Below are 54,984 nucleotides of genomic sequence, written 5' to 3' on the forward strand. Positions count from 1 at the left end.
AATTATCTCATTTGGCGTTCATCTGCATTCAGCTTCCCGCCTGCATTCAGAATCCAGATCACGGAAGCTCGTCGAAGAAGAGATAGAGGGCGGCAATCCTGCCATCCCGGACGATCATGAAATCGGTTCCGGCGTAAGCTGGCGGCTTGCCAGGGCTCCCCGACACCCAATGGACCCGGCCGCCATCGCCCGTCTCCTCAGGCGGAGAGAGCGGCTGATATTGGAAGTCAGGATGGGTAGCCTTGATCACGCCCGCAATGCGGTCGATCTCGTCGCGGCCGCGGAAAACGCCATTATTGGGGTCGTAGAACACAGCGTCTTCGTGAAAGATCTCGTCGATCGCTGCCCGTCGACGCACGGGGTCGATCTCACCGAACACGTCGTGCAGATTGCGAAGCAACAAGTCCGATATCGTGTGAGACATGGCCTTTCTCCGTCTGGTGTCGAGTACGGTTTGCGCGGTCTCGACACGCCCTGAAGTTTACCACGTTCGTTCTGGCAGGGCAGGAGGCGGTTGGCCTGAAGATTCGGCAAAATGGTGCGGACGGCGGGACTTGAACCCGCAAGACCAGAGGTCGGCAGATTTTAAGTCTGCTGCGTATACCATTTCGCCACGTCCGCCTCGGCGACACTGGTAACCATGCAGGGCAAGATTGCAAGCCCCCGGCGCGTGGCGTTGCCGTTATGGTGTTGGTTCGTCGACGGTTTGCGCCGCTCCCGCCTTGAGGAAGTCCAGCACGGACCTGTTGAAACCGTCGGGGTCCTGCAACAGGGCGAAGTGATCGACGCGCGAAAGAAGCACGTATTTCGCTCCGGGAATCGTCGCTGCCATGAATTGCGTGTGCTCAAGCTTGATCGAGCGGTCGTGCTCGGCGGCGACGACTTCCGTCGGCACCCGAATGCTTGCCACTTGCTCCGGCGTCCAATGCGGCTCGCGTCCCCACATGCCGTTGAGTTCCGCGACCAGCAGCGGGAACCGCCAGGGCGTGTCCGACAGCCGGATGTAGTCGCGCCATGCGCGAGCAAAAAACGTTGCGAAATTCCAGCTGACGAAGGCGCTGGACGACACGGCGCCGGCATCCGTATGCGCGCCCTGAACGTAGAGTCTGGTCAGACGCTCCGGGTGGTTGATGGCGATGTCCAGCCCGATTACGCCGCCATCGCTCCAGCCCACCAGCGCGCATCTCTCGATCTTCAGGCGGTCGAGCAAGGCAAGATAGTCCGCCGCCATGAGATCGTAGCTCATTGGCTGGTCGCCTCTCGTCGAGCGGCCGTGACCGCGGCTGTCGGCAACGATCACCTTGTATGTCTTCGACAAGGCCGCCACCTGGCTCGACCAGACGTCGGCGTTGCTCAACCCGCCATGGATCAGGAGAACCGGGTCTCCGGTTCCGTAAACCGCGTAATACATGTTGATGCCGTTGACGGAGGCAAACCCGCTCTCGTCAGCGGTCTGCATGGGCACCGGCTCGGGAAGTGTCTTCCAGGGCTCGCTTGCCATCAATGGCGCCGCGGCCATCAGGGCAAGCAGTAGAAATAGAAACGCGGTCCATAATACGCGCATATCCGCCTCTGTTAACCTCGCTGGTCAAGTGGCATTCGCATGTGGAATGTCAACGATGCCCACTCGATTGCAAGGCAGTGCTGGCAAAAGCGATGCAGTCTTGGCACAGTCGGCAAAAGGGAGGATTTTGACGATATGACTGAGAAGCAGGCTTTCAGTGCACCCAAACCCTGGGCCGAGATGGCGCCGGCACTTGTCGACGTTGCCATGGGGCGCAAGCCTGCGGATCTGGTGGTGCGAAATGGCCGCTGGGTCAACGTGCATTCGGGCGAGGTGATCCCCGGCACCGATCTTGCGATCGTCGGCGGCCGTTTCGCCTATTGCGGCCCGGATGCCGGCCACGCCATCGGGCCGAGCACCAAGGTGGTCGATGCCGGCGGCCGCTATCTCGTGCCGGGCCTGTGCGACGCGCATATGCATGTCGAGAGCGGGATGGTGACGGTGACCGAGTTTTCGCGCGCGGTCATTCCGCATGGCACGACCTCGATGTTCATCGACCCGCACGAGATCGCCAATGTGCTTGGCCTCGAAGGCGTGCGGCTGATGCATGACGAGGCGATGGCCATGCCCATCAATGTCGGCGTGCAGATGCCGTCCTGCGTGCCGTCCGCGCCCGGGCTGGAAAATGCCGGCGCCACGCTTCGGCCGGAAGACGTGGCCGAGGCAATGACCTGGCCGAACATCATCGGGCTCGGCGAGGTGATGAATTTTCCGGGCGTTGCGGCCAACGATCCAACCATGGTGGGCGGTGTCGCGGCGACGATGAAGGCAGGCAAGACCGTTGGCGGGCACTATGCGTCGCCCGATCTCGGCTTGCCGTTCCACGGCTATGTCGCCGGCGGGCCGGAGGACGACCACGAGGGCACCCGCGCCGAAGACGCCATTGCCCGCGTGCGCCAGGGCATGAAGGCGATGCTGCGCCTCGGCTCGGCCTGGTATGACGTGGCCTCGCAGATAAAAGCGGTTACCGAACAAGGGCTTGACCCGCGAAACTTCATCCTTTGCACGGACGATAGCCATTCCGGTACCCTGGTGCATGAGGGGCACATGGACCGCGTCGTGCGTCATGCCATTTCGCAGGGGCTGAAGCCGGTGACGGCGGTCCAGATGGCGACGATCAACACCGCCCAGCATTTTCGCATGGAGCGCGAAATCGGCTCGATCGCGCCGGGCAGGCGAGCGGATTTCCTGATCGTCTCCGATCTCGCCGAGATGAAGATAGATGAGGTCTATGGCCGCGGCGTGCGGCTGGCAAAGGGCGGCAAGCTGGAGATCGACATCCCGGCCTACGACTATCCGGCAAGCGCCAAGAACACGGTGAAGCTCGGCAAGACGCTCGCCGCGGCGGATTTCGACATCAAGGCGCCGGGAGGCGCCAACGAGGTCCGCGTGCGGGTGATCGGCGTGATCGAAAACCAGGCCCCGACGCGCGCCCTGGAAGCCGATCTGCCGGTCGAGGACGGGCTGGTGGCGATGGACCGCCGCAACGACGTCTGCCAGATCGCGCTGGTGGAGCGGCATCGCGGCACCGGCGGCGTCACCAACGGTTTTGTTTCCGGCTTCGGTTACCTGGAAGACTGCGCACTGGCTTCGACGGTCGCGCATGACAGCCACCACATGATCGTGGTGGGAACCAACAAGGACGACATGGCCAAGGCTGCCAATCGGCTTGGCGAGGTCGGCGGTGGCGTGGTGCTGTTCTCGAAGGGCAAGGAACTGGCGCTGGTCGAAATGCCGATCGCAGGCTTGATGTCGGACGAGCGCGCCGAGATCGTGGCCGAAAAGGCGGAGAAGCTCGTCGAGGCGATGCGGGCCATGGGCTGCACCCTCAACAACGCCTATATGCAGCACTCGCTGTTGGCGCTGGTGGTGATCCCGGAGCTGCGCATCTCGGATGTCGGCATCATCGACGTGACGAAGTTCGAGAAAGTGGATTTGTTCGTTTAGCGGATTGCTGCTCCTAATTTCGCGCCCTCCGCCACCGCCGCGCCGTTCAAAACCCCTCTCCGTCGCGCTTCGCGCGCCACCTCTCCCCGCAAGCGGGGCGAGGAACCGGAGCCCGCCAAAGTCGTGAGGTCACAGGACTTGGGTTCCTCGCCCCCATGAAATGGGGGAGAGGTGGCGCGCGAAGCGCGACGGAGAGGGGGCGCCGGCCGATATCAGGACGAGTTGCCTTTCGCGGGGATAAAATTCGTCAAATTCCGAAGCCGACCAAAGCTAACTCCCTGAAATCATTCGCCCTAACACAAAAATCACCACCTGCTTTCTCCCCCATCTTTCCGCCTCCGGCATAATCCTCGCATCGGCCTCACCGGGAACACGGGTCATGAACCGGATGAGCGTGGAGGGCGACGATGTCCGGGCTGGTGGTGCTACGGTCGCACTGCTGGGTGATGAACCCCCAAGTCCGGGCCCAGGGTGTGGCTGGCCGCGCGAATGCGGAGGCGAACAAACCCAGGCAAGCGCATCGAACGGGCGGTCGAAGGGCCGCAAGATTTACCTTAACGAGCGTGTCCGACGACCGCCCGTCTTCCCGGGTTCTTTGACAATAGCCAGACGGTGAAAACCGGGCGTGGCGATGAAGAAACACGCCCGATCCTGAGCAGGTGCGACCGCTATTTCGCCCCGCCGACCACCACGTTCAGCACCTCGAATGGGGTGGTGATGACGATTTCCGCAGCGGAGCTGATCGTCTGGGTGATGCCTCCCGCAAGGCTGCCAATGCGACTGTTTCGGCCGCTGAGCTCGGCGGTCCCGAAGGTGCGGTCTTCGAGCAGCTTTTCGCCAAGCAGCTTCACCAGAACCGGGTTGTCCGCAAATTTGGTGTGGTTCAGCCGGTCGCCGGCCGAGGCGTTGCTGAGATCGACGACGACCACGCCGAGCCCCGCAAGGTCGGCCGCATTTTCGTAGCCACCCACGCGCGGCTTGTTGCCGGCGATGAGGCGCGACAGATCCAGCGCCCGGTCGTCCTTGGACAGGAACAGGAAGAACGGCTTGTCGGGCTTGCCGTAGCGGACCATCTGGCTCTTGAAGACGTCCACATCGATGTCGGGCGAGGCGAGCACCACGTCGCCCAGTCGGCCACCCAGGGTGCGGTCGCCGGTCACTGCGAGCTGGCGCAACGCCTCCATAGTGACCCAATTGCCCATCGAGTGCGCTATGATGTCGATGCGCTTGGCGCCCGACTTGGCGACCAGCCGCAATGTCTCTTCCAGCGCGTCGCGGGCGGCGGTGGCGCTGTTGTTGTCGTAGACATAGTCGACGACGCGGCCGCCCGACGCCCAGGAAAACAACACCGGCGTGCCGCTATAGCCCGCATCCTGCGCGATCTGGGTGAGGCGATAGACGGCGCTGTCGAAGGCCGTGTTGTAGCCGTGCACGAACACCAGTGCGCGGCCGCCGCGCTCGTTGATGTCCTGGCTGAGGGATTTGGAAAAGCCGCCGATGCTGTCGAAGGTCGTGACGCTCTTGGCCGTGAAATATTTCGCCGGGTCCGAGAGCTGGCCATTCAGGCGGCGCTCGATCTCGCCCGTCTTATGAATGGCGGGAACCGTCATGTCGACGCGCGCGAAGCTGGCGACAGGGGAGCGATCGCCCGAGAATACCTGCTTTGTATCGGCGGCCTTGGCGCGCGTGGTGGCGACAAAAATCTCGTGCTCGCCGGCAATCGCGCTGGCCGGCGCCTGCGCGATACGACTGCTGAGCAGCTCGCCGGCATTCTGCCCGGCGCAACCTACTGCCAGCAACGCCAGCGACAAAATACCAAGCCATTTGGCTGGCGCACTTTTGAACATAATCCGCTCCGGCCCGTCCCGCCGCCCCCTGATAACGGGCGACTGCCGCATGGTCCAGAAGGTCTGTTCATTTTGACCGGTGCAATGCCGCAACCGGTAATCGAACCCTCAGCGTCCCCAGAAGGTAGGCGTGAAGATGACGAACACGGCCAAAATCTCCAGGCGGCCGAGCAGCATCGCCGCGGAAAGGATCCATTTGGCAGTGTCCGGCAGTGAGGAGAAGTTGCCGACCGGGCCGATGATCTCGCCCATTCCGGGGCCGACATTGGTCATCGCGGTCAGCGAGCCGGTCATCGACGTGATGAGGTCGAGGCCGGTCGCCGATAGAAGGATGGTGGTAATGGCCCAGAGCACGAAGAAGGCGGCGATGAACAGCACCACGCTGCGCTGCATATCCTCGTTGATGGTGCGGTCTCCATAGCGCACCGGCTGCACGGTGTTCGGATAGATGAGGCGGCGCAGGCCGTTGCCCATCAGCTCGAAGAGCACGAGGAAGCGATAGGCCTTGATGCCGCCCGTCGTCGAGCCGGAGCAGCCGCCAAGGAACGTCGCCACGAACAGACAAGCGACCGCGAAAGGTCCCCACAGCGTGTAGTCGTCGCTGGCAAAGCCGGTGGTGGTGATGATCGAGACGAAATTGAAGGTCGAATGGGTGAGGGCGTCAAAGAACGGCATCCCGAGATTGACGCGCAGATAGATCGCCACCATCACGGAGAACGCGATGCAATAGCCCGCGAAGACACGGATCTGCGGATCGCGCAGCGCGTCAGTTCGGCCGCGCACGATGAACAGGATCATGATCGAGAACGGCAGGCCGCCGATGAACATGAAGATCGAGGCGATCCAGAGGATGGCGGGGGTTTCCGCATAGCGCGCAAACGAGGTGTCATGGGTGGACATGCCGCCGGTCGCAAGCGTCGACATTGCGTGGTTGACGGCGTCGAAGCCGCCCATTCCGGCGGCGGCGTAGCAGACCGCGCAAAGGAACACCAACAGAGTGTAGATGCCGATCATGCTGACCGCGAAGGTCTGGAAACGCTCGAAGGGCCGGTCCTCGATGTCGGACGATTCGATCTTGAAATAGGAAACGCCGCCGATGTTGAGGAACGGCAGGAAGAACAGGCCGAGCGCGATGACGCCAAGGCCGCCCATGAAGTTGAGCAGCGAGCGCCAAAGCAGCAGTCCGGGCGGGGCGCGGTCGAGCCCGTTGATGACGGTGGAACCGGTGGTGGTGATGCCGGAGACCGATTCGAAGAAGGAATCGGCGACGCTCATGCTGAGCGACGACGCCATGAACGGCACGGCGCCAGCGATCGCCAATGTCAGCCAGAGCAGGTTGACCAGCAGGAAACCGAAGCGCGTGGTGGCCTGGGGCGGACGCCCCCGCGTCGCCAGAGCTACGGCCATTGCCAGCCCGCCCATGAACAGCGACGAAAAGGCAAATACGTGCCAGTCCTTGCTACGGTAGTAGAGGTCGACAGCTGCGGGAATCAGCATTGCGGCGGACAGATAGATGGCAAAGACCGCGGCAACATGGATCGCGGCACGAATGGCAGTTCTGTTCACGGAAAGTCTGACCCCACTTGTCGTAACACCAGCGCATGGCTGCGCCGGTACGGCGGCAAGGCCGGGACAGTGGCTTCATACGGCCGAATATGCAATAGCCGGAATTGGCCGGCGACCATTACGTTGCTGTCGCGGCCGTCGCAATTTTCCTGCAGTGGTCGGGCATGCAGATCCGCATGACCGGAACCGCAAACGATCGGAGACAAGCGGCCCAAGGGCCGGCCTGTCCGAACCGGAGCGATTGACGATGACGAGTTTTGTCGAACGGGTCGATGCTGCAACCGTGGCGGTGCGCGAGCTGTTTCCCGAGACCCCGCTTCAGGAAAACGCCTATCTGTCGCGCAAGACCGGGGCCCACATTTTCCTGAAACGCGAAGACCTTTCGCCGGTGCGTTCCTACAAGATCCGCGGCGCTTTCAATTTCTTCCGCAAGGCGCTGGCAGCCGGCAACACCGCCGAGCTGTTCGTCTGCGCCTCGGCCGGCAATCACGCGCAAGGCTTTGCCTATGTGTGCCGCCATTTCGGCAAGAAGGGCGTCGTCTTCATGCCGGTGACCACGCCGCAGCAGAAGATCGACAAGACGCGGCTGTTCGGCGGCGAGTTCGTCGAGATCCGTCTCGTCGGCGACTTCTTCGACGATTGCTACCGCGCGGCCATCGAGTTTACCGAAGAGGCTGGCGCGCATCTGGTGCCGCCCTTCGACCACAAGGACATCATTGACGGGCAGGCGACTGTGGCAGCGGAAATCGTCGCCCAGATGCCGGATGGCCGCACCCCGGACATGGTGTTTTTGCCGATCGGCGGTGGCGGGCTGGCAGCCGGCGTCACGCATTATCTGCGCGAGAAGGGAGCCGCAGCGCGCTTCGTTTTCTGCGAGCCGCTCGGTGCGCCGAGCCTGAAAGAGACCCTCAAAGCCGGCAGGCGGCTGAAGCTCGACAAGGTGGACAACTTCGTCGACGGCGCGGCGGTCGCCGAGATCGGGCGCGAGCCGTTCCGCTATCTGAAGGAGTACGACGAAACGGCCGTGAAGCTGGTGCCGGAGAACCGGCTTTGCGCGACGATGATCGAGATGCTCAACATCGAGGGCGTGGTGCTGGAGCCGGCGGGAGCCCTTTCCATCGATGCGCTCAAGGATTTCCCCAAGAAAGAGCTCAAGGGCAAGAACATCGTTCTGGTCATATCGGGCGGCAATTTCGATTTCGAGCGCCTGCCGGACGTGAAGGAGCGGGCGCTGCGCTTCGAGGGGTTGAAGAAATACCTCGTTTTCCGCTTTCCGCAGCGACCAGGCGCGCTACGCGATTTCCTGCAGCTGCTCGGACCGGACGACGACATCACCCGCTTCGAATATCTGAAGAAGTCGGCGCGCAATTTCGGCTCGGTGCTGATCGGCATCGAGACCAAGGACGCACGCAATTTCGGAGTGTTGGCAAAACGCTTCCAGGAAGCCGGCTGGGCCTATGAGGACATCACCGACAATGAAACGCTGGCCGGGCTGATCATATGAGGGAGGCTTATGTGGTCCTGTTCCGCGGCGTGGGCGGCGCGACGCAGCTTCCCACGAAGCCGCTGAAGGAAACCCTGACGAAGGCCGGCTACGCCAATGTGGCCACCTATATCAACAGCGGCAATGCGGTGCTGGTGTCGGACCGGCCAGAAACGGAAATCGCCGTGGACATCGCCGAGATCGTCAGGCGCGAGTTCGGATTTGAAAAGGACATCATGCTGGTGACCAGCCAAGCCTGGTCGAGGCTGGTGACCGAAAACCCGTTTCCGGAAGCGGTCGACGCGCCGACGACGCTGCATGCTTTCATGCTTTCGGACATTCCTGCACCGGAAGCCGTCGAGGCGCTTGTCGCTAGAACGACAGGACGCGAGCGTGTCGTCGTTGCCGGAAAAGTGCTTTATTTCCACGCACCGGACGGGTTTGGACGATCGAAGCTGCCGCCCGTGGTCGACCGGACGCTCAAGGTCGTTTCGACGGCGCGCAACTGGAACACGGTTGTGGCGCTCCAGTCTCTGGCTGTTGCGGCATCGGAAAATTAGGCCAGAACCGTGATCTTGCTCGGCCGATCGCTGGAAGTTTAATCGCCCGCCGGCACACAATCTTCATCTATTGGGCGTAGTTGGCCCCCGTGGGATCTGCAGGGGTAAATCAGGTGGGCGTGAACTCGCTTATGCGAAGATTGGAAGCGATCTCGCTTATGCGCAGGTTCGAGGCGATGTCGGTGCTCCGGCAATCGACGCTGATCGTGTTCCTGGCCCTGGCCGGCGCCGACCTCCTGACGACGATCTTCTACGGCATCTTCTTTTCCGACCGCTATCTGCTCGACATCGTTTTGACGAGCATCATCGTGATCATTGTCGGCTATCCGCTTGCCTATTTCTTCCTCTCACAAAACGTGAGATTGCGCGCAATGGCGGTGGAACTCGATCGCGCGGCGCGCATCGATGACCTCACCGGCCTCTATAACCGCCGGACCTTCTTCAGCGAGTGCGAGGTTGCCATCAAGGGGCTCGGAGAAGGCGCGTTCCTCTATGTCGACGTCGACCACTTCAAGAAGCTGAACGACCGTTTCGGTCATGCCGCCGGCGATTCCGTGCTTCGGGAGTTCGGCGATGTCATCTCCGTCTGCGTTCGCGGCGGCGACGTGGCCGCGCGGCTTGGCGGCGAGGAATTCGGGATCTATCTGGCGCATGCGGATATCGCAAATGCCCTCAAGGTGGCCGAGCGGATCCGCAAGCGGTCCCTCCAGATAGGGCCGGCTGTCGGTCTCGATGACGTGCGGGTTACGGTCAGCATCGGCATTGCCTTGCGCGACCAAGGCCAGACGTTGGATGAATTGATGCAACTGGCGGACGAGAACCTCTACGCCGCCAAGGAGCAGGGGCGCGACCGGGTCGTTTTCGGCGCTTCGGGCAAGCGCGCGGCCTGAAATTCGTCGGCTGCCTGCGTCCAATTTTGCACTGCAGCATGAATTTGGTTGCTTTTCGGGGCCGGATGGCCCATATGCGGGGCCATAGGCGCTTGGGCCGGCTTTCCGGCTTTCCCCCTCGATGGGACAGGTTGCGTCTGATTTCTCCCTCTTGATCGATTGGTCAATGGAGAAAAGTCCTGCGGACATGGGGTCTGTAGGCACGACAGCGCAACCGTGCGAGCTTTGTTTCAGCTCGCCGCCTTGTCGTTTCCAAAAGATCATTTCGCCGGCAGGTAGCGCCTTGCCGCGATCATTGCTTGCGGCCAAGGCCGCGTGAAAGAAGAACAAATTGACGATTGAAAACATTGCGGAGCCGACCGGCTTCGCCAAACTTGGAATTACGGGCCCGCTGCTCAAGACCACTGCCGCAGCGGGCTTTGATTTGCCGAAGCCTATCCAGGCCGAGGCTATCCCCTCGCTTCTCGATGGCCTTGACGTGCTGGCCATAGCCCAGACAGGCTCGGGCAAGACGGCTGCGTTCAGCCTGCCGATCCTGTCCAAGATCATCGGCCTCGGCTCGAAGCGCCTGCCGAAGACGACGCGTGCGCTGATCCTTGCGCCGACACGCGAGCTCGCGGTGCAGATCGAAGACACTATCAAGGTGCTGACCAAGGGACTGCATGTCTCTACCGCCCTGGTGCTTGGTGGCGTGTCGCGCTTCAGCCAGGTCAAGAAGATGGCGCCCGGCGTCGACGTCCTCATCGCTACCCCCGGCCGTCTCACCGATCTCGTCCGCGAGGGCGACATAAACCTTTCCGAAACGCGCTGGCTGGTGCTGGACGAGGCCGACCGCATGCTCGACATGGGCTTCATCCATGACGTGAAGCGGCTGGCGAAGGCCACCCATAGGGACCGCCAGACCGCGCTTTTCTCGGCGACCATGCCTGAGGAAATCGCTGCACTGGCCGAAGGCGTGATGAAGAAGCCTGTGCGCATCGAAGTTGCGCCGCAGGGCACGACGGCTGCCGAGATCAAGCAGAGCGTGGTGCTGGCTCGCACCAAGCAGAAGCGCAAGATTCTCTCGACCATGCTGGCCGACGAGACGATGCGCCAGGTGATGGTTTTTGCCCGCACCAAGCACGGCGCCGATCGCGTGACCCGCGATCTGGAGCGCGATGGTTTCGAAGCCGCAGTCATCCACGGTAACAAGTCTCAGAATGCCCGTCAGAAGGCGCTGAACGGGTTCCGTGACGGCTCGGTTCGCATCCTGGTTGCCACCGATATCGCTGCGCGCGGCATCGACGTGCCGGGCATCAGCCATGTCATCAATTTCGACCTGCCGGACGAGGCTGAAAGCTATGTGCACCGCATCGGCCGCACTGGCCGCAATGGCGCCGACGGCACTGCTATCACGCTGTGCGATCCGGCCGAGAACTCCAAGCTGCGCCAAGTCGAAAAGATCATCCGCATGAAGCTTCCCGTCGCGGCCGACCATCTCGGCGAGCCCGATCCGCAGCCCGCACCGCGCGCGCCGGGCGCTCGTGCGCCGATGGAAGCGGCCAATGACCGCGCTGCTCCGCGCGGTGAAAAGCAGCGTCCGCAAGGCCAGAAGCCGCCGCGCAATGATTTTGGCAAGAAGCAGGCCGCGGGCGAAAATGGCGGCGACAAGCCGATGAGCCGCAAGCCGTTTCGGGGCAAGCGCAAAGGGTTCGGCGGCCGTAAGCCGACGACGCGCGCTGCGTAACGGCTCGCCCGAAAACCTCTGAAACAAGAACGGCCGGGGCGATGCTCCGGCCATTTTTCAATCCACCATGGCCTTGATCCAGACTTCGATCCGCTGGGCAAGGAACTGCGTGGTGGAGGGCGACATCGCATCGCCCGCAATGACGTGATTGTCGGGATCGCCGGTCGCCTCGACCGGAACCAACTCGTGATAGGCGCCCCAGCGCGCGGCGATTTCGCGTGTCAGGTCCTGCCGGGTGACGCGGTCCAAATCCGAGAAGATGAACAGCGTCGGTATCTTGATGTTTTCGACCTGCGCCTTGCGGGCGAGTTCCGTCAGTGCTGCCATCGGTAGTAGCGCGCTGGTTGGATAGCTCGTCGTCCAGAGCTTTTCGTGCAGCGCATTGCGAGGCGTGAAGCTGCGTTCCTTGCCTATGATCAGTTCGGCAATCTGCTTGCCCCAGGGCAGTGTCAGGATTTCCGAGCCGGAGGCCTGGACACCGAAATTCGGCGAAATCAATGCCATCGCGGCGACGCCTTCGGACGCGCCGGACCTTGCGGCCGCCTCGACGGCTAATGCCGCGCCGGTCGAGGTCGCGATGACCACGACTTTGTCGCCGATCTCCCGGCCTATGGCGATGGCTTCGGCATAATCATTGATCCAGTCGTTGACGCTGGCGGTGGCCATCGCCGCGCCGTCCTGTCCGTGGCCTTTCAGGCGCGTGTAGAAAAGGTTGGCGTCGAGCACGTTGGCGACTTCGTCGGGCAGGGGGCGGACTTCGCCCTTGGAGGCGGAGAAGCCATGGATGTAGACGATCGAGATCGGGGTCTTGGCATGGATCATAGGATCCGCCCAGATGATCTCCTTCTCCAGCCCGTCGCGGATACCGGGCACCTTGCCTTCGGTTCTTTCGAGATAGGCTTGAGGATCGTCGCCGATCACTCTCGGGTCGAAAGTCACGCTTGTATCGGCGGGCACGCGCGGGCCCAGAATGAACAACAGGGCGAGCGCGGCAAGCAGAACGAGGATTGCGATCACGATGCGACGCCCCAAGGCGTAAACCTCCAGAATGAAGTGCCGGCGCCTGCCTTGTGGAGCGATATGAGGCAGCGGACGCGGCCGAATCAACCCCCTTCAACTACAGATTTCCCGATTCCGCGCCAAGCGTATTTCTCGCGGAACGTTGAGGCAGCTCAGTCTGCTGCTTGCAGCGGCAGCACGATTTTTATCCTGGGAGGTCCCTGATGTGCCGTTCATTTGCGCGTCATCGCCGCAACGAGGAACGCGGAGGGCTCATTGTTCATTGAACGCGCAAATTCATGCCTTGAAAGCATGCCCGGCGGTTTTTACTGTCTCGGGATAAAGACAAGGAATTTCCCATGTTTCGTTCGGTGATCGACGCAATCGGCAACACCCCGCTGATCCGGCTGAGGCACGCCTCGGAAGAGACCGGTTGCGAAATCCTCGGCAAGGCCGAGTTCATGAATCCCGGTCAGTCGGTGAAGGACCGCGCGGGCCTGTTCATCATCCAGGATGCCGAAAAGAAAGGTCTGCTGAAGCCCGGCGGCGTAATCGTCGAAGGCACGGCAGGCAATACCGGCATCGGGCTGACCGTCGTTGCCAAGGCGCTTGGCTATCGCACCGTCATCGTCATTCCCGACACGCAGAGCCAGGAAAAGAAGGATGCGCTGCGGCTGCTTGGCGCCGAGCTGATCGAAGTTCCGGCGGTGCCGTACAAGAACCCGAACAACTATGTGAAAGTGTCGGGGCGTCTTGCCGAGCAGCTCGCGAAGTCCGATCCCAATGGCGCGATCTGGGCCAACCAGTTCGACAACATCGCCAACCGCGACGGTCATATCCGCACGACCGCGCAGGAGATCTGGGTGCAAACAAACGGCAAGGTCGACGGCTTCGTCTCGGCGGTCGGCACAGGAGGCACGCTTGCCGGCGTGGGAATCGGCCTCAAGGAAAGGAACCGGAACGTGAAGATCGCGCTCGGCGATCCGCTGGGCGCCGCGCTCTACAGCTACTACACCACCGGTGAACTCAAGGCCGAGGGCAGCTCCATCACCGAAGGCATCGGGCAGGGGCGCATCACGGCCAATCTCGAAGGCTTTACCCCCGATTTCTCCTACCAGATACCGGATGCGGAGGCGCTGCCCATCATTTTCGATCTGGTGCAGGAAGAGGGGCTTTGCCTCGGCGGCTCGACCGGCATCAATATCGCGGGAGCCATTCGCCTCGCCCGCGAGCTTGGGCCCGGCCACACCATCGTGACGATCCTGTGCGACTATGGTACCCGCTACCAGTCCAAGCTCTTCAATCCGGATTTCCTCCGGACGAAGGACCTGCCGATCCCCGAATGGATGGATCGACAGCCCGACATTTCAGTGCCTTTCGAGGAGGTCGTCTAGTGGCCCATACGACGAATACAGTTTTCCGCGACGATGCTTATCTCGCGGAGACCGATGCGGTCGTGGTCGCGGTCAACGAGCGCGGCGGCATCATTCTCGACCGCACGAATTTCTACGCCACCTCCGGCGGCCAGCCCGGCGATACCGGTTTTCTGACCCGAGCAGATGGCGGCCGTATCGCCATCGCTGCGACGATCACGGGCGAGACCAAGAACGAGATCATCCATGTGCCGGCAGCCGGCGTGGCGCTGCCGGAACCGGGCGAAAAGCTTGCGCTGTCGATCGACTGGCCGCGCCGACATCTTCTGATGCGCATGCACACGGCCTGCCATCTGCTGACCGTGGTGTGCCCGTTCCCGATCACCGGCGCTTCGGTCGCAGAGGACGATTCGCGCGTCGATTTCGATATTCCGGACACTGGCTTCACCAAGGAAGAAATCACCGCCCGGCTGATGGAACTGGTCAAGGCGGACCATCCGGTGTTCACCCGCCTGATCAGCGATGACGATCTGGCCTCCAATCCAGGGCTGGTGAAGTCCAAGAACGTGCGACCGCCGGTCGGCACCGGACAGATCAGGCTCGTCTGCATCGGTGACAACGGCGTCATCGACAGCCAGCCCTGCGGCGGCACGCATGTGCGCAGCACCGGCGAGGTCGGTGAGATTCACATTGGCAAGATCGAAAAGAAGGGACGCGAAAACCGCCGTTTCCGCATCCGCTTCGGACCGCCGCCGGCGCAATAAACACCCGCTGTCAGCGGAGCTTATGCTCAGTTTGGCGGGCGCGCCTGGCGCGTTTCGTAAAAGGTTGCGCGCTCGTCCCAGCGGATCAGAAGTTCCTGGGCGGCGCGGGGCACCGAGACGTGGTCTTCGGCCTCGGCTTTCCGCGCAGACGGTCGCTTGGAGGCGTCGAAATTCATTACCCAGATGAATTCGACCTCGTCGTCTGCAACGCGCCGCAGAAGCTCCATGTTCTGATACCCGGGGAGCCGAAGCCCCTCGATGGCTGGAAATATCAAATTCTCGACCAGCCGCTCATATGCATCTGCGTTGTCGGGGGTGGTATAACTTCGCCAAATACGTCTTATCACGTCAATTGCCTTCTTCGTACCGCGTCATCCCGCACCCCGAGCAGGCTGGAAGTGGGATGTTTCGCCAGCGGGTGCAAGGTGCAGTTGTTAAAAAATATGACAGAATTGTGTAAGCTGGCGCCCGCGCGCACACGGCCACGTCACCAATTGTCTTGTGCTCGAACAAGACCCCGCCGGCACTCCTGGCATAGTGTGATCCTGTTGCGGATTCGCCGGCGGCTACCTATTCAATTGGCAGGCCGAGAACCAGGGGAGTGAGAGATGCCCGAGACCAGCCCGTTCGTAGTCGACGCCGATTGGCTTCAATCGAGACTCGGGGCGCCAGGGCTCTCGATCGTCGATGCATCCTGGTATCTCCCGGCGCAGAAGCGCTATGCGCGCGCCGAATATGATGCGGCGCATATTCCCGGCGCCATCTTCTTCGACCTCGATGACGTGGTCGATCCGGACTCCGATCTTCCGCATATGCTGCCGCGCCCCGGCATTTTCGCTCGTCATGTGGGCGCCATGGGCATATCCGCCGACGACACGATCGTGGTCTATGACGGACCGGGCTTCTTCTCCGCGCCGCGCGTCTGGTGGATGTTCCGGACCATGGGCGTCTATCAGGTCTATGTGCTGGACGGCGGCTTCGATCGCTGGAGAACCGAAAGTCGCCCGGTGACGGCGGAGCCGACGAAGACCGCACCCAATGTCTTCTATCCCAATTTCGATGCCTCTCGCGTTGCTTCGCTCGAAGACATGCGCCGCATTGTCGAAACGGGGGCCAGCCAGATCGCCGATGCACGTTCGCCTGGGCGTTTTGCCGGTGTCGACCCAGAGCCGCGTCCGGGTATTCGCGCCGGCCATATGCCGAGTGCCAGAAACGTGCCTTACTCGGCTCTTTCGCAGAATGGCGAATTGCTGCCACTAGAGCGCCTTAAGGAAGTGCTGGAGGGCGCCGGCATCGATCTGGACAAGCCGGTAGTGACGTCCTGCGGTTCGGGTGTCACGGCAGCGGTAATCACGCTGGCGCTTGAAAGCCTGGGCCATACCGACAACCGACTCTATGACGGCTCCTGGACCGAATGGGGCGCACAGGCCGACACGCCGGTTGTCAAAGACTAAGGCCGGTTGTGAAGGGCTAGGAATGAAAATGATCGACGACGACGAGGCCAAGACCATCCCGGTCACGGTGACTTTTCTCGAAATGCACGTGCCGCCGGCCTACTATCCGCCGCTGCCGCTCAACAAGCAGATCGCACTTCTGAGGGCGCGGACCATACCGTTGCATTTCTACCGCTACCTGATCGATCGCGTCGGTCGGAAATGGCATTGGGTCAATGCGCTGCGGCTCAACGATGAGGAGCTTGCAGCGGGTTTGCATCGCGAGGACCGCGATGTGCGCGTCCTCTATCTCGACGGCGCGCCGGCCGGCTTCTTCGACATCAAGCCGCATTTGCCCGACGAGGTGGAACTCGCCTATTTCGGCATGATGGAACATGCGATCGGGCAGGGCATTGGCCGCTGGTTCCTGGGCGCGGCCATCGAGGCCGCCTGGTCGTACAAGCCAAAACATGTGTCGGTGCAGACCTGCACGATGGATCATCCAGCCGCGCTGCCGCTCTATCAGAAACTTGGCTTTTCGCCGGTCGGGCAGAAGCAGGAACTGGTCCGGACCATGACCTTTGACGAGCGCTCGGCCAGCGTCATGCGGCCGTAAACTTTCCAGCCGAGGAAAAGGCCCTTCGCATCCCAAAAGTGCCGTGGGTCCATTGGTTTAGAAACCCGATGTGGACGAAAGCGGCGAAATTTCACGTCGTCGCCGGCTTCGTCCACAATTGTCGTCTCCCTGTCATCTGACCGAGACGTGAGCGTCATCCAGCCTCTCTAGAGGAAGCCTCAGCGGGCGTCGTGCTCGCGAGAGATTCTTTTGGAGATCACGATGAAAAGATTGGCTCTTCTCGCGATGGCCGCCACGGCTTTCGCAACCGGCGCTTCGGCCGCCGAACGCACGAAGTTCGAGTTCTGGTACGGCCTGACGGGCGACCTCGGCGAGGTCGTGGCCAACCATTGCAAGCTCTTCAACGAGTCGCAGGACAAGTACGAGGCGATCTGCACCGGGCAGGGCGGCTACGACAAGGCCGAGCAGAACACCATCGCCGCCTTCCGCGCCAAGCAGCATCCGACCGTCGTCCAGATCTATGACGCCGGCACCGTGAACTTCATGCTGTCGGGCGCGATCTACCCGGCCAACAAGTTCGCCAAGGACTACAACCTCGACATCGACTGGAGCAAGTATTTCCCGGGCATCGCCAACTACTACGCCACCTCGAAGGGCGAGATGTGGTCGTTCCCCTACAACTCCTCGACCGCCGTCCTCTATTGGAACAAGGACGCCTGGGCCAAGATCGGCAAGGACAAGGCTCCGGCCACCTGGGCTGAGTTCGGTGAAGACCTCAAGGCGCTCAAGGCTGCCGGCGTGGACTGCGGCTTTGCCTTCGACTTCGACAGCTGGATGAACCTTGAGCAGTTCTCCGCCATCAACGGCATCCCGCTTGCCACGCTCGAAAACGGCTACGGCGGCCTCGGCGCCGAAATCGCCTTCAACAAGACCGCCTTCGTCGACCACATGAAGGACTTCAAGGCTTGGATGGACGCCGGTTATGCGCGCATCCAGACCAACCAGACCGGCAAGAACCTGATCCAGTCCTTCGCCGACGGCACCTGCGCCTCCACCACCTCGTCAATCGCCAACCACGGCACCGTTCACAACACGCAGGTCGCCGGCCTGAACTGGGACGTGGCCAAGCTTCCGGTCATCGACGCTTCCAAGCGCACCAACTCCATCGTCGGTGGCGCCTCGCTGTGGGTCATGGAAGGCAAGTCGAAGGAAGAATACGAGGCCGCTGCCGCCTTCCTGAAGTATGTGACCGCTCCGGACACCGGCGAAAAGTACATCGCCGAGAACACCGGCTACATCCCGGTCACCACCGCCGGCTTCGAACTGCTCAAGTCCGAAGGCTTCTACAACGACCCGAAGCGTAGCGGCCGCGAAACCGCGATCGAGTCGCTCACCGCGTCCGACGTCACTCCGCTCAGCCGCGGCATCCGCCTCGGCAACTTCACCTCGATCCGCGCCGAAGTCCGCTCCGAGCTGGAAGCGGCTTTCGCCGGTCAGAAGACCGTCGAGCAGGCCATCGACGCCGCTGCTGACCGCAGCAACCAGATCCTGCGTCGCTACGAGCAGACCTTCAAGGGCAAGACCCTGCCTTGAGCCGGAATTGACATCCGGTTCCTCGAGAAGATTGGCGCCGCCTGAAGGGGCGGCGCCGCATTTGAGGCTGCAGATATCGGAGGCTTTCGCCCGTGGAAAAACGCGCCACCTTTTCAAATCTCTGGCTGGCGGCCGCATTCATCGCGCCGCAGATGCTGCTGATTTTCACTTTCTTCTATTGGCCGACAGGCGAGGCGCTCTATTGGGCGGTTTCGCTGGAGGCGCCCTTCGGCGGATCCAATGAATGGGTCGGCTGGCTCAATTTCCAGACGGTCTTTTCCGACCCGAAATACTGGGATTCCGTACGCGTTTCGCTGCTTTTCGCCCTGTCGTCCACCGCGCTGTCGCTGGGGATAGCGGTGCTACTGGCGCTGTTCGTGGACCGCAGGCTGGCGGGGCATCAGGTCTACAAATTCACCTTCTTCCTGCCCTATGCGCTGGCAGCGCCCGCGGTCGGCCTTGCCTTCCGCTTCATCTTCTCGCCTGACGCAGGCTTCGTGTCGGCCGTCAATCGCATCTGGCCCGGCCTCTGGAACCCGGCATTCAACGGCAATGACGCCTTCATCATGATCGTGCTGGCCCAGGCCTGGATGATGGTCGGCTACAACTTCATCTTTTTCCTGGCCGCGCTGCAGTCGATCCCGCGCACCGTCTCCGAAGCGGGAGCCATGGATGGCGCCGGCGTGCTGCGCCGCATGTGGGACATTCAGCTGCCGCTGATCACGCCGACGCTGTTTTTCCTCATCGTCATCAACATCACCGACAGCTTCGTGAATTCCTTCGGCATCGTCGACATCACCACCGGCGGCGGTCCCGCCCGGGCTACGGAAGTGATGGTCTACAAGATCTATTTCGATGGCTTCCGGGGTAAGGACTATTCGCTCGCGGCCGCCCAATCCATCGTGCTGATGCTGCTGATCATCGCGCTGACCTTCATCCAGTTCCGCTTCATCGAGCGGCGCGTGCACTATTCGTGAGGAGGCGCTGACATGGTCGAACGCAATCCCATTCTCGACACCTTCACGCATGCCCTGCTGATCATCAGCCTCATCGCGCTCCTGATACCGTTCTGGATCGTCTTTGTGGCTGCCTCGCATGACTTCCACACCGTCAACCAGGTGCCGATGCCGCTTTGGCCCGGCTCCCACTTCTTCGAAAACATCTCGACTGCCTGGGTGCAGGGCAATTTCAGCCGCGTAATGCTGAACTCCATGATCGTGGCTGTCGGCGTCACCGGCGGCAAGATCCTGATCGCATCGCTGTCCGCCTTCTCGATCGTCTATTTCAACTATCGGCTGCGGACACTGATGTTCTGGCTGATCTTCATCACGCTGATGCTGCCGCTGGAAGTCCGCATCGTGCCGACCTACGCCGTCGCCGCCGACGTGCTGCGGCCCTACCGCGAGATATTGAATCTCTTCGGCCTGTCTATCGGATTGCCTGAATGGAACATGCTGAATTCCTATTCGGGCCTGATACTGCCGCTCATCGCCACCGCGACCGGCACTTTCCTCTACCGGCAGTTCTTCCTGACCGTTCCGGACGAACTGACGGAAGCGGCCAAGATGGACGGTTCAGGCCCGATACGCTTCTTCCTGGAAGTGCTTTTGCCGCTTTCCAAGACCAACATGGCAGCACTCGCGACCATCATGTTCGTCTGGTCGTGGAACCAGTATCTGTGGCCGCTGCTCATCATCACCGACCAGGCCCACTACGCCACGGCGACCATGCAGCTTCAGAAGGTCGTGCCCGGCCCGGTCTTCGGTGACCCGCCGATCTGGAACATCGCGATGGCGTCGAACCTCATCGTGCTGACGCCGCCGGTGCTCGTCACTATCCTGCTGCAGCGCTGGTTCGTGCGCGGCCTCATCTCAACTGACAAATAGGAGCGACAACGATGGCTGAAATCGTGTTGCGAGATGTTCGCAAATCCTACGGCAAGAACGAAGTCGTCCACGGCGTGAACCTCGACATCGCTACCGGCGAGTTCATCGTCATCCTCGGCCCTTCGGGCTGCGGCAAGTCGACCCTGCTGCGCATGGTTGCGGGGCTGGAAACGATCACGGCCGGCGAAATCGAGATCGGCGGGAAGGTGGTGAACCAGATGGAGCCGCGCGAGCGCGGCTGCGCCATGGTGTTCCAGAACTATGCCCTCTATCCGCATATGACGGTGGCCGAGAACATCGGCTACTCGCTGAAGATCGCGGGCGTTTCCAAGGCAAAGCGCCGCGCCCGCGTCGAAGAGGTGGCCGGCCCGCTCGGTCTTTCGGAATTCCTGGATCGCAAGCCCGGCCAGCTTTCGGGCGGCCAGCGCCAGCGCGTTGCCATGGGCCGCGCGATGATCCGCGAGCCGCGCGTGTTCCTCTACGACGAGCCGCTCTCCAATCTCGATGCGCGGCTGCGCGTTGCGATGCGCGTCGAGATCCGCAAGCTGCACCAGCGGCTGGGCACGACCACGCTTTTCGTTACTCACGATCAGGTCGAGGCCATGACGCTGGCCGATCGCATCGTGGTGATGAACAAGGGCGTGGTCGAGCAAGTCGGCGCTCCAAGTGAGATCTACAACCGCCCGCAGTCGACCTATGTGGCAGGCTTCATCGGCTCGCCGGGCCTCAACATGGTGTCGGGCACAGTCGATCCGGCTGCTGGCGTCGTACGGCTCACAGACGGCCAGGAACTTGCCTATGACCGCGAGCGCTGGCCGGTGGTGACGCCGGGACCCATCACGGCCGGTTTCCGGGCCGAGAATGTCGAGCTTTCGAATGTCGGCCTGAAAGGGTCGTTCGACTTTGCTGAGGAGCTCGGCTCGGCGCGGCTCGTACATGGCACTGTCGGCGACCAGATGGTCGTGGCCCATGTGGATGGCCAGCTGCATTTCGAACCCGGCGATCCCATCCAGTTCAAGATCGATCCCTCGGAAGTCCATCTGTTCGACGCAGCTTCCGGCCGCCGGCTTGCCGGCGAGCGCAGCCCGATGCCTGCTCGCAACGAGGCCGCCCGCGGTTTGGTCAAGGCCTGAGCCACCTATGGGGCAGGGGCGCTGCGGCACCCTTGCCCGCTCCCTCGCTTGCTCCACTTGTCAGCAAAGCTTCATCCGCATGTCGGCTGGCTGACATGAGAATCAAACATTGTCCGGCCGATCAGCCGCCGTCATGCGGCCACTAGTTTAAGGATATCTTCCATGCTCCCCAACGGCGTCTTCGGCACCGGCATTTCGGCCCATAAGAGACAGGCAGACCTTTCCGACTTTGCCGATGAGCTCGACATGATCGAGGGGCTCGGCGTCGAGTCCATCGAGTTGCCGACCTTCAGCATGGATGTGGTCGTCGGGGGACGCATTCGCCGTCCGCAACTCGAGGCCTTGAAGCGCGCCTGCGCCGGCCGCGATGTCGGCTATTCGGTTCACGGGCCGCTGGGCATCAACTTCATGGACGAGGCATACCGTCTGCCGCGCCACATGGACGTGCTGGAAGCCTCCCTGGAAGTGGCCGCCGAGGTTGGTGCGGAGCACTATGTGATCCATTCGGGAATGGTGCCGTTGCAGCAGTCTGCCGGTATCGAGGCTGCCTATGGCCGGCAGCGCGAATGTCTTGCCAAGGCAGGCGATGTCGCCAGGCAGCTCAATCTCGTCCTTTGCGTCGAGACGCTGTTTGGCGGCTACGATGGAAAGATCCATGCGTCGTGGCCGTCGCGGCTTGCGGCGGAACTCGAGGCGATCAGCCACCCGAATGTGATGGCGACTCTGGATTTCAGCCACGCCTATCTGCAGCTCGATTTCGACGGCGGACGCGATCGCTTCGTCGAAGAGATCAAGGTTCTGGCCCCCTATGCCCGTCACCTGCATATCCATGACAGTTTTGGCCGCCAGGACGACATCTGGATGTATGACGAAGGCGAGCGTCTCGCCTACGGTCATGGCGACCTGCATCTGCCGGTCGGCTGGGGCGATATCCCTTGGGATACGCTGATGGCCGAATGCCGGTTCCACGAGAGCGTACTGTTCAACATCGAGTTGAAGGATCGCTACTGGTACGCGGCCCAGGAAACGGTCGACGCCACCAGGGCGCTTGCCGCCAAGGCGCAGACTATCCGGACACGCGCCGCAGCCTGAGCGCTGGTCTCCTCGATTTCGGCAACCGAAGCTGAAGGCTCTGTTCATCAAGTCTTCAGCTTGCGGAGGGCATGTACGCGGTCATCAAGACGGCCGCCGTGCCACTGCTGAAGGAGACCACTTAATGCTCAACCGCCGCCACTTCGCTGCTGCCATGGTCGCGCTGATCGCCTTTCCGGCCGTCGCATCGGCGCAGAATGCCATGCCGTCAGCCTCGCAGATCGAGCGCAGGCTGGAAGCTGCACCGCAGCGCCAGCTGCGTCGCGACCAGCGCGTGACGGTGGGCGAGTTCAAGCGGCGGCCGGAGCTGCGCCGCATGGCGCCGTCGATCGACATCCAGGCGATCAACTTCGAGTTCGGTTCGGCCGAGGTTCCCTATTCGCAATATGGCAAGCTCGAGCAGATCGCCAACGCCATCGAACGGCTGCAGCGCCGGCGGCCGAATACACGTATCCTGATCGAGGGGCATACCGACGCCGTCGGCTCGGCCCAGTCCAACCAGATACTCTCCGAGCGTCGTGCGGAGTCGATGAAGCGCGTCATGGTGCGCGAGTTCCGCATCCCGCCCCATGCGCTGGAAACGGTCGGCTACGGCAAGGAATTTCTGCTTGTGCCGACGCAAGAAGAGAACTGGCAGAACCGCCGCGTAACCTTGAGGCGCATTGACGATTTCTTGCGCTGACAACCGCCTGATTTCCTGCTTTGAGAAGGGCCCGCCGATGATATCCATCGGCGGGCCCTTTCCGTCTCGGGCTCGAAAGGGCGATATTTATCAGTCGTTTAGATTTTACACGCGCCCGTGATGACGCCTTGAGACAGCGTCGCACTCTTGTGATTGGTATGTGTTTGGGAAGCCGACTATCTAAGTAGTGTCGGATGAAATGCTCCTTACGAAAGCAAGTTTTTTGACAGTAGCGATCAAGTGCAAAAGTCAAAATATGGCGGATGTGAATAATAGTTGAGTTCTGCCAAGCGTTTCTACGAAATATTCGTCTTGGGTGACGAGAAATATTGTTATTAAGGAGACGGAAAATGAGAAAGATGCTTTTTGCTTTTGCGGCAGTTCTCCTTGGATCTGGCGCAGCCTTGGCCGACTCTGCACCGACTTCGGTCATTGTGAATCCGCACAGCATTGTTCGTGAGACCTTTGCGCAGGCGCGGATCACTGGCGACACGGCGCCGGAGGTCAAGATCGTCAAGCCGCAGTCGCGAGTGGACTTCAAGAGCGCCGCGGCCATCCAGGCTCCGCACTATGGCACTCAGTTCAATTCTCGTGACGGCGACGCGGCGCCGCCGATGAATTGAGCCGGCGAGATACTCCAACGAGCCTGTGTGGGTACGGGCTCGGGGCCCAAGGGCGACGGATCTGATCCGTCGCCCTTTTCATTTTTGTCGAGGCCTTCCTTGCAAAAAAAAATCGCCGGTCGAAGCCGGCGATTTTGCTTTGCGATCGGCGGTTCAAACGCTCAGGCGGCAAGAACCGCCTTCGGTTCCGCCATCTCGTAGCCGAGCGCCTCGGCCACCGCGCGGTTGGTGATCCGGCCCTTGTGCACATTGAGGCCGTTGCGCAGATGCGGCTCGTCCACCAGCGCCTTCAGGCCCCGGTCGGCCAGCAGCAGGCCATAGTGCAGCGTCGCGTTGTTCAACGCATGCGCCGAGGTGACCGGCACCGCGCCCGGCATATTGGCCACGCAGTAGTGGATGATGCCGTCGACCTCATAGGTCGGGTTTGCGTGGGTGGTCGGATGCGAGGTTTCGAAGCAGCCGCCCTGGTCGATCGCGACGTCGACCAGCACCGAGCCCTTCTTCATGCCCGAGAGCATTTCGCGCGAGACGAGCTTGGGCGCGGCCGCACCGGGAATGAGCACGGCGCCAATTACCGCATCGGCCGAGAAGCATTCTTCCTCAAGTGCCTCGACGGTCGAGTAGCGGGTACGGACGCGGCCGTTGAATATGTCGTCGAGCTGACGCAGGCGCGGAATGGAGCGGTCGAGGATGGTGACCTCCGCGCCGATGCCGACCGCCATCTTGGCTGCATTGAGGCCGACGACGCCGCCGCCGATGATGGCGACCTTGCCGGCCGGCACGCCGGGTACGCCACCAAGCAGCACGCCACGTCCGCCATTGGCCTTCTGCAGCGCAGTTGCGCCCGCCTGGATGGCCAGGCGGCCTGCGACTTCCGACATCGGCGCCAGCAGCGGCAGGCCGCCGCGATCGTCGGTGACCGTCTCATAGGCGACGGCGGTGACGCCGGAGGCCAGCAGGCCCTTGGTCTGTTCCGGATCCGGCGCCAGGTGCAGATAGGTGTAGAGGATCTGGCCTTCGCGCAGTTGCACCCATTCGTTGGGTTGCGGCTCCTTCACCTTGACGATCATGTCGGACCGGGCGAAGACCTCCTCGGCCGTCTTGGCGATGGTTGCGCCGGCAACACGGTAGGCGTTGTCGTCGGCGCCGATGCCGGCGCCGGCACCCGTCTCGACCAGAACTTCGTGGCCGTGGGCGGCATATTCGCGTACTGCGCCTGGGGTCAGGCCGACGCGGTATTCATTGTTCTTGATTTCCTTGGGGCATCCGACGCGCATTTGGGTCCTCCGCTGTTTTTTCCCTTGACGCTAGGGTAAGGTCAATGAAATCACAGAATCGGTCGTGCATCCTTGCGAAATGGGTTGCTGGTTGCCCTTAAAATAGGTATTTTTTGCACGAAAAGTACATTTCTTCGCAGGAAAGACGAAAAATGTCTCTGGACAGGATTGATATCGCCATTCTCGACGCTTTGCAGAAGGATGGGCGCATTCCCAATGCGGCGCTGGCCGAAAAGGTCGGCCTGTCCCAATCGGCCTGCTCGCGTCGCCTGGACAATCTCGAAAAGAGCGGCGTCATCCGCGGCTACCATGCGCGGCTGTCGAATACCGCGCTGGGCCACCAGATGACGGCGATCGTGCATATTTCGCTGTCGGGGCAGTTCGAGAAGACGCTGTCCGACTTCGAGGCGGCGATCAAGCGCTGCCCTAACGTGTTGTCCTGCCACCTGATGTCGGGGGAATACGACTATATTTTGCGCATCGCCGCCAAGGACCTCGCCGATTACGAGCGCATCCACAAGGAATGGCTATCGGCGATGCCGCATGTGACCAAGATCAATTCCTCCTTTGCGCTCCGCGAGATCATCGACCGGACAGCCTTGGGCATGAAGCCCGAACTGGCCTGACCGCAAAGCACCGGCCCAAATAACTTTCCCAACGTAATCGCATTGGGTGGGCGCCGCGTCATTCCCCTGTCATCCGCACCTGCTGGACTTGCGAAAAATTCGGCGCGAAACTCTCCCGGTTTCGACGTCGATTTTTTTGAACCTTATTCCGCAGGAGAGAAAACTCATGTCGCAGGTGCTTCATTCGATCACCCGCCGGTCCTTTCTGGCAGGCTCTGCCGCCGTCGGCGCCCTGGTGATGCTGCATCCCTTTTCGGCGCGCGCGCAGGCCAACCAGGCTCATCTTCGCATCATGGAGACCACCGACATCCATGTGAACGTGCTGCCGTACGACTACTACGCCGACAAGCCCAACGACACGATGGGCCTTTCCCGTACCGCCTCGATCATCGACGCCGTGCGCAGGGAAGCCACCAACAGCATGCTGATCGACAACGGCGACCTGCTGCAGGGCAGCCCCATGGGCGACTACATCGCCTATGAGAAGGGCCTGAAAGAAGGTGACGTTCACCCGATCATGAAGGGCATGAACCTGCTCGGCTACGAGTGCTCGACGCTCGGCAACCATGAGTTCAATTACGGCCTATCCTTCCTCGACAAGGTGCTGGCCTCCGCGAACTTCCCCTTCGTCTGCGCCAACCTCGTTCGCGGTACGCAGCTCGCGTCGAACCCGCGCGACGACAAGCTCTATCTCAAGCCCTATGTGATCCTCGACAGGAAGCTCAAGGACGGCGCAGGTGAGGAGCATCCGATCCGCATCGGCGTCATCGGCTTCGTGCCGCCGCAGGTCATGATCTGGGATGCCAAGAACCTGACCGGCAATGTGATGACGCGCGACATCGTCGAGGCGGCCAAGGCCTGGGTGCCGCAGATGAAGGAAGAGGGCGCCGACATCGTGATCGCGCTTTCGCATTCCGGCATCGACACCAAGCAAAGCGACCTCATGGAGAACGCGTCGTTCTTCCTGGCCGGCGTCGAGGGCATCGATGCGGTCTTCACCGGCCACCAGCATCTGGTCTTCCCGGGCAAGAAGGATTTCCAGGGGCTCGAGGGCGTGGACACCGAAAAGGGCACGCTGCAGGGCAAGCCCGCCGTGATGGGCGGCTTCTGGGGCTCGCATATGGGCCTGATCGACCTGCTCTTGGAGCGCGACGGCAACAAGTGGCGCGTGGCGTCGGCCACTTCCGAGGCGCGGCCGATCTATGAGCGCGTCGACAACAAGAACAAGGCGCTCGTCGAGGACGACAGCCGCCTCGTCGATGCGCTCAAGGAAGATCATGAAGCGACGCTCGCCTATGTGCGCCGCCCGGTCGGCAAGACCTCGGCGCCGCTCTATTCCTACTTCGCGCTGGTCGCCGACGATCCGTCGGTGCAGATCGTGAGCCAGGCGCAGACCTGGTACATCAAGGATCTGCTCAAGGACTCGAAGTGGAAGGACCTGCCGGTGCTGTCGGCAGCTGCGCCCTTCAAGGCCGGCGGCCGCGGCGGCGCCGACTACTACACCGACGTGCCGGCCGGCGACATCGCCATCAAGAACGTCGCCGACCTCTATCTCTACCCGAACACAGTGCGGGCGGTTGAGGTCACCGGCGCGCAGGTCAAGGAATGGTTGGAAATGTCGGCCGGCATCTTCAACAAGATCGAGCCGGGCAAGGCCGACCAGGTGCTCATCAACAAGGACTTCCCGTCCTACAATTATGACGTCATCGACGGCGTGACCTACAAAATCGACCTGTCGGAAGCGCCGAAATACGATGCCAAGGGCGGGGTTGCCAACGCCTCGTCGAACCGTATCAAGGATCTCATGTTCGAGGGGAAACCCATTGATCCGGAAGCGAAATTCGTGGTCGCCACCAACAATTACCGCGCCGGCGGCGGCGGCAATTTCCCTGACATCAACGAATCCAAGATCATCTTCGAAGCCCCGGATACGAACCGCGACGTGATCGTCCGCTATATCGTCGAGCAGAAGACCATCAACCCGTCGGCCGACGGCAACTGGTCGTTCGCGCCGCTACCGGGCACGACGGTGATCTTCGAAACCGGCCCGAAGGCGAAGCAGTTCCTCGATCAGGTCCAGGGCGTGAAGATCGAAGCGGCCGGCGACGGTGCGGACGGGTTCGCGAAATACCGTATCATTCTTTGAGCGGCAGCAAGCCTTCCACAGCACTGGGGGGTCGAAAAGAGCAAAAGAGAAGGGCGGCAGAATGGTCTGCCGCCCTTGCTGTTTGGGAGGTGACAATCAGGCCGTCAGCGGCTGATCTCCACGCTCTGAGGGTTCACGATGACCGAGGACGGTGCCGCGTCGCCACCGCGCATATTGCGCGTGGTGGTAGCGAAGCCGCCGAAGCCGACAGCGCCGCCGCCGCCCATGCCATAGCCGGCGCCGATGCCATAGTACCTGGGCGCCCCATAGGCGCCAAAGCCGTAGTACCGAGATCCATAGGCGCCGATGCCGTAGTAGCGAGGCCCGTAGGCGCCAAAGCCATAGTGCCGAGGCCCATAGACGCGATGGTGTACGACCCTGCCAATGCCATAGGACCGATGATACGGCACATAGGCGCCATGGTGAACGCCGCGCACGCCATAGTGCCGATGCGGCCCATAGGCGCCGAGGCCGCGGGTTCCGGAGATTCCGTAGTTTGCAGGCGGGCGTACCACATTTACGGGCGGTGCAGCATCGCCCATACGCGAGTTATAGTCCTGAGCCATAGCCAGAGAGGCGCTCGACGCCACAAGCAATGCGGCGAAGGGGATGATGAGCTTTTTCATGGATATTCTCCGTTTTCTTAGTCGCTCGAAAGGGTGGCCTTTAACCAGGCGTCGAGCCGACACAGAATTACGAAGATAAGTCTGGGAGATTTTTCCTATCTTCGTTACTTAACAAAGATAGGCTTTGTGCCGTCCACCTACAAATCAATCCGTCGCGACGCTTGGATCACAGGGCGTCACGTGTTCGTGTGGCTAAAGGATTGCATTGGGTGGATGGGCCAGGGAAGGGAGGAGACGGCTTGGGAGGAATAGCCGTCTCCGCAAGCGCCGGGCATCTTAGCGATGCGCGCAGGGGCGCTCTAGTGTCATGAATTCACGGGATTTTCCGTATCAATGACGGGTTCTTCAGCCAGCGGAATGCCGGCTGGACAAGCCGCTGCGATTAGCGGTTGTTGGCGCGCTGCTCGATGATCTTTGCGCGTTCCTGCTGGTTGGTCGCGCCGACCGGCGAGGTCACGGGATTGCTGGAAGAATAGTCGCTGTTGAGCGACGGCTTGACGACGACGGAGGCCGGAGCGAAGTCGCGCATCGTATTCGGCTGCGCCGGAAGGTTGCTCTGGGCGAAAGCTGCGCCAGCAGTCATGACAACAGCAGTCAGAGCGATAATGGTCTTTTTCATTGTTAGTCTCCAATGTTATGCCTGGTTGCGGGCGTGCCGAGAGGTTAGGTGGAGTGCAGTCTTGTAACTGCACAGCACCTTCGAAGTATGGGCGTGTTCGTATTGAAGCGTGCCCGAAGGAATACTTGGGAGGGCCCTCTCGGCTCTCACAACCATTGGTGCTCATATGGGCGAAGCCGTCGCGAAAATTAAGCCGGCTGAGGTTCAATCCGGTGCGAGGCGCCCCGGGAGGTCGATCACGGGAATGTGTATGTGGGTTACAGAAGCCTTGTGGCGTATGGGCTTGGCCCGCTCGCGGCGCGCAAGAGTGGTGCCGCCACATGGCCAAGAGCGGGCAAAAAATTCTTTCGAGGCTGCCCTTGAAGGCGCTGATTTTCTACCTGGCCCTGCCACAGACCGGTTTTCAGGGCCTTGGTGGTCGTGCACGTCGAGTCGCGTTGGGCGGGACAATTCGGTCTGATGCCTCATGACGCAGCAGACTTGGCCGCACAGCTGGTCGATTTGCATTGACGCGTCCGTTGCGGCGACCCAAAAGACGCCTCGCAGATAAAGGAGGCGGCATTGATCCGGCACATCGTATTCTTCAGCGCTAAGGAAGGGCAGGACGTGCAGGCTGTTCGCTCGGGTCTGCTCGCGCTGGCCGCCATTCCGCATTCGAGCCACTTCGAGGTGACGGTCAACACCAAGGTCGATCCGCTTTGCGACGCGATCGACCTGGTCGTCTATGCCGAATTTGCCGACGCTGCTGCGCTTGCGGCCTACAAGGCCCACCCGATCTATGCCGAGACCACGCGCAAGGTCCGGCCGATGCGCGAACTGCGCTTTTCGGCCGATGTGGTGGCCGAGGCGGGCTGACGCCTCTCTTGAGTTGGCATGCCAACCAATTGGCATGGCGCACTTTTCGCACCTGGCACCTGTGCCAGTCTGTGGCATCTGTCCCAAAACGATCCAGGCAAGTTGGCGCGCCAGTGACCCGATACGGTGCGGGTGGCCAAGATTCCTACGGAAACCCGCGCATTTTCGGCGATTGGGGCGTCAACCTCGACTTGGCACGGCGATTGCATTGTTATGAGTGCAAGGCAGGGGTTCTTGAATCCAAGACAGGGGGCTTTGCATGAGGCAGTTATGCTGCCTTCGGAGGGGAAGGGGTTCGGCCTGAGTGTGACTTCTAGTCTGCCGGTCTAGCACCTTCCCCGACGAAGTTTTGGGCCCAGCCGCTGGGCAATGGACAACCTCCCGCAATGCGCTAATCATGCAATCGGGGCACGGTGCCCCTTGCAGGCCAGGCGATGCTCATTCCGCGGAAAATTCCGATCAACGAAATCTACGTGCCTGCCGCGCGCCGCAAGACGCTGCATCCGGAGACGGTGCGGCTGATCGCCGAGAGCATCGTCGAAAATGGACAGCAGACGCCAATTCAGGTGCGTCACGACGGCAAGCGCTACGTGCTGATCGAAGGCCTGCACCGGCTCGAGGCCCTGAAATGGCTAGGCGAGACCACCATCGACGGATATCTGGTCCACGCCCGGAGGCATTGATCCCTTTCAGCCGTGGCCGCCCTTGGCCGCCTCCTGCGTCAGCGTCGCGATGAAGCGCTTGGTGCGTTGATGCTCGGGATGGGTGAAGACCTGCCGCGCCGGGCCCTTTTCCACCACCATGCCGCCATCGAGAAACACCACTTCCTTGGCGATGGTCGAAGCGAGCCGCAGATCGTGCGTCGCCATCACCATGGTCGTGCCTTCCTTGGCCAACTCCGCCAGAACGTCGACGACCTCCTGTGCCAGTTCCGGATCGAGCGCCGAGGTCGGCTCGTCGCACAACAGAACTTTGGGCGAGGGCGCGAGCGCGCGCGCGATTGCCACGCGCTGCTGCTGCCCGCCGGAAAGCGTTGCCGGCCATGCATCGGCCTTGTGAGCCATGCCGACCTTTTCCAGAAGCGCCATCGCGCGTGCGCGCGCTTTGTCGGCCGGCCATTTGAGCACGGTGACGAGCCCTTCCATGACGTTTTCGATCGCGGTTCGGTGCGGGAAGAGCTGGAAGTTCTGGAACACCATGCCGGTCTGGCGACGGATGCGCTGGATGGCATCGCGCGGGACGCGCTGGCCGGGATGAAAGACCAGCTGTTGATCGCCCAGCCGCAAGGTTCCCGAGGTGGGAATTTCGAGCAGGTTGATGCAGCGCAGCAGGGTGCTCTTGCCGCCGCCTGACGGGCCCACGAGGGCCGTGACGCTGCCTTCCTCAATCGAGACCGTGACGCCCCTCAGCACGACCGCGTCGCCGAAGCGCTTTTCGATGTTTTCCAGGCCGATCATGCGCGCGCCTCGATAAAGCCGCCATAGCGCCCGAGACGGCGCTCAAGCCTGACCTGCAGGGCCGACAGGATGGAACTCAGCGCCAGATAGATCAACGCCGCCTGGATATAGAGGATAAGCGGTTCGTAAGTGGTGGCGACGATACGCTGCGCTGCCTGAAAAAGCTCAGGCACAGTGATGGCGGCGGCAAGCGAAGTGTCCTTCACCAGCGAGATAAAGGTGTTCGACAAGGGCGGCACCGCCACGCGGGCAGCCTGGGGCAGGATCGTGCGGCGCATGGCCTGCGACCAGCTCATGCCGATGGAATAAGCCGCCTCCCACTGGCCCTTGGGCACAGAGCCTATCGCCGCGCGGACGATCTCCGAACTGTAGGCGCCGACATTCAGCGTGAAGCCGATGAGAGCGGCAGGAAAGGCGTCGAGCACGATGCCGACATTCGGCAGACCGTAGAAGATCAGGAACAGCTGCACCAGAAGCGGGGTGCCGCGAATGATCCAGACATAGAAGCGCGCGATGGCTGCAAGCGGCGCGGGGCCGAACAGTCTGACCAGTGCGGTGATCAGGCCGACGGTCAGGCCGAATGCAAACGAAAGCAGCGTGAGGGGCGCCGTAAACGCCACGGCCGCCCACAGGAGCGGGCCGAATGAATCCAGCATCAACTGAAGCCAGTGCGGCAAGGAAGTGTCCTCCGGTTATCCGGAAAGTTTGCAGGTTTTGTCGTAAAGATCATGTGCAAAATTAAAGGGCTGACCGATCAGGGCGATCGATCAGCCCTTTTTGTGCGGCAGGCGACTTATTTCGAGACGTCCTGCCCGAAATATTTGTCGGCAATCTTCTGATAGGTGCCGTCAGCCTTGATTTCGTTCAGCGCGCTGTTGATAGCTGCGAGCAGTTCGGGTTCGCCCTTGCGGATGATGATGCCCGAATAGTCGGCCTTGTCCTCGGTGGCGGCGATCTTCACATTGGCATCGGGCTTGTGCTTCTTGAAGTCGAGGAAGGACAGGCTGTCATTGATGGTGGCGTCCGCCCGGCCATTGAGCACAAGCTGGATCGACTGGTCAAAACCGTCCGTGCCGACCAGCTGCGCGCCGGAGGCTTCCGCCAGCTTGGCGAAATTGCTGGTGAGCGACTGCGCCGACTTCTTGTCCTTGAGGTCGGCGAAGCCCTTGATGTTCTCATTGTCGCCGCGCACGATCAGCGCCGCCTTCGAGGCGATGTAGGGCTCGGAGAAATCGTATTTCTTCTTGCGCTCCTCGGTGATGCCAACCTCGTTGATGACGGCGTCATAGCGGTTGGCATCCAGGCCCGCGATCAGGCCGTCCCAGCGCCCTTCCAGGAACTGCGCCTTGACGCCGAGGCGCTTGGCGACCGCTTCGCCGATCTCGACATCGAAGCCGACCAGCTTGCCCGAGGCATCATGATAGGTGAACGGCGCATAGGTTCCTTCGGTGCCGATGCGGAAGGCGCCCGAAGATTTGATTTCATCAAGATTCGAGCCGGCATGGCCGGGAGCAAGCGCCAGAAGCTGCAGGGCGCCGGCGACGAGCAACGTGTTCAACCATTTCATGTTGGTGCCATCCTGGGATTGGTCGGCTCATCCGGCCGAGCGGTTGCGATACGGCCTCAAACTGTCAGAATGATCGCACAAAAGGAACGCGAATGGTTTTTGTCTATTTTATCCTGGGAGAAGACCATTCCTAATTTCGAGTACTTGTGCCGATTTTATTCTAACAAGACGTGAGAACTCACGGAGTGGCGCAAAGTCACGCCGGTCTCGTCGATCAAGGCGCCGATACTTTCGCCTGAGCAAAGCGTTCCAGGCCATAGGGGCTGAGCAGCGGGTCGCGGCGACCGCCCGACATCTCGTCAGCGAGGAAACGCGCAATGGCGGGCGCAAGCGTCATGCCGGAATGCATGACTGCGACGTAGAGGCCATCGATACCAGGGGCGGCGCCGACTGCCGGAAACCCGTCGCCGGGAACCGGCCGGTGGCCGAGCAGGTGACGGTCAAAGGACAGTTCTTCGCCGGCACGCAGCATCCGCTGCATGGCCGAAAACAGCGTGGCCGCCGCTTCGGCAATGTTCTCGCGGGGAACATTGCCCTCGAAATCGCCGCCGGCGACGAGCCGCCCATCGGTGGTCTGGCGCATGTGCAATTCCGGCGCCATGACGAGGCCGCCAAGCAGGCGGCGGTGTGGGCGAGACGTGACCAGCATGCCGGGCGGCGTGGACAGCGGAAGCTCCAAGCCAGCGGTCGCGAGCAACGAAGGCGTTTCGACGCCTGCCGCGATCGCGACCATGTCGGCCGCGATCGGGCCTGCGTCGGTCTCCACGCTCGCGACGCCGTGTCCGCCCATTCTGATGGATGTCACACGACGACCCTCCAGAAGCTTCGCGCCGCCTGCCACTGCCGCCGCCATCAGGGCGCGGGAGGCTGTCAGCGGCTCGGCAGCGCCTTCCTCCGCCACATGCAGCGCGAATTCCGGAGCATTGGCGAGTTGAGGCTCGAGCCGCGCTGCTTCCTTGCGATCCACGCTGCGGATGCCGTAGCCCCAGGAGACGTGCTCCCGCGCAAAGTCTGCAAGCTTGTCCGGCGGCAGGTCCCAGATCAGTCCGCCGCTCCAGGAGACGGGCAGGCCTGGCACCTCGCGTTCCAGCCTGCGCCACTCTGCCATCGATCGAATGCGCAGGCGAAAATAGGGTTCGGGATTGCCCCAGCTGGCATTCAGCCACCCGAAGGAAATTGAGGTGGCGACGCCACCGGCGGCACCGGCTTCGATAATCGTGACGCGCGCGCCGGCGCGGACCAGATGCCAGGCCAGCGAGGCACCAATGATGCCTGCGCCAACGATCACTACATGGGAATTTTTTGGCATCTGATTTCCCCTCAAAAGAACTGTGCCGCTTCAAATTCAGACGGGCAGCGGGGCGGATGAGAACCACAGGTCGCCATAGATCGCCACCGCCGTTTCGTCCGGCTCTCGCTCGCTCGTCAGCCAAAGTGAGGCGACCATATGAGCCTCCCGGCGATCTGGTGTCTTGCGGCAGCTGTCCGTGCTCGATGCGCCACTGCACGGGATGAACCATGCGCCCATCAATGGCCGCGCGGAGAAGCCATTGGAGAAGCGCCGCACCAATAGCGTAAGCCCGATGGCATCGGACGGGCGCCATGGGAAGATTATCCGGCCATTGCGCCGAAGCGCTCGCAGCCATGCGACGGGCGGGGAGGTGACCCCGGCGTTCACATAGATCAGGTCACTTTCGGGGAGGGGCAGCTTGGTCGCGTCGCCCGAGGTCACGCTGACGTTTTCATATGGCTTCAGATTGTGCGCCGCCTGCCGGGCAAGCTCGGCTTCGATCTCGAAGGCGTCTATCCGGCCGCCTGGCTGCACCAGCAAAGACAGGATCGCGGTGTAATAACCCGTGCCCGCGCCGATGTGGCAGACGATCTCGCCAGGCTGCGGCGCGACTGCCCCCATCCAGGAGGCATGCAGATATGGCTCGCCATTGTTGATGCCCTTTTCGGCATCGAGTGCCACAAGAGCGTTCTGGTAGAGATAGACGGGATCGGCGTCCGGCGTCTCGACATAGGCGTTGTGGACCATGATCTTCCATGGTCCCGGCGGCAGGAAAGCTTCGCGCGAAACGGTTCTGAACGCCTGTTCCAGCCGCGGATCGTTCGACCGGCTCGCCGTCGCCATCAGCTTGGCATAGAAAGACTTGGCCTTTTCAAGATCCCGGCTCATCCAAATGCCGACCTCCGACCGTAGGTCTCATGGAAGCGACGAGTGGCGCAGTCGTCAATCGGAAAACGATAGTCTGAAAGTCGATGAAAGACGACCACGTTACTGAACGTGGCGTCAATGTAAACGCATGTTAAGCTGATTTCGCCCTCAGTGAGTCGGGTTGTTCATCAAGCGTCGTTCTGGAGAGTTGAAGTGTCTTCGAGCCGGGCAGGGCTCGTACGCACGTCTGCTGTCATTCTGCTGTGTTCTTGTCGGGGTTCTTAGCGTCCGGGCTATTGGCGAGGGGAAAGCCGATGCAGAACATAGTCGAAGACGACTGTCTAAAACCGCGTCTTACCGAGCGCGTGGATATATTCACCGCAGTGACCATCCTGCGCTCGCGGGGTTACGAGCGCGAAGACCTGATCACGGAAATCACCAGGCTCTTCTTCGTCGATCTAGACGAGTACAACGACATCCTGCGCCGGATAAGCTGAGGCAGCGTTTTGGACGAAGGCGAGAACCACTCCGCTCAGAGCGGAATGTTGTCATGCTTCTTCCAGGGGTTCTGGAGGTCCTTGTTGCGTAGCATGCGCAACGCCCGCGCCACGCGGCGGCGGGTGGAGTGAGGCATGATCACCTCGTCGATATAGCCGCGTTCGGCGGCGACGAAGGGCGACAGGAAGCGGTCCTCGTAGGTCTTCGTGTGCGCTGCGATCTTTTCCGGATCGCCGATGTCCTTGCGGTAGATGATCTCGACCGCACCCTTGGCGCCCATCACGGCGATCTGCGCCGTCGGCCAGGCATAGTTCATGTCGCCGCGCAGGTGCTTTGAGGCCATGACGTCATAGGCGCCGCCGAAAGCCTTGCGGGTGATGACGGTGACCTTCGGCACGGTCGCTTCGGCATAGGCAAAGAGCAGCTTGGCGCCATGCTTGATGAGGCCGCCATATTCCTGGCTCGTGCCCGGCAGGAAGCCGGGAACGTCGACGAAGGTGACGATCGGGATGTTGAAGCAGTCGCAGAAGCGCACGAAGCGGGCTGCCTTGCGGCTGGCGTCCGAGTCCAGCACGCCGGCCAGCACCATCGGCTGGTTGGCGACGAAGCCCACCGTACGGCCTTCCATACGCCCGAAGCCGGTAACGATGTTCTTGGCGAAGGATGGCTGGATTTCGAAGAAGTCGCCCTCGTCGACCGTCTTCAGGATCAGTTCCTTGATGTCATAGGGCTTGTTCGCATTGTCCGGGATCAGCCGGTCGAGCGACATGTCGTGCTCGGTGACCGACTGGAAGCACTCGATTTCCGGAATCTCGGCCGTGTTCGAGGCCGGCAGGAAGTCGACCAGCCGGCGCATCTGCAAAAGCGTTTCGACGTCATTGTCGTAGGCGCCGTCGGCGATCGAGGATTTCGTGGTGTGGACCGAAGCGCCGCCAAGCTGCTCGGCCGTGACGGTCTCGTTGGTGACGGTCTTCACCACATCCGGGCCGGTCACGAACATGTAGGACGTGTCGCGAACCATGAAGATGAAGTCGGTCATGGCAGGCGAGTAGACGTCGCCACCGGCGCAGGGCCCCATGATGACGGAAATCTGCGGGATCACGCCCGATGCGAGCACGTTGCGCTGAAAAATCTCTGCGTAGCCGCCAAGTGCGGCCACGCCTTCCTGGATGCGCGCGCCGCCCGCGTCATAGAGGCCGATGATCGGCGCGCGGTTGCGAAGGGCCATGTCCTGCACCTTCTGCACCTTTTCGGCATGCGCTTCCGATAAGGAGCCGCCGAACACGGTAAAGTCCTTGGCGAAGAGATAGACGGGGCGGCCATTCACCGTGCCCCAGCCGGTGACCACGCCATCGCCGGCGATCTTGGTCTTTTCCATGCCGAAGTCGGTCGAGCGGTGTTCGACATACATGTCGAACTCTTCGAAGGAGCCCTCGTCGAGAAAAATCTCGATGCGCTCGCGGGCGGTGAGCTTGCCCTTGGCATGCTGAGCCTCGACGCGGGCCTTGCCTCCGCCGGCACGCGCGATTTCGCGGCGGCGTTCGAGTTCCTTCAGCACGTCCTTCATTGTGAAACGCTCCTTCGGACAAATCCTGTGTCAGCGGTGTTAGCACGCTGGCCGAGGAGCGCAATAAGTCTGTGGCCCGCGCCCGAGCATCCGCCCGGGCGCGGGCCACGATATTTACCAGTTGCCGATGTTCTGCATCGAGGCCCAGGGCTCGACCTTTTCCTTGGCCGGTCCCTTCTGCAGCAGCTCGATCGAGATACCGTCGGGTGACTTGATGAAGGCCATGTGGCCATCGCGAGGCGGGCGGTTGATGGTGACGCCCTTGTCCATCAGCTGCTGGCAGGTGGCATAGATATCGTCGACCTCATAGGCGAGGTGGCCGAAGTTGCGGCCGCCGGTGTAGGCCTCCGGATCCCAATTGTAGGTGAGCTCGAGCAACGGCGCGTGTTCGGAAACGCCGGCCTTCTCGTCGGCGCGGGCGGCGAGGTAGATCAGCGTGAAGCGGCCGGCCTCGCTTTCATAGCGGCGCACCTCTTTCATGCCGAGCTTGTTGCAATAGAAATCCATCGAAACGTCCACGTCGGCAACGCGAACCATAGTGTGCAGATAGCGCATTTTCTCAGTCCCTGGGTTGGATGGCCGGAACATAGGGCGGCTCCTTGCGCCTCGGCAACCGACAAAGCGCCCAAAGCCTTACGGAGTAAGATGATCCACAGTATTGATCCGCCTAAACGGTGAAAAAAGCCAAGGCGGCTCTTGCCTACACGCGAGCCCGAAGTGTTAATCTGCGTTTAAGAATCAGTGGCGGCGTAATCGAGAAAAGGTGCGGTCGAATGGGGGAGAGGGCCTCTTTCGCGGAACGAGACTTAGTTGGAAACGAAGCCTTGAACCGTGATGAGACCGGCGAAGGCGTCGATCTGGCCGAGGTTTCCGGAGCCATTAAGTGGTTCGACGTGGCCAAGGGCTACGGCTTCATCTTGCCGGACGATGGCTCGGCCGACGTCCTCCTTCACGTGACTTGCCTGCGTCGCGACGGCTTCCAGACCGCCCTTGAAGGCGCCCGCGTCGTTTGCCTTGCCAAGCAAGGCGACCGCGGCCTGCAGGCCTTCCGTGTCCTGTCCATGGACAACTCCACCGCCGTTCATCCTGCCGAGTCGCAGGAACAGCGCACCCATGTCGCCGTCACGGCCGAAAGCGGGCTGGAGCGGGCGCTGGTGAAATGGTTCAACCGCACCAAGGGTTTTGGCTTCTTGACGCGCGGCGAGGGAACGGAAGACATCTTCATCCACATGGAAACCCTGCGTCGCTACGGCCTGACCGAGCTTCGCCCCGGCCAGGTGGTTCTGCTGCGCTACGGGCGTGGCGATAAGGGCCTTATGGCAGCCGAAATTCATCCCGATATCGGAACGCTCCCGATCGCGCATTGAGTCGAAGCTCGCTGTCCACACTGGGCAGGGAACATCACCGGCTCCCTGTGCGTTCGGCTGGACGATTTTCAGTTGTAGCGTTCGAATTGGTGGATCTCGGACCGCAGGCCCGAGGTCGAGATAGGGAATATCAATGACCCGCAGGATCTGGTGCGCCGCCGGCGCGATCTTCGCCGCTGTGCTCGGCGCGTTCCTCTATTTGGCGCAACCTGAATCGTCCATCGCCGACGGGCTGCCGATGCTTCTTGCAAACGACCCCGCGCCGCTGGTGGCCGTGACCGCCAAGGGAGAGCACTCCTTTTCCATCGAGATCGCCGACAATGACAAGGAGCGCGCGGCCGGCCTGATGTTCCGCGAGAAGATGGCCGACGACCATGGCATGCTCTTCGTGTTCGACAGGACCCAGCCGGTCGGCTTCTGGATGAAGAACACGCCGATGGCGCTCGACCTCGTCTTCATCGGCCCGGACGGTACGGTGAAGGCGGTCCGTCGCGGCGAACCCTTTTCCGAAGCGTTGATTGCGCCTGCCGATGCCGTGCGCTTCGTGCTTGAATTGAAGGCCGGTATGGCCGAAAAGGCCGGCATCAAGAATGGCGATATCCTGCGCCACCCGATTATCAGCGCTGCCAGCTCGGGGAACTAGGCTGGCTTTCTCCGCGGAGACTTCCAGTCGTGACGCAGTTTTTCGACCATGACGGCTTCCATCTGGCTTTCATCGATCAGAAGCCGCAGCAAGGGCAGGGCGACCCTGTCCTCCTGATCCACGGCTTTGCCTCGAACCATCTGGTCAACTGGGTGTCGCCGGGCTGGGTGAAGACGCTGACCGAGGCCGGCTACCGCGCCATCGCACTCGACAATCGCGGCCACGGCCTTTCGTCCAAGAGCTATGAGCCGGCCGACTACACGCCGGAAAAGATGGCAAGCGATGCGGCAGCGCTTCTCGACCATCTCGGCATCGAACGCGCCCATGTGATGGGCTATTCGATGGGCGCGCGGGTATCCGCCTTCATGGCGCTGGCGACGCCCGAGAAGGTGGCGACGCTGGTCCTGGGCGGCCTTGGTTACGGAATGATCGATGGCGTCGGTGACTGGGATCCGATCGCCGAAGCGCTGCTTGCGCCGAACGCCGCAGACATCTCCCATACGCGCGGAAAAATGTTCCGCGCCTTCGCCGACCAGACGCGGAGCGACCGCGAGGCGCTCGCCGCCTGCATCTCCACTTCGCGTGCCGAACTCACCGAGGCCGAGGTCGCTCGTATCATGCAGCCGACGCTTGTTGCCGTCGGCACCAAGGACGATATCGCGGGCTCGGCCGAGCAACTCGCGTCGCTGATGCCGAATGCCGAAGCCTTCGACATCGAGGGCAGGGACCATATGCTCGCGGTCGGCGATCGCACTTTCAAGAAGCGCGTACTGGAGTTTTACGCCGAAAACCCGCTCTAGATAGCGGTTTATCGCGCCATAGCCGGTCGTTGAGGGATTGTTTTCCGTCGCTGCTTGAATCGCTGCGATGCATGTCCATTTGACACTAAGATTAGGAAAATTGAGTTCAAACATGCTAGCGTGTGGCCTATACGTCCGGTGACGTAGTGCCACGGTAGGCAACGGAGATACCGATGACGACAAGCAGCGCCCCGCGTACCGGAACGCTTCAGCCGATCGATCCGATCTGGAGCTCTGTGCGCGATGAAGCCATGGAGGCTGTGTCGCGCGACCCGCTGCTTGCTGCATTCCTGTATTCGACCATCCTGAACCAGAATAGCCTCGAGGATGCGGTGATGCACCGGCTCGCCGAGCGCCTGGCGCATCAGGATCTAGGCGCCGATCTCATCCGCCAGACTTTTGAAGCGATGCTCGCCGACAACCCCGACTGGGCAACGACGGTGCGCGTCGACATCCAGGCCTATTACGACCGCGACCCGGCATGCGACCGCTTCCTGATGCCGGTGCTCTATTTCAAGGGCTTCCATGCCATTCAGACGCATCGCCTTGCGCATTGGCTGTGGACCCGCGGCCGCCGCGATTTCGCGCTCTATCTGCAGAGCCGCTCGTCCTCCGTGTTCCAGACCGACATCCATCCGGCGTCGAAGATGGGCAAGGGCATCTTCATCGACCATGCCACGGGCCTGGTCGTCGGCGAGACGGCGGTGATCGAGGACGATGTCTCGATCCTGCACGGCGTGACGCTTGGCGGCACCGGCAAGGCCGGTGGCGACCGCCACCCCAAGATTCGCCACGGCGTGCTGATCGGCGCCGGCGCGAAGATCCTCGGCAATATCGAAGTCGGGCATTGCGCGAAGGTCGCCGCCGGTTCGGTGGTGCTTTCGCCTGTGCCGCACAACAAGACGGTCGCTGGCGTCCCCGCCCGAGTTGTCGGCGAAACCGGCTGCGACCAGCCTGCGCGGCAGATGGACCAGTTCCTGCCGTCGCAGGCCATGGACCACGTGGTCACGTTCGACATTTGAGGCCCGGCCCTTTGCGGTCCTCGTGATGGCCGGTGCACGCTGCCGCGTTGTTCGGTGAGTTTGTTCCCGCGTTGCCTTTACATCGCCAAGCTCGGCGTGTCAGAAGCGCTTTCCATCGATCCAACCCGCCATCGGGAGAAGAGTGTTGAAGCCGGAAGAAATCAGAAAACTCGACGCATATTTCAAGCGGACCTTCCAGAATCCGCAGCTGCAGGTGAAGGCACGCCCGCGCAAGAACGATTCGGCTGAGGTCTATATCGGCGACGAATTCCTTGGCATCGTGTTCAAGGATGAGGACGACGGCGACTACAATTTCTCGATGGCGATCCTCGACATCGACCTGGGCTGATCAAGCCGCCTGCTGGCCGCGTCAGCGGCCGGTTTTCAGGTATTGTGCCGCCTTGGCGTTCACGCTTGCTTCCAGTTGCTGCCAGTCGGCCAAAAGCTCCCGCGGAAAGCGATAGCTTAGGCTGAGATCGTCGCCCAGATGGATGTCGCGCTCGCAAGGGGCGAGCGATTCCTCGGCACTTGCGCCCGTCAGGCAGCGGGCGACGAACGGGTCCTTTCCCGGACGCGCAGCAACTGCAAGAACCTCGTTCCCCCGATTTCTCGTTGAATTCGTAGAGCGTCAGGCCGGCTGGCCCCGGCGTTCCGGGCTGTTTGATGAGCGAGCTGTAGATCAGCGCGAAGCGGCCGCTCATGTCGCGCGACATCATCCGGTCTTCGAACGAGAGGAATAGGATGTGGCGGGAGCCGTCGGCGTTGTTGAAGTCGTCGCGCGCGGATTCGGAATAGCCCTCCATGTCCGGCCACCTGAGATAGATGTCCAGCCGCGAGGATGTGCCGTCGCGTCGGGATTTCTCGAACCGAATGGCATTGGACGGTACCGCCAGCACATTGTTGCCGATGACGATCCCGTGGACGGCGCGGTCTTCTGTGTGACCGGCCAGTGCAATCGTGCGGCCCAGCCATTTGCCGCCGACATTGATTGCCACTGACAGCAGCGCGAGCGCGGCAAAGACGTAGAAGACCTTACGCATCAGCGAACTGTCGATCTTGCTGATCGTTCCTTCCGCCGTTGCGGTCTGTTTCATTGGAATCTCCTGCTGGCTGTCGCGTCGCGGCAGTCTGGGAACTTTGCAATTTCATGGTAAACGGGCGGTAAATATGCGTCTGCCGCATAGGCTGCGCTGGTGCTCATCGAGGCTGGAGGAACGATGCCCATATATTCGATCGACGGAACGAAGCCCGAATTCGAGGATGAGGGCAGCAACTGGATCGCGCCGGACGCGACGGTGATCGGCAACGTGAAGATCGGCAGGAATGTCGGTATCTGGTTCGGCGCGGTGATCCGCGGCGACAACGATCCAATCACGATCGGTGCCGACACCAACATCCAGGAGCACGCCGTCATGCACAATGACCCGGGCTTTCCACTCACCATTGGGGAGGGGTGCACCATCGGCCACCGGGCCATGCTTCATGGATGCACCATCGGCGACAATAGCCTGATCGGCATGGGCGCCATCGTGTTGAACGGCGCCAGAATCGGCAACAACTGCCTCGTAGGCGCCGGCGCGCTGGTAACCGAAGGCAAGGAGTTTCCCGACAATTCGCTGATCGTCGGCGCGCCTGCCAAGGCTGTCAGGGTGCTCGACGCCGCCGCCATTGAGGGTCTGCGTCGGTCGGCCGAGCACTACGTGGCCAATGCCAAGCGCTTCATAGGCGGATTCGCCAAGGCCTGATCAAAGCTCCGCTCTAAAATGAGTGGAGCCGGCCCGGGGACTGGGCCGGCTCCTGAAAACCCGGTCGCTTAAAACGGGGAAGGGGGACTCGACCGGGCTTTTTCCTGTTCTCCGTTAACGAACGCTTGCCACCGCATCGGCGCGGCCGTTGTTGATCTGGAGCCAGATGCCGGAATTCTGATCGGACTGGCGCTTGAGGTAGGTGTATTTAGTTTCGGCCCAGGGCGTGACGCGCGCTTCGAGATTGTCGAGGATGAACTCGCCGCGGCTCGTGCGAACCGTCAAAACCGCGTGGCCTTCGCCATTGGGCTGACGAACGACCGTCATCAGCAGGTTGCCAGCCGGAACGCCAAGAGCCATGAGGCGGCGACGCTTTTCCAGAGCATAGTCCTCGCAGTCGCCAGCGCCGTTGTCCGGATAGGCCCAATATTCTTCCTGGCCGTAATTCTCCAGGTCGGTGCGAGGGGTGACCTCAATGTTGACCGCGTTGTTGACGTCGACGATTGCAGCCCAAAGCTGGCGCGTCAGTTCGACGGGCGGCTGCTTGGCCGTCAGTTGGCGGCACTCTTCCGGCAGGCGAAGGCAGAATTCATAATGGCCGACCGGCTGCGTCGTGCGGCCGCCGACTTTCATGAAAGGCTGGCCCGCCATTGCCTGCGCGGCCATTCCGGCCAGGCCGACCAGCGCTGCGAAAGCCAGTGCGAATGCTTTTTGTTTTGTCACTGTGGCACATCCCCGTTTGATGCCACATTGACAGATGCCGATTTATTCGACGCAAAACTCAGCAGTACTTATTGAGTAAAAGTCAGATCGAAATCGATCTTACTTTGAGTAAAATAAATATAGAATTTGAATAAAATTTTATCGAATTCGGATGCTGTCGAGCATGGCCGCAAGGCACTTAGGGTTTGGCTGCCAGGCGCCCAAAAGAAAGGGGCCGGCAGAACCGGCCCTTGTTGCTGATCGAAAATGCGGGGAACGCCGTCGGCGTCAGTCGTTGCGGTTGAATTCCGTGTCGAGCGTTTCAGGCCGCTGGACCACGGCAAACTCGATGGCGATGCCTTCGTCGAAATGACGAACGACCTGACCGCGCATCGTGCCAAGCGTGACCTGCACGCCAATTGCGGGCTTCACATCGATCTCGACCGCGGCGCCCGACAGCGACAGGTCGATGATGCGGCACCGATACTGGCGGCCATCGGCCAGGTGCAGGGTGCTCATCGGATTCCGCGGCGCGACGCGCTCGTGGCGGCGGTCTTCCGGCAGCGCGAGCTCGTGCTTGTTGGCAAGCCAGGTCAGCTGCGCCGCCAGCTTGTCGCGCTTGCGGTCGGAGGCGACGATGGTCATGGCAAAGCCGTCGGGCAAGATGCGGGCGATAACGCCTTCGACGCGACCGACATGATCGAGATAGGCGATCACCTTCTCACCCGGCTGGCCGGTCGTGTCGCAACGAAGTGCCGCGTTGCCGGGAGACATCTCGATGACCTGGCAGGGATGCTCGGTTCTATCCTCGAGCATGAAACGGCCATAGATATTCACGCGCACGCGCTGGAAATTGCGCTTCTCTGCCGAAGACGGCGCGTTGCTCATCGCCGCTGATCTCATCGACTGCCTCTGCCAAGTATAAATCGACCGTGCCAGCACGCGGTCGTCCGTTGCTGCAGAATACGGTCACATAGGTTAACAAAGGAGTAAATCGCTATCAGGCCCACGCCAAGTAAGCCGTTGAACCAGCGGCAATTTTGTTTGGCGCAAGGGTGCTGATCAAGTGTCGCGCCCGCCCTTGAGCACCACGAGATGGCGAATGCGGCGTGCACCCATGGCCCTGGCCGATTCGGAGAAGGCACTGTCGCTCGGCACGAGCGGCGGGACGCTTATCGATGGTCGGTTGCGCAGGAAAAGCGGCTCGCGATCGGGATCGATCACGCGCACCGATTCGATCGATGCTTCGACAATGGGGTCGGAACCCAGCCAGTACGGTTTTTCGCAAGGGCTGACGATGCCCAGCGCGCGCGGATTCTCAAGGCCGCCATCGAGAGGCAGCAACAAAAGTTCGAACGGATTGGAGCGGCCGGCGGCCGAGTGGCCTTCGAAGGCGATGACGATCACGGATTTGGAGTGGAACACGCTGTAGGCAAAGCGAGCGATGAGCCGCTGGTCCTTCTCGCGCCAGAGCGAGGGGAAGGAAAATCCCTTGAGTTCGCGGCCGTGGGTCGCGCAAAGCCGCGTTCCGGCCAGGCGGAACACTGCTTCGCCCCGGGTGTCGCGCTCGAGGATGAAGGTGTCGGCCAGCAGGCTCTTGATATCGGCGGGCTCGATTTCAGTCCGCTTCGGGGCCGGACGCCCGTCGCGCAATCGATTCCAATATTGGAACAGGTCGATCGATCCGTCTTGTTTCATACTGCTCCGCTCCGCGCGATCTGTCCGTCTTGTGTTCCATCGGCGAACAGAAAGGCGTTGTTCGATGGCCTACATGCGTGGCGAAGCAGGTGCCGTGCCAGTCCCGTTATCACATGGTTAACCGTTCGGGGGTGTTAAGGTTAACAAATGGTTTATGTTGCAGGGCGTAGGGGCATATGACACGGTGAAACCAGTTCAGCACCGATTGCTCGGCGATCGACAGCGCTTCAGTCAAGAGATCTAGGGAGAGCTGGGGGGCTCGACCAGCCGTCCAAGGGAAACCTTGGACGGCTTTTCTTTGTGATTCGTGGTTCGTTGCTCTAAGGCTGGTGAGAGACTCATTTCGGTAGCGAGCATGAACGACACGAATCCGGAAGAACGCGGCGACGAAAGAACGGCAGGGCGGCAAGGGCGCGAACCGGTGTTCAACCTGCCAGCCATCGTGGTGCTCGCCATTGCGCTGTGCGTTGGCATTCATCTGATCCGCGTCTATCTGCTGACGCAGGATCAGGATCTGGCGTTGCTGGTGCGCACGGCCTTCATTCCGATCCGCTATTCGGGGCAGTACGATCTCGATGTCTACGCCTTCACCAGCCCGGTCACCTATTCCTTCCTGCACGGCAGTTTTACCCACCTCTTCGTGAACATGATCTGGTTGGCGGCCTTTGGCTCGCCATTGGCCAATCGTCTGGGCGCGGTCCGTTTCTCCTTGTTCTGGGTTGTCTCGGCTGCGGCGGCGGCCGGGCTGCACTACAGCATGCATTCGATGGACCAGGCACCGCTGGTCGGCGCTTCGGGCGCCATCGCCGGCATGATGGGGGCTGCGGCCCGCTTCGGCTTCATCATCGACCGCTCCTCGGGTCGTGCGGCCTTCTCCGGCGCGCCGCTGGCCATTTCCGTGGTCCTGCGCTCACGCACGGTGATGACCTTCCTGATCGTCTGGCTGGTCATCAACTTCGTTACCGGCATCGTCGGCTTTGCGCCTGGCGTTTCCGACCGCATCGCCTGGGAGGCGCATGTCGGCGGCTTCCTGATCGGTTTCTTCGGCATTCAGCTCTTCGACCGCCGAAGCGACCGGCTGACTGTCTGACTTGGCCACCGGGAGCGCGGCGGGGAATTCGTCGGACTTGAAATAGAGGGCGCCAAAGAGCACCATGCGGACCTTACGGAGCGTAAGCCCGTTGGCTCGCTCCGGCATATGCCAAAGGAGGCGCCCATGACGGTGAAGTCGATTCTCGACGCCAAGGGACACGACGTGGTCACGTTCGGACCCAACGAGAAACTGGCGGACGCGATCAAGCTCCTGGTCGAACACAGGATCGGCGCGCTGGTAATCACCAATGGCGACCGCAAAATCGTCGGCATCCTTTCCGAACGCGACGTGGTTCGCGTCCTTGCCAAGGACGGTGCCGCTGCGCTGGAGCAGTCGGTGCGCGCGGTGATGACGCCGAAAGTGAACATCTGCAACGAAAGCCACACGGTCAACGAGATCATGGAAATCATGACGCGTGGCCGTTTCCGTCACCTGCCGGTGGAGAAGGACGGTCGGCTGGACGGCATCATTTCGATCGGCGACGTGGTCAAGCGGCGGATCGAGGATGTCGAACGCGAAGCCGAGGAGATCAAGGCATATATCGCCACGGCCTGACGCCGGAATATGTCCGCCGACCCGAAAAGCCGGGCCGGCGAAACCAGTGTCAGAAATTATCTGTTGTTCTGCTCGGCGCGGACCAACCGCAGGCCGTGCCGGGTTATGCGGTAGGGGCCGCCATTGGAAGAAGCGATGGCCTTCTTCCGCTTCAGCTTGCGAAACATTTCGAGATCGAAGTCGGTGTAGGCCCAGCCCTCACGGGTTAGGCACCATATTTGTTCGATCCGCTTGTTTTCGTCTTTTTCGAGTTCGATGCGCCCGCCTTGCGCGAGCAGATGGAGGATGCGCTGTTCGTTGCGCGAAATGTTCATCTCGGAAAATCCCGGAAAACCTGGCCTTGCGGCCAATACAGAAAGTCGCGCCTGCAACAGGTGCGGCGCGAGGCTGCTTAGGTCTTCTCGCCCTGCCTTCGTGAGAAGGTCAGGGCCTCACCGGGACTCAGAGGATGTAGACATCAAGGCTCCATAGGACGCGGATCCTATAGCGTGATCATCGGCGCAGTGCCAGTACGGGCTTTGTGCTTGTCTCGCAGCCCGGTTTGCACTAGCGAAGCGGATAACGATTTGTACGCGACAGGATATGAAACGTATCCTGGATCATCGATAACGACGACAGGCCGGACATGACCATCATCGACACCCGCACGCCAGACCCGAAACGCCTGATCCCCGGCGCCACCGGCGATTGGGAAGTGATCATCGGCTTGGAGGTTCATGCGCAGGTGACGTCGAACGCCAAGCTGTTCTCGGGCGCTTCGACCTCCTTCGGCGCGGCCCCCAACGCCAATGTCAGCCTGGTTGACGCCGCCATGCCTGGCATGCTGCCGGTCATCAACGAGGAGTGCGTCAAGCAGGCGATCCGCACCGGCCTCGGCCTTAAGGCGCAGATCAACCTCAAGTCGGTCTTCGACCGGAAGAACTATTTCTATCCGGACCTGCCGCAGGGCTACCAGATCTCCCAGTACAAGCAGCCCATCGTGGGCGAGGGCAAGATCATCATCTCCGTCGGCCCCGACAAGAAAGGCGAGTTCGAGGACATCGAGGTCGGCATCGAGCGCCTGCATCTGGAGCAGGACGCCGGCAAGTCGATCCACGACCAGCATCCGACCATGTCCTATGTCGACCTCAACCGCTCCGGCGTCGCGCTGATGGAGATCGTGTCCAAGCCGGACATGCGTTCCTCCGATGAGGCGAAGGCCTATGTGACCAAGCTCAGGACCATCGTGCGCTATCTGGGCACCTGCGACGGCAACATGGACGAAGGCTCCATGCGCGCCGACGTGAACGTCTCCGTGCGCCGCCCGGGCGAGCCCTTCGGCACGCGCTGCGAGATCAAGAACGTCAACTCGATCCGCTTCGTCGGCCAGGCCATCGAATACGAGGCACGCCGCCAGATCGCCATTCTGGAGGACGGCGGCAAGATCGATCAGGAGACGCGCCTGTTCGACCCCAACAAGGGCGAGACGCGCTCCATGCGCTCCAAGGAAGAAGCGCACGACTATCGCTATTTCCCCGATCCGGACCTTTTGCCGCTCGAATTCGACCAGGCTTATGTCGACGCGCTGGCGGCGGATCTGCCGGAATTGCCGGACGACAAGAAGAACCGTTTGGTCGATACGCTCGGCCTGTCGGCTTACGACGCGTCGATCCTCGTCTCGGAAAAGGCGATCGCCGACTATTTCGAGAAGGTTGCGGCTGGCCGCGACGGCAAGGCGGCTGCCAACTGGGTCATCAACGACCTGCTGGGCGCCTTGAACAAGGCCGGCGGAGACATTGAAAATGCTCCGGTTTCGCCCGATCAGCTGGGCGCCATCATCGACCTGATCAAGGAAGGCACGATTTCCGGCAAGATCGCGAAGGACCTATTCGAGATCGTCTGGAACGAGGGCGGAGACCCGCGCGAGCTGGTCGAAAGCCGCGGCATGAAGCAGGTTACCGACACCGGCGCCATCGAGAAGGCCGTGGACGATGTGATCGCCGCCAACCCCGACAAGGCCGAGCAGGCTCGCGCCAAGCCCACCATGGCAGGCTGGTTCGTCGGCCAGGTCATGAAGGCGACGGGCGGCAAGGCCAACCCGCAGGCGGTCAACGACCTGGTCAAGGCCAAGCTCGGGATCGTCGAGTAGCATGTTCGTCCGTACGGCCAGTGAGCGCGACCTGGCAGCCGTTCGCGAGCTGCTGGTCGAGACTTGGCATGCGACCTATGACGACCTCTACGGCCGGCAACGGGTGACCGAGATCACCGACGAGTGGCACTCGACCCCGTTGCTGAAGGCCAACCTCGCTCAGCCGCGTTCCGAGTTCCTCGTCGCTGACGACGGCAGGACGCTCGGCGGCGTCGCCTATGCGATTGCGAGCGACGACGGCAAGACCGTCACGCTCAAGCGGCTCTACGTTCGCCCGGCGTTCCAGCGCGCCGGGATCGGCAAGGCGCTCCTCGCTGAAATCGAGGAATCCTTTCCGGAGGCGGACACGCTGCGCCTGGAAGTCGCGGTGGACAATGAGCCCGCCGTGGCCTTCTACCGTGCCAACGGGTTTGTGGTCTCTGCGGCGTCGGAAACGAACGCCTCAGGTCATGCCGTCTACAACTGCGAAAAGCGGATAGGGTGACTCCATGAACGCCACCACGGATCTGGTCATTCGGCCTGCCGAGCGCGCAGACGTTCCTGCCATCGCAGCGCTGTTTGCTGCAGATGCGCTCGGAGGCCATGGCGATACGACGGATGTGGCAGCGCGGCCGCTCTACGAGGCAGCGTTCGAGCGCATCTCCGCGAGCCCGAACGATGCGCTGTATGTCGCGGAGCTCGGCGGCGAGGTGGTCGGTACGTTCCAAACCACCATCATAGTGAGCATGACCGGGCGCGGTGCGGCCACGATGCGCATCGAGGCCGTACAGACCCGCGAAGACCTTCGCGGCCGCCGCATCGGAGAGCGCATGATCCGATTCGCCATCGACAAGGCTAAGGAGGCGGGTGCGGCCAACGTGCATCTCACGTCGAACCTGACGCGCGTCGACGCTCACCGCTTCTACAAGCGGCTCGGCTTCGCCCAGAGCCACGCCGGCTTCAAGCTCAAGCTGTAGCCTTGGCCGCTTCTTCGGCGGCAAGCCGTGCGATGTAGACCGCAAACTGCGGGTCTTCGCCGGGCAGCAATTGCGGCAATGCGTTGCGAAAATCTTCGCGCCGGCACCATTCTCGCATGAAGTCCTCCCATGAGGCCCAGTGACGCGCCTTGCGCGGAGGCATTTTTTCCTCATAGGCGACCATATAGGCGCGCTCGAAGAGCGCCACGAGAATGGCGAACAGCGTAACCATCCGCTCCGTCTGTTCCTCGCTCAGATTTGGCGTGGCATCTTTCGATTGCAGCTTGAGGTCAGGGTGCTCGAGCGTCAGCTTCAGGAAGTCGGTATAGCCGTCGGCCAGAAGTTGATGGATTTCTTCCTCTTCGTTGGCGCGTGCCTTGCGCTGCTCAAAAACGAAGATGAAGATTGCGAGCGGAACGCCGATGATGACCGAGATGGAACTGACGATATCGATAATCGACTTGAATTCCATCTCCACCTCGCGCGCCTTCGCAACAGAAGCGTAGAGCGGCCAAAAGGCTTTGCCAATGGTGCCAAAATCGCGCGAAGTGGCACCAAACCCTTGCCATTGCGGCCTGCGAGCGCCATAAGGCATCCAGTTGTTCGACGCGCTTGCCGCGAGGAATCCGATGAAGAAATTCTTCCTGCAGTTTTTTACCTGGTGGAACGGGCAGACGCTCGGAACCCGTTTTCACACCTGGCGCCGTGGCACCGAGGTGGGCCGCGACGAACAGGGCAACATCTACTACGAGGGCGGCACCGATTCGGAAGGCCGCACGCGTCGCTGGGTGATCTATAACGGCCTGGCGGAAGCCTCGCGCATCCCGGCCGGCTGGCACGGCTGGCTGCATCATCGGGTCGATACGCCTCCGTCGCGCGAGAATTACAAGCCGCGCGATTGGCAGAAGCCGCATCAGGCCAACCTGACCGGCACCGCTGCTGCGTATCGCCCGAAGGGCTCGGTTCTTGGCACCGGACACCGCCCGCAGGTTACCGGCGACTACGACGCCTGGACGCCGGGCTCGTGAGCATGATCCCGGTGGAGTGTTTTCTCGCCACATTTCACGGTTAACCGCTAGTTGACCGTGAAGGGGCGAGTCACCCTTCCGGACGAGACTGCACTCAAGGGCGCAACACCGGTATTTTTCGCATGACGATTTTCGGCCGATCTTCGCTGGGCAAACGGGTTTTGACCGTCTGGGCGGCGTCGGCCGTCTTGGCCTCGGCGCTGATGGGGCCCGCGCATGCGGAACGCATCGCCAATCCGGTTGCCGAATTTGCCGGCATCGACAAAATCACCGGCCGCATCACCACTTTCGACGTCTATATCGACGAGACGGTTCAGTTCGGCGCGCTGCAGGTTACGCCACGCGTCTGCTACACGCGCAAGGACGAGGAAGAACCCCGAACCGATTCCTTCGTCGAGGTCGACGAGATCACGCTCGACCGCAAGATCCGCCGCATCTTCACCGGCTGGATGTTCGCCGAAAGCCCGGGCCTCAATGCCGTCGAGCACGCCATCTATGACGTGTGGTTGAAGGGCTGCAAGGAAAAGTCCGACGTGCCGGCGCCGGAAGCTCCCAAGAGCAACTGATACCGCTTCGGCGACTAGACTCCTGAAGTTGATGTGCGGGTAGGCATACCCGCGAGCGCGGCATCCGGATCGGCTGCCGCTAAGCATATGGCGTTTTTATACCTTCTCTCCCGGACCCGTCTCGAATCCAAATCCCCGGATCTCTAGCTTTTTGGTGCGCGCAGATCGCTGATCCAGCAGTCGCGCCGAACCAAAAGGAAGAGACCCATGGTCCACCAATACCCCTTCAGCATGCTTCCCGGGCAGCCTCGTCAGGTTTCGAAGGTTGCGGGGCCAAGGCCGCCGGCAAGGGATTGCAGGTCGCTCTTCGGCGCCACAGAGCGCTTCATGTTCACGAGGCTGTTTCTGGTAACGGCGCTGTTGCTCGCGGCCCTTGCGCTAGTTACGAAGTTCCCGGCCTGACAGTGCTGGAACGGGGGCGTTCAGGGCGCGAACTGAGCGTTGCCCTGCAGGCCGTCCTCAAGCAATCTCTCATATTTGGCGCGTGGCACGTCGATCGCGCCAAAACGCTTCAGATGCTCGGTCGTGAACTGGGTGTCCAGAAGCGCGAAGCCGCGTTCGTTGAGCCGCCCGACCAGATGGACGAGACAGACTTTCGAGGAATCGGTTTCCCGCGAAAACATGCTTTCACCGAAAAAGACGCGACCAAGGCTGACGCCATAGAGGCCACCTACCAGGCGGCCGTCATGCCAGGCCTCCACCGAGTGGCAATGGCCGAGCTCGAACAGGCGGATATAGGCTTCGCGGATCGGTGCGTTGATCCAGGTCGTCTCGCGCTCGGCGCAATGTTCGGCGCAGCCGTCGATCACACCGGCAAAATCCGTGTCGAAACGCACATCAAAGCGATGCTGGCGGATCGTCTTGCGCAGGCTCTTGGGAATGTGGAAGGCATTTAGTGGGATGATGCCGCGCGTTTCGGGTCGGACCCAGAAGACTTCCGGGTCGTTCGCGCTTTCAGCCATCGGAAACACGCCCGAGGCATAGGCCTTAAGGAGAAGGTCTGGAGGGATACGATATCCCGGTGCGTAGGGGCGGGTCATTGCCGCGTCTCCAACGCTACGGCGCCCTTTCGGGCGCCGTTACAAAATTCTGGCCTGTCGGTCTTGTGCATATTCGTAACCCGCACGATCCGCCGCCCGGGAACGATTATAGCCTATTCCGTCTCGGCGAGGTGCTTTTCCAGCCAATGAATATCGTAATCGCCATTGGCGATGTCGATATTGCCGACGAGATCACGGAACAGCGGCAGCGTCGTCTTGACGCCATCGACCACGAATTCGTCGAGCGCACGGCGCAGGCGCATCATGCATTCGACGCGGTTGCGGCCGTGCACGATGAGCTTGCCGATGAGGCTGTCGTAGTAGGGCGGGATCTTGTAGCCCGAATAGACGCCTGAATCGACGCGGATACCGAGGCCGCCAGGCGTGTGGAAATGCGTGATCGTGCCGGGCGAGGGCACAAAGGTGCGCGGATCCTCGGCATTGATGCGGCATTCGATGGCATGGCCCTGGAAGCGCACGTCTTCCTGCTTGATCGACAGGCCGCCGCCCGACGCGACGCGGATCTGTTCATGAACCAGGTCGATGCCGGTGATCGCTTCCGTGATCGTGTGCTCGACCTGCAGACGCGTGTTCATCTCGATGAAGTAGAACTCGCCGTCCTCGTACAGGAACTCGATCGTGCCAGCGCCCGAATAGCCTAGATCGGCCACCGCATTGGCGCAGATTGCGCCGATTCGGTTGCGCTCTTCTTCGTTGAGGGCAGGTGAGTTGGCCTCTTCCCAGACCTTCTGGTGGCGGCGCTGCAGCGAGCAGTCGCGTTCGCCGAGGTGGATGCCTGCACCGGCGCCATCGCCGAAGATCTGCACTTCGATATGGCGCGGCTTTTCAAGGTACTTTTCGATGTAGACGGCATCGTCGCCAAAGGCCGCACCGGCTTCGGAGCGGGCCGTCTGCAGGGCGGTAACGACGTCCTCTTCGTTGCGCGCCACCTTCATGCCGCGGCCGCCGCCGCCGGCAGATGCCTTGATGATGACCGGATAGCCGATCTCAGCGGCGATTCGCTTGGCTTCCTTTTCGTCAGTCACGGCGCCGTCGGAACCTGGAACGACCGGAATGCCCAGGCGCTTGGCAGTGCGCTTGGCCTCGATCTTGTCACCCATGATGCGGATGTGATCGCCCGAGGGACCGATGAAAGTGATGTTGTGGGCGGCCAGTATGTCGGCGAACTTGGCGTTCTCAGCCAGGAAGCCGTAGCCCGGGTGCACGGCGTCGGCACCGGTGATCTCGCAGGCCGCGACGATCTGGTGAATGTTCAAATAGCTGTCGCGCGACGGCGGTGGGCCGATGCAGACGCTCTCGTCCGCAAGCCGCACATGCATGGCGTTGGCGTCGGCGGTCGAGTGCACGACCACGGTCTTGATGCCAAGTTCCTTGGCCGCGCGGAGGATTCGAAGGGCGATTTCGCCTCGATTGGCGATGAGTATCTTCTGGAACATCCCGAACCTATTCGATGACGACCAGCGGCATGCCGTATTCCACCGGCTGAGCGTCTTCGACCAGAATGGCCTTCACCGTGCCGGAGCGCGGCGACGGGATCTGGTTCATGGTCTTCATGGCTTCGATGATCAGCAGCGTCTGGCCTTCCTTGACCGTCTGGCCCACTTCGATGAACGGAGCGGCGTCGGGAGCGGCGGCCAGATAGGCAGTGCCGACCATGGGCGAGGGCACGGCGTTCTTGGACAGGTCGGCTGCCGGCGCAGGGGCGGCTGCTGCCGGAGCGGCCGGAGCGGCAGCGGCGGGCAGGGCGACCGGGGCAGGCGCTGCAAAGGCAGCATGAACAGCGCCGACGTTGCGCGAAACGCGCAGCTTCAGATCGCCGTATTCGACTTCGATTTCCGTCAGATTGGTGTCGTTCAGGATGCCCGCGAGGTCGCGGATCAATTGCTGGTCAACACCGGTCTTCTTTATCGACATATTAGAGCCTTCTCTTCTGGTCCGTCCGCTCACAGGCGGTCGGCGAGCGCCTTGAGCGCCAGTGTGTAGCCAAGTGGGCCAAAGCCGCAAATCATCCCGACCGCGACTGGCGCGATCATGGAGACGTGACGGAACTGCTCACGGGCATGGATGTTTGAAAGATGCACTTCCACCACCGGCAGCGGCGATACCGCGCGGATGGCGTCGTGAATGGCGATGGATGTATGCGTGTAGGCGCCGGCATTGATGACGATGCCAGCGGCCTTGTCGCCTGCTTCCTGAATCCAATCGACCAGGTCGCCTTCATGGTTGGATTGGCGAAACTCGATGGCAAGCCCGAGCTCGTCGCCGGCCTTTCGGCAATCGTCCTCGATGGCCGACAAGGTCATGCCGCCATAGATGCCAGGTTCGCGCTTGCCCAGCGCATTGAGATTGGGGCCGTTTAAAACGTAGACCGTTTTCAAAATATGGACCTTTCTCCGCGCCGGTCGCCAACCGGTGCGCCGCAACTTCTATAATTGGCTTGATCGGCTGCGAAAAGAGCGCACGGACCTTCTTGTCCACAAGCGCGC

59 protein-coding genes, 1 tRNA gene and 1 pseudogene are annotated in these 54,984 nt (G+C 61.5%); 34 read left to right on the top strand and 27 right to left on the bottom strand.

The window, feature by feature from the left end; genetic code table 11:
- Nucleotides 1-58: 58 nt before the first annotated feature.
- The 3 genes from C7I85_RS02625 to C7I85_RS02635 form a co-directional block, all read right to left on the bottom strand.
- Complete coding sequence (locus C7I85_RS02625; protein ID WP_106722381.1) at nt 59-424, bottom strand: nuclear transport factor 2 family protein; 366 nt, start codon at nt 422-424, stop codon at nt 59-61.
- 112 nt (nt 425-536) lie between these two features.
- A tRNA-Leu gene (locus tag C7I85_RS02630) sits at nt 537-621 on the bottom strand.
- A gap of 61 nt (nt 622-682) precedes the next feature.
- Nucleotides 683-1,501, bottom strand: a complete 819-nt coding sequence (locus tag C7I85_RS02635) for an alpha/beta fold hydrolase (RefSeq protein WP_245444762.1) — start codon at nt 1,499-1,501, stop codon at nt 683-685.
- 198 nt (nt 1,502-1,699) lie between these two features.
- On the opposite strand from C7I85_RS02635, the gene ade reads away from it, so the two are divergent.
- Nucleotides 1,700-3,511: an adenine deaminase gene (gene ade, locus C7I85_RS02640; protein ID WP_106722383.1), complete on the top strand. Its 1,812-nt coding sequence runs from the start codon at nt 1,700-1,702 to the stop codon at nt 3,509-3,511.
- 668 nt (nt 3,512-4,179) lie between these two features.
- Here ade and C7I85_RS02645 read toward each other — a convergent pair.
- Nucleotides 4,180-5,358, bottom strand: a complete 1,179-nt coding sequence (locus C7I85_RS02645; RefSeq protein WP_106722384.1) for an alpha/beta hydrolase — start codon at nt 5,356-5,358, stop codon at nt 4,180-4,182.
- A 108-nt stretch (nt 5,359-5,466) separates the two neighbouring features.
- Nucleotides 5,467-6,924, bottom strand: coding sequence for a TrkH family potassium uptake protein (locus C7I85_RS02650; protein WP_106722385.1), 1,458 nt, complete (start codon nt 6,922-6,924; stop codon nt 5,467-5,469).
- A gap of 247 nt (nt 6,925-7,171) precedes the next feature.
- Between C7I85_RS02650 and ilvA the strand changes: the two genes are divergently transcribed.
- The 4 genes from ilvA (at nt 7,172) to C7I85_RS02670 (ending at nt 11,583) form a co-directional block, all read left to right on the top strand.
- The gene (gene ilvA / locus C7I85_RS02655) at nt 7,172-8,428 is read left to right on the top strand and encodes a threonine ammonia-lyase IlvA (RefSeq protein WP_106722386.1); all 1,257 of its coding nucleotides are present in this window, start codon (nt 7,172-7,174) and stop codon (nt 8,426-8,428) included.
- A gap of 11 nt (nt 8,429-8,439) precedes the next feature.
- Entirely contained in the window at nt 8,440-8,967 is a 528-nt protein-coding gene (locus C7I85_RS02660; protein ID WP_245444764.1) for a DUF1697 domain-containing protein, read from the top strand.
- A 131-nt stretch (nt 8,968-9,098) separates the two neighbouring features.
- A complete protein-coding gene (locus tag C7I85_RS02665) occupies nt 9,099-9,857 on the top strand; it encodes a GGDEF domain-containing protein (protein WP_106722388.1) in 759 nt (252 codons plus the stop codon).
- A gap of 331 nt (nt 9,858-10,188) precedes the next feature.
- Entirely contained in the window at nt 10,189-11,583 is a 1,395-nt protein-coding gene (locus C7I85_RS02670) for a DEAD/DEAH box helicase (RefSeq protein WP_106722389.1), read from the top strand.
- Between the two features lie 57 nt (nt 11,584-11,640).
- Here C7I85_RS02670 and C7I85_RS02675 read toward each other — a convergent pair whose 3' ends face one another.
- Complete coding sequence (locus C7I85_RS02675) at nt 11,641-12,615, bottom strand: alpha/beta hydrolase (protein WP_106722390.1); 975 nt, start codon at nt 12,613-12,615, stop codon at nt 11,641-11,643.
- Nucleotides 12,616-12,941: 326 nt separating this feature from the next.
- On the opposite strand from C7I85_RS02675, the gene C7I85_RS02680 reads away from it, so the two are divergent.
- Entirely contained in the window at nt 12,942-13,976 is a 1,035-nt protein-coding gene (locus C7I85_RS02680) for a cysteine synthase A (protein ID WP_106722391.1), read from the top strand.
- Nucleotides 13,976-14,719 (top strand): alanyl-tRNA editing protein, encoded by a 744-nt coding sequence (locus tag C7I85_RS02685; RefSeq protein WP_106722392.1) that lies wholly within the window; start codon nt 13,976-13,978, stop codon nt 14,717-14,719. Before C7I85_RS02680 ends, C7I85_RS02685 begins: the two co-directional genes overlap by 1 nt.
- A gap of 26 nt (nt 14,720-14,745) precedes the next feature.
- Here C7I85_RS02685 and C7I85_RS31340 read toward each other — a convergent pair whose 3' ends face one another.
- On the bottom strand, nt 14,746-15,066 hold the full coding sequence (locus C7I85_RS31340) for an antibiotic biosynthesis monooxygenase (protein WP_210203014.1): 321 nt from the start codon (nt 15,064-15,066) through the stop codon (nt 14,746-14,748).
- 261 nt (nt 15,067-15,327) lie between these two features.
- On the opposite strand from C7I85_RS31340, the gene sseA reads away from it, so the two are divergent.
- The 9 genes from sseA to C7I85_RS02735 all read left to right on the top strand — a co-directional run bounded on the left by sseA (nt 15,328) and on the right by C7I85_RS02735 (nt 23,738).
- On the top strand, nt 15,328-16,173 hold the full coding sequence (gene sseA / locus C7I85_RS02695; protein ID WP_106722394.1) for a 3-mercaptopyruvate sulfurtransferase: 846 nt from the start codon (nt 15,328-15,330) through the stop codon (nt 16,171-16,173).
- Nucleotides 16,174-16,201: 28 nt separating this feature from the next.
- Entirely contained in the window at nt 16,202-16,768 is a 567-nt protein-coding gene (locus C7I85_RS02700; protein ID WP_428832809.1) for a GNAT family N-acetyltransferase, read from the top strand.
- A 222-nt stretch (nt 16,769-16,990) separates the two neighbouring features.
- A complete protein-coding gene (locus C7I85_RS02705) occupies nt 16,991-18,322 on the top strand; it encodes an extracellular solute-binding protein (RefSeq protein WP_181257057.1) in 1,332 nt (443 codons plus the stop codon).
- 92 nt (nt 18,323-18,414) lie between these two features.
- Nucleotides 18,415-19,299, top strand: a complete 885-nt coding sequence (locus C7I85_RS02710; RefSeq protein WP_106722395.1) for a carbohydrate ABC transporter permease — start codon at nt 18,415-18,417, stop codon at nt 19,297-19,299.
- Nucleotides 19,300-19,311: 12 nt separating this feature from the next.
- Complete coding sequence (locus tag C7I85_RS02715) at nt 19,312-20,208, top strand: ABC transporter permease subunit (protein WP_106722396.1); 897 nt, start codon at nt 19,312-19,314, stop codon at nt 20,206-20,208.
- Between the two features lie 11 nt (nt 20,209-20,219).
- Nucleotides 20,220-21,341, top strand: coding sequence for an ABC transporter ATP-binding protein (locus tag C7I85_RS02720; protein ID WP_106722397.1), 1,122 nt, complete (start codon nt 20,220-20,222; stop codon nt 21,339-21,341).
- 162 nt (nt 21,342-21,503) lie between these two features.
- Nucleotides 21,504-22,433: a sugar phosphate isomerase/epimerase family protein gene (locus C7I85_RS02725; RefSeq protein ID WP_106722398.1), complete on the top strand. Its 930-nt coding sequence runs from the start codon at nt 21,504-21,506 to the stop codon at nt 22,431-22,433.
- A gap of 124 nt (nt 22,434-22,557) precedes the next feature.
- Nucleotides 22,558-23,115 carry an OmpA family protein gene (locus C7I85_RS02730; RefSeq protein WP_106722399.1) on the top strand — a complete coding sequence of 186 codons (558 nt, stop codon included), beginning with the start codon at nt 22,558-22,560 and terminating at the stop codon, nt 23,113-23,115.
- Between the two features lie 350 nt (nt 23,116-23,465).
- Nucleotides 23,466-23,738 (top strand): hypothetical protein, encoded by a 273-nt coding sequence (locus C7I85_RS02735; RefSeq protein ID WP_146148822.1) that lies wholly within the window; start codon nt 23,466-23,468, stop codon nt 23,736-23,738.
- 161 nt (nt 23,739-23,899) lie between these two features.
- On the opposite strand, the gene ald is transcribed toward C7I85_RS02735, so the two are convergent.
- Complete coding sequence (gene ald / locus C7I85_RS02740) at nt 23,900-25,015, bottom strand: alanine dehydrogenase (RefSeq protein ID WP_106722401.1); 1,116 nt, start codon at nt 25,013-25,015, stop codon at nt 23,900-23,902.
- 152 nt (nt 25,016-25,167) lie between these two features.
- Here ald and C7I85_RS02745 point away from each other — a divergent pair, with 152 nt between their 5' ends.
- A complete protein-coding gene (locus C7I85_RS02745; RefSeq protein ID WP_106722402.1) occupies nt 25,168-25,641 on the top strand; it encodes an Lrp/AsnC family transcriptional regulator in 474 nt (157 codons plus the stop codon).
- A gap of 166 nt (nt 25,642-25,807) precedes the next feature.
- Nucleotides 25,808-27,787 (top strand): bifunctional 2',3'-cyclic-nucleotide 2'-phosphodiesterase/3'-nucleotidase, encoded by a 1,980-nt coding sequence (locus tag C7I85_RS02750; RefSeq protein ID WP_106722403.1) that lies wholly within the window; start codon nt 25,808-25,810, stop codon nt 27,785-27,787.
- Between the two features lie 104 nt (nt 27,788-27,891).
- Here the strand turns inward: C7I85_RS02750 and C7I85_RS02755 are convergent, their stop codons facing one another.
- Nucleotides 27,892-28,413, bottom strand: coding sequence for a hypothetical protein (locus tag C7I85_RS02755; protein ID WP_106722404.1), 522 nt, complete (start codon nt 28,411-28,413; stop codon nt 27,892-27,894).
- A 382-nt stretch (nt 28,414-28,795) separates the two neighbouring features.
- Nucleotides 28,796-29,032: a hypothetical protein gene (locus C7I85_RS02760; protein ID WP_106722405.1), complete on the bottom strand. Its 237-nt coding sequence runs from the start codon at nt 29,030-29,032 to the stop codon at nt 28,796-28,798.
- 561 nt (nt 29,033-29,593) lie between these two features.
- On the opposite strand from C7I85_RS02760, the gene C7I85_RS02765 reads away from it, so the two are divergent.
- Together C7I85_RS02765 and C7I85_RS02770 are read left to right on the top strand one after the other, a co-directional pair.
- Nucleotides 29,594-29,887 (top strand): Dabb family protein, encoded by a 294-nt coding sequence (locus tag C7I85_RS02765; RefSeq protein WP_106722406.1) that lies wholly within the window; start codon nt 29,594-29,596, stop codon nt 29,885-29,887.
- 434 nt (nt 29,888-30,321) lie between these two features.
- On the top strand, nt 30,322-30,570 hold the full coding sequence (locus tag C7I85_RS02770) for a ParB N-terminal domain-containing protein (RefSeq protein WP_106722407.1): 249 nt from the start codon (nt 30,322-30,324) through the stop codon (nt 30,568-30,570).
- A 6-nt stretch (nt 30,571-30,576) separates the two neighbouring features.
- Here the strand turns inward: C7I85_RS02770 and C7I85_RS02775 are convergent, their stop codons facing one another.
- From C7I85_RS02775 to C7I85_RS02795, 5 genes are all read right to left on the bottom strand, one after another.
- Nucleotides 30,577-31,344: an amino acid ABC transporter ATP-binding protein gene (locus C7I85_RS02775; RefSeq protein WP_106722408.1), complete on the bottom strand. Its 768-nt coding sequence runs from the start codon at nt 31,342-31,344 to the stop codon at nt 30,577-30,579.
- Nucleotides 31,341-32,021, bottom strand: coding sequence for an amino acid ABC transporter permease (locus C7I85_RS02780; RefSeq protein ID WP_106722409.1), 681 nt, complete (start codon nt 32,019-32,021; stop codon nt 31,341-31,343). Before C7I85_RS02780 ends, C7I85_RS02775 begins: the two co-directional genes overlap by 4 nt.
- 116 nt (nt 32,022-32,137) lie before the next feature.
- On the bottom strand, nt 32,138-32,911 hold the full coding sequence (locus C7I85_RS02785) for an amino acid ABC transporter substrate-binding protein (RefSeq protein ID WP_106722410.1): 774 nt from the start codon (nt 32,909-32,911) through the stop codon (nt 32,138-32,140).
- 214 nt (nt 32,912-33,125) lie between these two features.
- Nucleotides 33,126-34,220, bottom strand: a complete 1,095-nt coding sequence (locus C7I85_RS02790; protein WP_106722411.1) for an NAD(P)/FAD-dependent oxidoreductase — start codon at nt 34,218-34,220, stop codon at nt 33,126-33,128.
- A 36-nt stretch (nt 34,221-34,256) separates the two neighbouring features.
- Nucleotides 34,257-35,090 carry a protein-L-isoaspartate O-methyltransferase family protein gene (locus C7I85_RS02795; RefSeq protein ID WP_106722412.1) on the bottom strand — a complete coding sequence of 278 codons (834 nt, stop codon included), beginning with the start codon at nt 35,088-35,090 and terminating at the stop codon, nt 34,257-34,259.
- A gap of 293 nt (nt 35,091-35,383) precedes the next feature.
- On the opposite strand from C7I85_RS02795, the gene C7I85_RS02800 reads away from it, so the two are divergent.
- Nucleotides 35,384-35,566, top strand: a complete 183-nt coding sequence (locus C7I85_RS02800) for a hypothetical protein (RefSeq protein ID WP_106722413.1) — start codon at nt 35,384-35,386, stop codon at nt 35,564-35,566.
- Nucleotides 35,567-35,601: 35 nt separating this feature from the next.
- On the opposite strand, the gene C7I85_RS02805 is transcribed toward C7I85_RS02800, so the two are convergent.
- Together C7I85_RS02805 and C7I85_RS02810 are read right to left on the bottom strand one after the other, a co-directional pair.
- Complete coding sequence (locus tag C7I85_RS02805) at nt 35,602-37,134, bottom strand: acyl-CoA carboxylase subunit beta (protein WP_106722414.1); 1,533 nt, start codon at nt 37,132-37,134, stop codon at nt 35,602-35,604.
- A gap of 114 nt (nt 37,135-37,248) precedes the next feature.
- Complete coding sequence (locus C7I85_RS02810) at nt 37,249-37,689, bottom strand: VOC family protein (protein ID WP_106722415.1); 441 nt, start codon at nt 37,687-37,689, stop codon at nt 37,249-37,251.
- A gap of 218 nt (nt 37,690-37,907) precedes the next feature.
- On the opposite strand from C7I85_RS02810, the gene C7I85_RS02815 reads away from it, so the two are divergent.
- The 5 genes from C7I85_RS02815 (at nt 37,908) to C7I85_RS02835 (ending at nt 41,315) form a co-directional block, all read left to right on the top strand.
- Nucleotides 37,908-38,501 (top strand): cold-shock protein, encoded by a 594-nt coding sequence (locus C7I85_RS02815; RefSeq protein ID WP_106722416.1) that lies wholly within the window; start codon nt 37,908-37,910, stop codon nt 38,499-38,501.
- Nucleotides 38,502-38,634: 133 nt separating this feature from the next.
- Nucleotides 38,635-39,144: a DUF192 domain-containing protein gene (locus tag C7I85_RS02820; protein ID WP_106722417.1), complete on the top strand. Its 510-nt coding sequence runs from the start codon at nt 38,635-38,637 to the stop codon at nt 39,142-39,144.
- A 29-nt stretch (nt 39,145-39,173) separates the two neighbouring features.
- Nucleotides 39,174-39,944 (top strand): alpha/beta fold hydrolase, encoded by a 771-nt coding sequence (locus C7I85_RS02825; protein ID WP_106722418.1) that lies wholly within the window; start codon nt 39,174-39,176, stop codon nt 39,942-39,944.
- A gap of 173 nt (nt 39,945-40,117) precedes the next feature.
- Nucleotides 40,118-40,966: a serine O-acetyltransferase gene (gene cysE, locus C7I85_RS02830; protein ID WP_106722419.1), complete on the top strand. Its 849-nt coding sequence runs from the start codon at nt 40,118-40,120 to the stop codon at nt 40,964-40,966.
- 145 nt (nt 40,967-41,111) lie between these two features.
- Nucleotides 41,112-41,315 (top strand): DUF3126 family protein, encoded by a 204-nt coding sequence (locus C7I85_RS02835; protein WP_019170404.1) that lies wholly within the window; start codon nt 41,112-41,114, stop codon nt 41,313-41,315.
- Nucleotides 41,316-41,336: 21 nt separating this feature from the next.
- On the opposite strand, the pseudogene C7I85_RS02840 reads toward C7I85_RS02835, so the two are convergent.
- Nucleotides 41,337-42,060, bottom strand: a pseudogene (locus tag C7I85_RS02840) (hypothetical protein).
- A 123-nt stretch (nt 42,061-42,183) separates the two neighbouring features.
- On the opposite strand from C7I85_RS02840, the gene C7I85_RS02845 reads away from it, so the two are divergent.
- Nucleotides 42,184-42,711 carry a gamma carbonic anhydrase family protein gene (locus C7I85_RS02845; protein WP_106722420.1) on the top strand — a complete coding sequence of 176 codons (528 nt, stop codon included), beginning with the start codon at nt 42,184-42,186 and terminating at the stop codon, nt 42,709-42,711.
- Nucleotides 42,712-42,825: 114 nt separating this feature from the next.
- Here the strand turns inward: C7I85_RS02845 and C7I85_RS02850 are convergent, their stop codons facing one another.
- The 3 genes from C7I85_RS02850 to C7I85_RS02860 all read right to left on the bottom strand — a co-directional run bounded on the left by C7I85_RS02850 (nt 42,826) and on the right by C7I85_RS02860 (nt 45,111).
- Nucleotides 42,826-43,377 carry a transglutaminase-like cysteine peptidase gene (locus tag C7I85_RS02850; protein WP_106722597.1) on the bottom strand — a complete coding sequence of 184 codons (552 nt, stop codon included), beginning with the start codon at nt 43,375-43,377 and terminating at the stop codon, nt 42,826-42,828.
- Between the two features lie 324 nt (nt 43,378-43,701).
- Entirely contained in the window at nt 43,702-44,316 is a 615-nt protein-coding gene (locus C7I85_RS02855; protein WP_106722421.1) for a PilZ domain-containing protein, read from the bottom strand.
- Nucleotides 44,317-44,475: 159 nt separating this feature from the next.
- The gene (locus tag C7I85_RS02860) at nt 44,476-45,111 is read right to left on the bottom strand and encodes a PAS domain-containing protein (protein ID WP_106722422.1); all 636 of its coding nucleotides are present in this window, start codon (nt 45,109-45,111) and stop codon (nt 44,476-44,478) included.
- 355 nt (nt 45,112-45,466) lie between these two features.
- Here C7I85_RS02860 and C7I85_RS02865 point away from each other — a divergent pair, with 355 nt between their 5' ends.
- Nucleotides 45,467-46,201, top strand: a complete 735-nt coding sequence (locus C7I85_RS02865) for a rhomboid family intramembrane serine protease (protein ID WP_106722423.1) — start codon at nt 45,467-45,469, stop codon at nt 46,199-46,201.
- 126 nt (nt 46,202-46,327) lie between these two features.
- Entirely contained in the window at nt 46,328-46,759 is a 432-nt protein-coding gene (locus C7I85_RS02870; RefSeq protein WP_106722424.1) for a CBS domain-containing protein, read from the top strand.
- A 56-nt stretch (nt 46,760-46,815) separates the two neighbouring features.
- On the opposite strand, the gene C7I85_RS02875 is transcribed toward C7I85_RS02870, so the two are convergent.
- On the bottom strand, nt 46,816-47,073 hold the full coding sequence (locus tag C7I85_RS02875) for a YjhX family toxin (RefSeq protein WP_106722425.1): 258 nt from the start codon (nt 47,071-47,073) through the stop codon (nt 46,816-46,818).
- A gap of 311 nt (nt 47,074-47,384) precedes the next feature.
- On the opposite strand from C7I85_RS02875, the gene gatB reads away from it, so the two are divergent.
- Genes gatB through C7I85_RS02890 form a run of 3 tightly spaced genes read left to right on the top strand, consistent with a single transcriptional unit; the run spans nt 47,385 to nt 49,843 of the window.
- Nucleotides 47,385-48,887, top strand: a complete 1,503-nt coding sequence (gene gatB / locus C7I85_RS02880) for an Asp-tRNA(Asn)/Glu-tRNA(Gln) amidotransferase subunit GatB (protein ID WP_106722426.1) — start codon at nt 47,385-47,387, stop codon at nt 48,885-48,887.
- Nucleotide 48,888: 1 nt separating this feature from the next.
- Entirely contained in the window at nt 48,889-49,371 is a 483-nt protein-coding gene (locus tag C7I85_RS02885; RefSeq protein WP_106722427.1) for a GNAT family N-acetyltransferase, read from the top strand.
- Nucleotides 49,372-49,375: 4 nt separating this feature from the next.
- Nucleotides 49,376-49,843, top strand: a complete 468-nt coding sequence (locus tag C7I85_RS02890) for a GNAT family N-acetyltransferase (protein WP_106722428.1) — start codon at nt 49,376-49,378, stop codon at nt 49,841-49,843.
- Here the strand turns inward: C7I85_RS02890 and C7I85_RS02895 are convergent.
- On the bottom strand, nt 49,833-50,315 hold the full coding sequence (locus tag C7I85_RS02895; RefSeq protein WP_106722598.1) for a hypothetical protein: 483 nt from the start codon (nt 50,313-50,315) through the stop codon (nt 49,833-49,835). The two genes, C7I85_RS02890 and C7I85_RS02895, sit on opposite strands and share 11 nt — an antisense overlap.
- A gap of 157 nt (nt 50,316-50,472) precedes the next feature.
- Here C7I85_RS02895 and C7I85_RS02900 point away from each other — a divergent pair, with 157 nt between their 5' ends.
- Both C7I85_RS02900 and C7I85_RS02905 read left to right on the top strand, forming a co-directional pair.
- Entirely contained in the window at nt 50,473-50,871 is a 399-nt protein-coding gene (locus tag C7I85_RS02900) for an NADH:ubiquinone oxidoreductase subunit NDUFA12 (protein ID WP_106722429.1), read from the top strand.
- Between the two features lie 122 nt (nt 50,872-50,993).
- Nucleotides 50,994-51,437 carry a DUF2155 domain-containing protein gene (locus C7I85_RS02905; protein ID WP_106722430.1) on the top strand — a complete coding sequence of 148 codons (444 nt, stop codon included), beginning with the start codon at nt 50,994-50,996 and terminating at the stop codon, nt 51,435-51,437.
- Nucleotides 51,438-51,859: 422 nt separating this feature from the next.
- Here C7I85_RS02905 and aat read toward each other — a convergent pair whose 3' ends face one another.
- From aat to aroQ, 4 genes are all read right to left on the bottom strand, one after another.
- Complete coding sequence (aat, locus tag C7I85_RS02915) at nt 51,860-52,477, bottom strand: leucyl/phenylalanyl-tRNA--protein transferase (protein WP_106722432.1); 618 nt, start codon at nt 52,475-52,477, stop codon at nt 51,860-51,862.
- Nucleotides 52,478-52,590: 113 nt separating this feature from the next.
- Nucleotides 52,591-53,934: an acetyl-CoA carboxylase biotin carboxylase subunit gene (gene accC, locus C7I85_RS02920; protein ID WP_106722433.1), complete on the bottom strand. Its 1,344-nt coding sequence runs from the start codon at nt 53,932-53,934 to the stop codon at nt 52,591-52,593.
- Nucleotides 53,935-53,941: 7 nt separating this feature from the next.
- A complete protein-coding gene (gene accB, locus C7I85_RS02925) occupies nt 53,942-54,412 on the bottom strand; it encodes an acetyl-CoA carboxylase biotin carboxyl carrier protein (protein WP_106722434.1) in 471 nt (156 codons plus the stop codon).
- Nucleotides 54,413-54,441: 29 nt separating this feature from the next.
- Nucleotides 54,442-54,876 carry a type II 3-dehydroquinate dehydratase gene (aroQ, locus tag C7I85_RS02930; protein ID WP_106722435.1) on the bottom strand — a complete coding sequence of 145 codons (435 nt, stop codon included), beginning with the start codon at nt 54,874-54,876 and terminating at the stop codon, nt 54,442-54,444.
- Between the last annotated feature and the right edge of the window lie 108 nt (nt 54,877-54,984).

The sequence above is a fragment of the Pseudaminobacter soli (ex Li et al. 2025) genome, from assembly GCF_003012705.1.
Lineage (GTDB): Bacteria > Pseudomonadota > Alphaproteobacteria > Rhizobiales > Rhizobiaceae > Pseudaminobacter > Pseudaminobacter soli.

Coding starts and splice junctions, on each gene's coding strand:
- C7I85_RS02625 (WP_106722381.1), bottom strand. CDS start 424: ATGTCTCACACGATATCGGACTTGTTGCTTCGCAATCTGCACGACGTG.
- C7I85_RS02635 (WP_245444762.1), bottom strand. CDS start 1,501: ATGGCAAGCGAGCCCTGGAAGACACTTCCCGAGCCGGTGCCCATGCAG.
- ade (WP_106722383.1), top strand. CDS start 1,700: ATGACTGAGAAGCAGGCTTTCAGTGCACCCAAACCCTGGGCCGAGATG.
- C7I85_RS02645 (WP_106722384.1), bottom strand. CDS start 5,358: ATGTTCAAAAGTGCGCCAGCCAAATGGCTTGGTATTTTGTCGCTGGCG.
- ilvA (WP_106722386.1), top strand. CDS start 7,172: ATGACGAGTTTTGTCGAACGGGTCGATGCTGCAACCGTGGCGGTGCGC.
- C7I85_RS02665 (WP_106722388.1), top strand. CDS start 9,099: ATGCGAAGATTGGAAGCGATCTCGCTTATGCGCAGGTTCGAGGCGATG.
- C7I85_RS02680 (WP_106722391.1), top strand. CDS start 12,942: ATGTTTCGTTCGGTGATCGACGCAATCGGCAACACCCCGCTGATCCGG.
- sseA (WP_106722394.1), top strand. CDS start 15,328: ATGCCCGAGACCAGCCCGTTCGTAGTCGACGCCGATTGGCTTCAATCG.
- C7I85_RS02700 (WP_428832809.1), top strand. CDS start 16,202: ATGATCGACGACGACGAGGCCAAGACCATCCCGGTCACGGTGACTTTT.
- C7I85_RS02705 (WP_181257057.1), top strand. CDS start 16,991: ATGAAAAGATTGGCTCTTCTCGCGATGGCCGCCACGGCTTTCGCAACC.
- C7I85_RS02715 (WP_106722396.1), top strand. CDS start 19,312: ATGGTCGAACGCAATCCCATTCTCGACACCTTCACGCATGCCCTGCTG.
- C7I85_RS02720 (WP_106722397.1), top strand. CDS start 20,220: ATGGCTGAAATCGTGTTGCGAGATGTTCGCAAATCCTACGGCAAGAAC.
- C7I85_RS02725 (WP_106722398.1), top strand. CDS start 21,504: ATGCTCCCCAACGGCGTCTTCGGCACCGGCATTTCGGCCCATAAGAGA.
- C7I85_RS02730 (WP_106722399.1), top strand. CDS start 22,558: ATGCTCAACCGCCGCCACTTCGCTGCTGCCATGGTCGCGCTGATCGCC.
- C7I85_RS02735 (WP_146148822.1), top strand. CDS start 23,466: ATGAGAAAGATGCTTTTTGCTTTTGCGGCAGTTCTCCTTGGATCTGGC.
- ald (WP_106722401.1), bottom strand. CDS start 25,015: ATGCGCGTCGGATGCCCCAAGGAAATCAAGAACAATGAATACCGCGTC.
- C7I85_RS02745 (WP_106722402.1), top strand. CDS start 25,168: ATGTCTCTGGACAGGATTGATATCGCCATTCTCGACGCTTTGCAGAAG.
- C7I85_RS02750 (WP_106722403.1), top strand. CDS start 25,808: ATGTCGCAGGTGCTTCATTCGATCACCCGCCGGTCCTTTCTGGCAGGC.
- C7I85_RS02755 (WP_106722404.1), bottom strand. CDS start 28,413: ATGAAAAAGCTCATCATCCCCTTCGCCGCATTGCTTGTGGCGTCGAGC.
- C7I85_RS02760 (WP_106722405.1), bottom strand. CDS start 29,032: ATGAAAAAGACCATTATCGCTCTGACTGCTGTTGTCATGACTGCTGGC.
- C7I85_RS02770 (WP_106722407.1), top strand. CDS start 30,322: ATGCTCATTCCGCGGAAAATTCCGATCAACGAAATCTACGTGCCTGCC.
- C7I85_RS02775 (WP_106722408.1), bottom strand. CDS start 31,344: ATGATCGGCCTGGAAAACATCGAAAAGCGCTTCGGCGACGCGGTCGTG.
- C7I85_RS02785 (WP_106722410.1), bottom strand. CDS start 32,911: ATGAAATGGTTGAACACGTTGCTCGTCGCCGGCGCCCTGCAGCTTCTG.
- C7I85_RS02790 (WP_106722411.1), bottom strand. CDS start 34,220: ATGCCAAAAAATTCCCATGTAGTGATCGTTGGCGCAGGCATCATTGGT.
- C7I85_RS02795 (WP_106722412.1), bottom strand. CDS start 35,090: ATGAGCCGGGATCTTGAAAAGGCCAAGTCTTTCTATGCCAAGCTGATG.
- C7I85_RS02800 (WP_106722413.1), top strand. CDS start 35,384: ATGCAGAACATAGTCGAAGACGACTGTCTAAAACCGCGTCTTACCGAG.
- C7I85_RS02805 (WP_106722414.1), bottom strand. CDS start 37,134: ATGAAGGACGTGCTGAAGGAACTCGAACGCCGCCGCGAAATCGCGCGT.
- C7I85_RS02810 (WP_106722415.1), bottom strand. CDS start 37,689: ATGCGCTATCTGCACACTATGGTTCGCGTTGCCGACGTGGACGTTTCG.
- C7I85_RS02815 (WP_106722416.1), top strand. CDS start 37,908: ATGGGGGAGAGGGCCTCTTTCGCGGAACGAGACTTAGTTGGAAACGAA.
- C7I85_RS02820 (WP_106722417.1), top strand. CDS start 38,635: ATGACCCGCAGGATCTGGTGCGCCGCCGGCGCGATCTTCGCCGCTGTG.
- cysE (WP_106722419.1), top strand. CDS start 40,118: ATGACGACAAGCAGCGCCCCGCGTACCGGAACGCTTCAGCCGATCGAT.
- C7I85_RS02845 (WP_106722420.1), top strand. CDS start 42,184: ATGCCCATATATTCGATCGACGGAACGAAGCCCGAATTCGAGGATGAG.
- C7I85_RS02850 (WP_106722597.1), bottom strand. CDS start 43,377: ATGGCCGCGCAGGCAATGGCGGGCCAGCCTTTCATGAAAGTCGGCGGC.
- C7I85_RS02855 (WP_106722421.1), bottom strand. CDS start 44,316: ATGAGATCAGCGGCGATGAGCAACGCGCCGTCTTCGGCAGAGAAGCGC.
- C7I85_RS02860 (WP_106722422.1), bottom strand. CDS start 45,111: ATGAAACAAGACGGATCGATCGACCTGTTCCAATATTGGAATCGATTG.
- C7I85_RS02865 (WP_106722423.1), top strand. CDS start 45,467: ATGAACGACACGAATCCGGAAGAACGCGGCGACGAAAGAACGGCAGGG.
- C7I85_RS02870 (WP_106722424.1), top strand. CDS start 46,328: ATGACGGTGAAGTCGATTCTCGACGCCAAGGGACACGACGTGGTCACG.
- C7I85_RS02875 (WP_106722425.1), bottom strand. CDS start 47,073: ATGAACATTTCGCGCAACGAACAGCGCATCCTCCATCTGCTCGCGCAA.
- gatB (WP_106722426.1), top strand. CDS start 47,385: ATGACCATCATCGACACCCGCACGCCAGACCCGAAACGCCTGATCCCC.
- C7I85_RS02885 (WP_106722427.1), top strand. CDS start 48,889: ATGTTCGTCCGTACGGCCAGTGAGCGCGACCTGGCAGCCGTTCGCGAG.
- C7I85_RS02890 (WP_106722428.1), top strand. CDS start 49,376: ATGAACGCCACCACGGATCTGGTCATTCGGCCTGCCGAGCGCGCAGAC.
- C7I85_RS02895 (WP_106722598.1), bottom strand. CDS start 50,315: ATGGAATTCAAGTCGATTATCGATATCGTCAGTTCCATCTCGGTCATC.
- C7I85_RS02900 (WP_106722429.1), top strand. CDS start 50,473: ATGAAGAAATTCTTCCTGCAGTTTTTTACCTGGTGGAACGGGCAGACG.
- C7I85_RS02905 (WP_106722430.1), top strand. CDS start 50,994: ATGACGATTTTCGGCCGATCTTCGCTGGGCAAACGGGTTTTGACCGTC.
- aat (WP_106722432.1), bottom strand. CDS start 52,477: ATGACCCGCCCCTACGCACCGGGATATCGTATCCCTCCAGACCTTCTC.
- accC (WP_106722433.1), bottom strand. CDS start 53,934: ATGTTCCAGAAGATACTCATCGCCAATCGAGGCGAAATCGCCCTTCGA.
- accB (WP_106722434.1), bottom strand. CDS start 54,412: ATGTCGATAAAGAAGACCGGTGTTGACCAGCAATTGATCCGCGACCTC.